The organism is Lactobacillus kimbladii, from assembly GCF_014323605.1.
Taxonomy (GTDB): Bacteria; Bacillota; Bacilli; order Lactobacillales; family Lactobacillaceae; genus Lactobacillus; species Lactobacillus kimbladii_B.
Genome location: NZ_SCMB01000003.1, coordinates 1 through 57,671, shown reverse-complemented (window position 1 = coordinate 57,671; position 57,671 = coordinate 1). Strand labels below are relative to the sequence as shown.

The window sequence follows — 57,671 nt, the reverse complement described above, 5'->3', positions numbered from 1 at the left end:
CGAGTGTAGCGAACGCTTCAAGCATTTCCTTAGACATAAATTTTAATCAACCTTTCTAAAACTCAATTGCGAAACGAATGCCTGCAATTGCTTTACGGGGAAGTGATAAAACCTTCTTTTTAGTTTTTATCTTTACTTCAAGTTCGATTTCGCTGTCATTATAAGATTTTAAAGTTCCCTCATATTCTTTTTCACCTTCAACTTTCTGGTATAGTTTTATATGCACATACTCATTTAAAGCTTTTTCCCAATCAGCTTTATTTTTTATTGGTCTTTCAATACCAGGAGAAGAAACTTCCAAAATATAGGGATCAGGAAATGGATCAGGTTGTATTTGATCAAGCTTTTCAGATAATAATTCACTTAACCCTGCAATTTCATCCATATCAATACCATTTTCTCTATCAACGTAAATTCTTAAATAGTTTTGACCCTTTTCTTTAACGTATTCTATATCAATAAACTCATCTTTGCGTTCTGCAATAATTGGTTTAATTTCTTTGAGAACAGAATCTTTAACTTTCGCCAAGTACTTTCCTCCGTAATAAAAAGAGTGAGCACAAGCGCTCACTCCGAATTATTTATTCGAACTTCTTTAAAAAGTATATCACATTTATATTAATACTGCAAAAGTTTAAAAGAGTGAAAGTTGATTCTGCTCCGGCATTCCATTTAGAACTTCATTATTCTCTAAATAATCCATAATTGACTGGGATACTTTTCCACGGTTTGCCAAGTCTTCTTTTGACAAAAATTTCTGCTCAGTTCTTGCAGCAACAATTTGTTTGGCTGCATTATTTCCCAGACCAGGAACTGCATTAAACGGTGCTAAAATTGTATGCTGATCAATAATTTTAAAATTAGTGGCCTCAGACTGATTAATATCAACCATTTTTATTTTAATACCACGCTCCAAACACTCATTGGCAATTTCTAAGACTGTAAGAAGACTCTTATCCTTGGCAGACGCATCATTTCCTTGATTTTGAATATCAGCCATCGCCTTTTTTACCGTGTTTTTACCATGACTCATAGCTACTAAATCAAATAAATCAGCACGTACTGAGAAATAGGCAGTGTAGTAAATTTCAGGATAGTAAACTTTAAACCAGGCAATTCTTAAAGCCATTAATATATAAGCCGTCGCATGAGCTTTCGGAAACATATACTTGATTTTGAGACAAGACGGAATATACCAGTCAGGAATTTTATCATTTTTCTGTAGAACTGCCATATCATCATCACTTATTCCCCGACCATGACGAACTGATTCCATAGTTGAAAACGCTACTTCAGGTTTAACTCCCCAGTGAATCAAGTCCATCATGATGTTGTCTCTACAACCAATAACATCTTTCAGTTTGCAAGTGCCGTTATTAACAAGCTCTTCAGCGTTTCCTAACCAGACATCAGTACCGTGGGATAGGCCAGAAATTTGCAGTAACTCGGAGAATGTAGTCGGCTTTGTTTCCTCTAACATCCCTCGTACAAATTTTGTACCAAATTCAGGTACGCCTAAAGTACCAGTTTCTGATTGAATTTGCTCAGGTGTTACACCTAAAATTTTAGGACTTGAAAAAAGCGACATTACTCCTGGATCATCGGGTGGAATTGTTAAAGGATCAACACCAGAAAGGTCTTGCAACATTCTAATCATAGTTGGATCATCGTGACCTAGAATATCAAATTTCAAGATATTATCATGAATGGAATGAAAATCAAAATGAGTTGTCAACCACGCAGCATTGACATCATCTGCAGGATATTGTACGGGTGTGAAGTCATAGATATCCATATCATCGGGAACGACAACAATACCTGCAGGATGCTGACCGGTAGTCCTTTTAACTCCACTGACACCAGCTGCTAAACGATCAAGTTCAGCATTACGCAGATTCAATTCTTTTTCTTCATCATAGTGTTTAGCATAACCGTAAGCTGTCTTATCAGCAACAGTGGCAATTGTACCTGCTCGATAAGAATTATCGGGACCAAACATTACTCGAATAAAGTTATGAGCTACCGGCTGATAGTCACCCGAGAAATTCAAATCGATATCAGGAACTTTGTCACCGTGAAATCCCAAAAACGTTGCAAAAGGAATATCTTGCCCATCCTTAACCAGTTCAGCTTCACACTTAGGACATTTTTTATCTGGCAAGTCATATCCAGACCCATATTCACCGTTTTCGAAAAATTTCGAATACTTACATTTTGGGCAACGATAATGGGGTGCCAATGGATTGACTTCAGTTATACCGGACATTGTAGCGACCAGACTTGAACCAACAGAACCACGTGAACCAACTAAATAGCCGTCCTTATTTGACTTAGCCACTAATCTTTGCGAAATCAAATAAATAACCGCATAACCGTTGGAAATGATTGAATTGAGTTCCATATCAAGTCTATCTTGAACAATCTTTGGCAACGGATCCCCATATAACTCATGTGCTTTGTCAAAAGTCAAACGCTTCATTTCTTCATCAGCATTATCAATGTGAGGTGGATAAAGTCCATCTTTAATAGGCGAAATTTCTTCAATTGATTCAGCAATTTTATTAGGATTTGTAATTACTATTTCTTTAGCAATATCTGCACCTAAAAAACTAAAGGCATCTAGCATTTCCTGAGTAGTGTAAAAATGCATGTCAGGCTGTTTTTTGTTCCTGTCAGGATTGCTGCGTTGGGCCGAAATCAAAATAGTACGATATATAGCATCATGTTCTTCCAGATAATGTGCATCTCCTGTGGCAACTACTGGTTTATTTAATTCCTTACCCAATTTGTAAATATTTGTCAGAATTTCTTCAAGTTCTTTTTCATCAGCAATCAAATGATCTTCAATCATAATTGAATAATTTGCTGGTGGCTGAATTTCGAGGTAATCATAAAAGCGTGCCTTCTTACGAGCTTCGTCATAGCCTTTTTGCATCATTGCAACAAAAACATCGCCTTCAGAGCATCCAGAACCATATAGCAAACCTTCATGATTCTTAACCAAATCTGATTTGGGAGTACGTGGGATCCGATAAAAATCTTTGGTACTTGCAATAGAAACTAGTCTGTACATGTTTTTAAGGCCAGCCTGATTTTTAGCTAGGATAGTCATATGTTGTGGTCGTGCTCTCTTAAACACTTGACCCTGAGCAGCATAATCGTTCATTTTACCTAAATTATCTTCGTGATACTTTTTAGTAAAGGCATCCAAGAGCTTAAACATTAAATAGCCTGTTGCCTCAGCATCTTGGTTAGCCCTATGGTGATGCTCGAGGACAACATTATATTTTTTGGCCAGAGAATCTAAGGTATGTCTGGTTTGTTCTGGATGAAGCAACCGTGATACTTCTAGCGTATCAACTACCGGCTGTGTAATTTCATCTAATTTTGCTCTTCTCAATGCTGCGTTGACAAAACCAACATCAAACTGAACATTATGACCACAAAGGGGACGGTCACCATAAAAATCCTGAAATTGCTTGATAACCACAGCCTCATCATCAGCTGCTCCTACCATTTCATCAGTAATTGAAGTCAAATTAATTGTCTGTTCACTTAACGGATGATGGGGATTAATAAATTTATCAAACCTCTCCAAAACTTCCCCATTTTTCATCTTCACAGCACCGATTTCAATAATGGTATCGTAAACGGATGATAACCCTGTCGTTTCAACGTCAAAAATAACAAATTCACGATCCTTATATGTCATTGAAGCTGGATTAAGAACCAGTAAAGCATGATCATCAATCATATTTGCTTCTAAACCGTAAATTATTTTGACGCCATTCTTTTTACCTGCGTTATATGCTTCAGGGAAGGCTTGAACATCAGCATGGTCTGTAATAGCTATTGCTTTTTGACCAAATTTCTTAGCAGCCATGACAAAGTCAGTTGCGGTATTTGTAGCATCCAGCTGACTCATATTTGTATGTAAATGTAGCTCGACCCTTTTTTCATCACCCTGATATTTTTCAGTTCTGCCAACATGCTCTACAATTTCAAAACAAGAAATATTAAAAACAGTGTCATGACTCCACTGGTCTTCAGCTACTGATCCTTGCATTTTAGCCCAAGTTCCCGGGTTGATTTTTGTCATATTTTCAATTTGCTCTTTATCGGAAACAAACTTTTTAAATGAAATTGAATCAGTATAGTCAGTTATTTCACCTGTAAATATAATTGAACCATTTTTTAATTCTCTACTCGAAATATTAAAAATATTACCTTCTATTACAATATTTCTACTTCCATCAATTATTTCCTTAATTTGAGTTACAGGTAAATTATCATCCAATTTGCGATTGCCATAACGAGTCTTTTTTGTGGGATAGGTTGCTGGTTTTGGCTTTTCTTGTGCTGGAGCCGAATCATATTCTTCCTGCATATTTTGTTCATGTTGCTCTTGCAACTCCTGAAGACTGGCTAAATTATTTTTGGAATTTTCATCATCAATTTCAGTTACAAACTTCAAGTTAAAGAAACCAAAATTTCTCATTTCTTCCGCAAGTTCATCAAGCATTTTTTGCTCGAGCAGTCCATCAACCACTAAATTATCAACCGGAATAATCCAGCGGCCATTTTCTTTTTTAGGCTTATGACTAGAAATAAATTCTCGTGCCACTGGTTGCAAAGCCTGAGAATTTTGCACCGCGAACTGCCAATAGTCAGTTAAATAATCATCTGCTCCATCCTTAGAGCGAACATACAAATGAATATTGACGAAAGAGGAAAAACTAGCAGTTATAGCCTTATTTAAAGCATTAAAAGTTTCAAATTTTAAGGGTGTAGTAAAAAGAACATGGATATCCCACCTGTGTTCTTTAGCGTAAACATCCACGTTCTCAATTTCGCCCTTTTGCAACAAATCATTATCTGCAAATTCTTGCGGAAACTTGATTTGCTCCAATAACCTTAAAAATAGTTTATTTTTATCAGTCACGAAAATTATCCTAACTCTTTATTAATAAAATCGTCTAACTCGGACACTGTCACTTCAGTTGCTTTTTCATCAGTAGGCCGTTTAACTTCGACTACTCCTTCACTGGCTTTTTTACCAACTGTTACTCGCACTGGAGCTCCCAGCAAGTCAGCATCAGCAAATTTAACTCCTGCCCGTTCATTACGATCATCATACAATACATCATACTTAGCACTGTACTTTTCTTCAAGTTTTTGAGCCAAAGTCGTTTGACCTTCATCTTTCATTTTCATTTGAACAATGTGCAGGCTAAATGGTGCAATTTCTTTAGGCCACGCCACGCCATTTTTAGTCAAATGCTGTTCAATCACAGCAGATAAAACTCTCGTGACACCAATACCATATGAACCCATTATAACAGGTTGAGCTTTACCATTTTTATCGAGGAAGTCTGCACCCATAGTTTTTGTATAATAAGTTCCCAGTTTAAAAATGTGTCCTACCTCAATAGTAGTTGTGAATTTTAATGGCAAGTGATCAACTGGATCTGGTTCACCTTCATTAGCAACACGAATGTCACCGAATATGTCTGGAGTAAAATCACGGTTTAAATTCACATTTTTAATTTGGCAACCAGATTTGTTTGCGCCTACAACAACATTATAAAGATTTTTAACAGTATTATCTGCTACTACTTTATCAGCCCAATCAGCATTAACTGGACCAACGCTACCTTTGCCAACGTCGGTTATGTTTGCCAATTCTTCATCAGTAGCGATTCTTAGTGAGTCAACATCAAGTAAATGTTTTAATTTTACTTCATTGACTTCTTTATCACCACGGATTAAGACTAGGATATTTTCTTTTTCATTAGCAACGTAAAGCACACTCTTAATAATTCTAGTTGCCGGAATATTTAAAAATTTAACTAAGTCTGAGATACTCTCTTGACCGGGTGTAGCTACTTCTTCAACTTGTTTTAACGGTTCCTCTTCCTGCTTGAACGTATCAATACTGCAAGCCATTTCTAGATTAGCTGAATATGTTCCTGTTTCATTCGTAGCAATGGTATCTTCACCAATGGCAGCTGGAGCTTGAAATTCAGTTGAATTTTTGCCACCCATAGTTCCTGAATCAGCAATAACCGGAGTAACTTTTAAGCCACAACGGTGATATGCAGCTGTAAAAGCCTTTTTCTCATCCTCAAATTGTTGATCAAGCTGTTCTTTAGTAGCCGCAAAGCTGTAAGCATCAAGCATGATAAATTCACGTGATCTCAATAAACCGAAACGAGGCCTGTTTTCATCTCTAAACTTTGATTGAATTTGGAAAAGAGCTATCGGCATTTGTTTATAACTTTTTAAATCTTTTGCGACAATATCAGTAAATGTTTCCTCATGAGTTGGTCCTAGCAGACTTTGACGACCGTGTCTGTCTTTAAGTTTAAACATTTCCGGACCATATTTTTGCCATCTGCCTGATTCTTCCCATAAAGTTGCTGGTAAAAGATCCGGCATTGCCATTTCTGGCACGTTGATTTTTGCCATTTCTTCACGCATTATCTGTTCAGCTTTACTTAGAACACGGTACCCTAAAGGCAAATATGCATAAACGCCTGCCGTAACCTGACGAACATATCCGCCTCGCAGCATCAGTTTATGACTTTCAGCTACAGCATCAGCTGGTGCTTCCTTTAAAGTCGGTATAAATAATTTAGATTGTCGCATTTAAACTCTCTCCCAAATTTATATTTTATTTAATAAAGTAACGGTAAATATCGTTTCCCGTTACAGCAATAATTAACACTAACAGTAAGCCGAAACCTATCAATTCCACCATGGCTTCATGATTTTCAGAAATTGGTTTACCACGAACTATTTCAATAAGGTTAAGCAAAAACTTACCACCATCAAGACCAGGTATAGGAATTAGATTCACTATTCCCAAGTTAATTGAAATCATGGCTAAAAAGGCCAAGATATAGGTAAAACCCATTTGCGAAACCTGTGATGTCTGAGAATAAATGCCCACAGGCCCGGAAAGTTTATTTAAACTAAAATGACGGAATAAGCCACCAACTGCATTGAAAATCATTCCAGTAGTAGAAACAGCTGTATTCCAACCACGATTAAATTTAGCACCGAGGCTCTCATCACTTTTTGCTCTAATTCCGATTTGGTATACTTTTTGGCCTTGAACTTTAACAACTTTCGGTTGAACGCTTACCACTTTTTTTTGCTTATTTTTGATAACAGAAATATTAATTTTTTTACTTTTATTCTGAGATATTTCTTCCGAAATTTGTTCGAAGGACGTTATTTTGTGACCATTAAGAGCCAATATTTTTGAATCCGGTTCAATTTTTGCAACAGCAGCTGGTGAATTAGGTGTTACTTCAGCTATTTCTGTAGTTGCAGGCCCTGGAACAGTAAATGTCCAAATTAAAAAAACGACAAAACCTAGAATTATATTCATTAATGGTCCAGCAATATTGGTAGCTAGTTTCTGCCACACATTGGCTTCTTGAAACTGTGTATCACGTGGTGCAATAATTAACTCAGTTTTTGAACGATCAATAACCGTTGCATCATGATTGACTTTGTATGTAACTAATCGATCTTCTTCACCATTTTCATATCCAGAAATAAAAAGTTTATCTACCAAATCAAATGCCGTTACTTGTAATGGTATTCCTTCAATCGGTAAATCTGATTCAGAGGCATCAATTTTTACAACTTCTTTCTGTTGATTAAGCTGCAAAACTACTCTCATCCCTGCTGCTAAATCAGTTTCGTCATCTTTACTTGCTAAACGGACATATCCGCCTAACGGAAGCCACCTAATAGTGTAAGTAGTTGGATTGCGTCTTACTTGGAAAAGCTTAGGTCCCATACCTATAGAAAATTCACGCACTAAAATACCGCACTTTTTCGCAACGATAAAGTGCCCAAATTCATGGACAAAAACCAAGATTCCAAATACTACTAAAAAGATAAGTATACCTTTCACAAGAATCCTCCTAGTGTATGATTCCCATCAAAGCAGCAAAAACAGGTAAAACAAAGAGCATGCTGTCAAAGCGATCCAGAATTCCACCATGTCCTGGCAATATCTTGCCTGAATCTTTAACGCCATAGTATCTCTTATAAGCTGATTCAACCAAGTCACCCATTTGTCCTACAATTGATAATACAAGAGCAAAAATAATCATTTCAATTTGCGAGTGTTTCAAGTTCACAAAGTAAACATAAATTGCAGCACAAATTACAGCGCAAATTGTGCCACCAATTGATCCTTCCCAGGTTTTATTAGGACTAATTATAGGCCACAACTTATGTTTGCCTATTTTACGCCCAATCATGTAGGCTCCAGTATCTGTTAACCAAACTACAACAAAAACATAGCAAAGCAGTGCAAGACCATTGTTTGCGTTTCTAATACTTGCCATGTAATGAAAGCCGGTTCCCACATATAATGAGCCTAAGGTATAAACCGCTACATCATCAAAAGTAGTTTTATTTTTAGTTAAAACAGTCCAAGTTAGCATTAACATTATCAAAGCAAAATAAATGCCGTATTTTGTCCAATGAAATGGCATTGACTTGAGAAAACTATCAGGAACTGCCCAAATAAGGGTGGCCAGTAAAGCTAGTAGAAAGTTTACTGAAACCAATATTTGTTTTTTCATTAAAAAGAATTCACTGATACCAACGGCCGCAAACAAAACGGTGAGCCAATCCATCCAAAGTCCGCCAGCTATGACGATAGGAATAAATAAAATTAAAGCAATAACTGCTGTGATTACACGTTGTTTCATATATTTACCTAACTATCCGATTCATCGACTTTACCGAAACGTCGATGACGATTTTGAAAATCAATAACAAATTTTTCTAGATCTTCTCTAGTAAAATCAGGCCAGTTTTTCTCACTAAAAGCAAGTTCTGAATATGCTAATTGCCATAACATGAAATTAGATATTCTTTGCTCACCAGAAGTTCTGATCAATAAGTCTGGGTCACTGTATTTACCAAAGCTTGCAGTCATCAATCTCTGCGAAATCATTTTTTCAGAAATTTCATCACTTGTAATACTACCCGTTTCAACAAGAGTAGCAATTTCTTTTACTGCTGTAGTAATTTCTCTTCGGGAGCCATAGTTAAAAGCAAAGTTTAAAATTAAACCACTGTTATTAGCAGTTTCAGCCATTGCTCTCTGCACTACATCATAGGTCTTAGAGGGTAACTCGTTTAAATAGCCCATAATGTTCACTTTGACATTTTCTTTCATTAAGGTTGGCATAAACTTATCAAAAAAGCGTACAGGTAAGTTCATCAGATATGCTACTTCTTCTTTTGGTCTACCCCAATTTTCAGTAGAAAACGCATATAAGGATAAAACTTTGATGCCTAATTGGTTGGCTGCTAAAGTTATTCTTTCCACATTATTCATACCTTCGTAATGACCTGCAATTCGTGGTTTGCCCTGTTTTGTGGCCCAACGACCATTACCATCCATGATAATAGCTAAATGATTTAATTGATTTTTTTTATCAGCCATTTAATTAGCCTTGGGTAATCTCTTTACGTTTTTCTTCTGCAATTTGGTCAATCTGTTTGGTAGCATCGTCAGTAACTTTTTGCACTTTCTTTTCCAAATTGCGTTGTTCATCTTCAGTAATTTCATCGTCTTTTTGTTGTTTTTTAAGACTATTCATAGCTTCACGACGAACATTTCTAACTGCAATTTTACTTTCTTCAGCCATTTTATTGACCTCTTTGGCAATTTCTTGACGTCTCTCACCAGTTAATTGTGGAATAACAAGACGAATGACCTTACCATCATTTGCAGGAGTCAAACCCAAATTGGACGCCAAGAGTGCATGTTCAATATCATCAAGACTGTTTTGATCATAAGGTGTAATTAATAACACGCGTGGCTCAGGAATAGTCACACTAGACATTTGCGTCAAGGGGGTCGGCGCTCCATAATAGTCAACTTTTACCCCATCAAGTAGAGCTGCGTTAGCGACACTGGCACGAATAGAGCTCAAGTTTTTTTGAAAAACAGTAATTGATTTTTTCATATTATCTTGAGCTTTTTTTATTGCGTCATTATTCATTATTTTTTCCTCCGATTACTGTTCCAATATTCTCACCTAATACCACTTTTTTTATGTTACCTTCAGTATTAACATTAAATACGATAAGAGGAATGTTGGTATCCATTGAAAGTGAGCTTGCAGTTCTGTCCATGACTTTTAAGTTTTTAGAAATAATATCTAGTTGAGAAAGTTCACTGTATTTTTTGGCATGCGGATCAACTTTCGGATCAGCGGAATAAACTCCGTCAACTCCATTTTTAGCCATTAGGATCACGTCAGCACCTATTTCCGCAGCTCTTAAAGCAGCAGTTGTATCGGTAGAAAAATATGGATTACCAGTGCCGCCACCCATAATAACTACGCGTCCTTTTTCCATGTGGTGAATAGCCTTTCTCCTAATATATGGTTCAGCGATTTGCCTCATTTCAATTGATGTTTGCAATCTAGTTGGTACACCTACACGTTCCAAGCCATCTTGAAGAGCTAACCCGTTCATTATGGTAGCAAGCATCCCCATATAATCAGCCTGTGAACGTTCCATCCCTAGTTTTGCGCCAGTTTCCCCGCGCCACATATTACCGCCACCACAGACGATACCAATGTCAACTCCCAAATCGTGAACAGATTTAATCTCCTTTGCTAAATGACTAATGACAGTAGGATTTATACCGGTTCCTTCATCACCAGCCAGAGCTTCACCAGAAATTTTCAAAACTATTCGCTTATACTTAACTTTAGTCATGACAACCTCCTCTATTAACTTTAGTTATTCTACCATATAAAGAGGGCAAATGTGGACTTAGAAATAAAAGAGAGAAATTTCTTAAAAAACCTCAAAGTAAGTTAACTTCGAGATTTTGATAAAATTAGTATTTATTTTCTTTATTAATTTGAAGTAATAAATTATAAAGCGATCCGTATAGATTCGAATCGTTTCTAAAATGAGCAGAAACGATTGCCGGTTTAGTTAAGGTGTCACCAATAATCGAATTATAGTCATTAACTAACTTGTCATAAGCTTTATTGATACCACTGATTAAAATTGGCTGCGCACTTATACCTCCTCCAACGGCTATTTTATCTAAATCTACTACTGTTTGAATATTAAGAATTAAAGTTGCTACTTTTAAACAATAATCATTAAAAATCTTCACAGCTTCTCTTTTACCGGACTTTATTGCTTCAAAAGCATGCAATCCGTCATTTACATTCTTATGATTTAGTTTACGATTAATTGACTTAACAAAATTCACACCAGAACCATTACTTCCTACGGCACCTTCCATATCTTTAGGTTGTGATAAATCATTAATCATAAAACTTAATTCACCAGCTTGATAGTGTGTGCCTCGCAATAGATGACCATTAATTATAATGCCCCCACCAACACCGGTTCCAAGGGTTATTGCGGCGCAATTCGATTCACCTTTTAGACTACCCAACCAATTTTCTGCTAAAACGCTAGCCTTACCATCATTTATTACCGCTACTGGAATCCTGTATTTTTTACCATAAATTTCGGCAAAATCAATTCCATCCAAAAAAGGTAATGAACCACCAAATCTGATTTTAGTGTTTTCAATTTTTCCAGGAGAGCAAAAAGCCAAGCCTTTTATATCTGAAATATAATGTATTACAATTCGATCTATTTTTGCCAAAAATTCAGATTTATTTTTAACAGTAGAAATTTTATCTTTTTCGATTATATTCCCAGCATAATCTAATTTTGCATATTTAATTTCAGTTCCACCAATATCAATGCTTAAATAATTTTTCATATATCCCTTGTATTCCTTATCTAAAAAGCTCAATGCATTTTTTCAGCAGCAATAAAAATTATATTTTAAAAAAGTATAATTTCCAACCCCTTAATTTTGAAAATAAGATTATCAAAAATAATCGAATAAGCTTCTTTACTTCTATCTTATTTTTTAAAATAATAAATGTAAGACTTAGTATTAAATAAGGATCTGAGTAAATGAAAAAATACCCCTATCCAACTTATAAAAAAGCTGATATTGGTGATTATCTCAAAGTATTTGCTTGCACAGCAGTCATGACCCAGCCAATAATGTCCCTAATTATGAAAGAAGGACGATCTTATTATACCAAGGACATTTTTGGCATCGTGTATAACCTAGTTAAATATACAGCACTAGGATTTATTTTTGGCATACTTTATTCCACTATCCGCACTTTTGATCTAAATGATAGTTTTTCTTATCAAAAATACCGGCGTTCAAATTGGTCAAATCTTTTTGTTTCCACAATATGATGGACTTTAATTTACTTAATAGGAATGCCGGGGTTACAACAAGTAAGTAAATTTAGCAACTTCTAGTCTTTTTGTTGGCACTTTATTAACGGCAACGCCGCACCTCATTTATGGTACAACACCACGATGTTACAAATTATTATTTTAATGCCTTTTTTCTGGACCCTTAGCTGCTTTGTTGGTAAAGATGCCAAACGAGGCATTACGGTAGCAATAATAACTTTTATCTTTCATTTTGTTTGGCTTAGATTCTATGATTATTTTGCTTTTCATGGCAAGCAAGAAAGAAGTTGGTACCTTCTTGATCGTATTTTTATTTCTTTTCTTATTATGGTGTGCTTGCTTGGCAACTGCGAGATTATGTCAATACGCTTTTACAAAGGTTTTGGTGGCTAATACTGATTGCCTTTGGCGGATGCTTTTTTGGACTAACTTTGAATTACAAAATTTTGGTCACCCGGTACTTTTTGCTGATGCACCATATTATAAGTCGTCAATGACTTTTTATTGCTTAGCAGTCATTGCTTTAATTTCGTCTTTTTACTTTTATAAAGTCAGAAAAAATTCAAAAATTAGTCTACAAGTTTTTCACATTTTAGCCGCTTACACCAACCGATCTTATTCATCAAATGTCTTTTGGAACCAAATTATTTGGCATAGCTTAATATATCAAACAATATACCATTCTCCATCCTTTTTGCAGCTTTTGAGCCACCTGGTTATTAACGTGGCTATTATCTTTTGCATCCGCATATTTTTACATATTTTCTGGGCTAATACTAAAAGCTATTTATTAAACAAAACAAAAAGGCACCGATTAGTGCCATAAATATTTTTTGAGATGCTTTTATCTAATCAGGTGATTTCCATTACGAAAGCTGCGCCTTGTGGAGTAGATAGAAAAATTGCTCCAGCAATTAAGATTAAACCAGTTAAAAAAAGCGTGACCTTAACTGATTGAGACGTGTTTTTGGCAAAACATAAATATATTAGAAAAGCACCGACAGCTAATGAAATTAGCATTACCCAAAATCCCATAAGTTTTTCACCGTCCTTAAAATAATTTTAATTACATGGTAAATGATAGTTTTAATAAGATAAAGAAAATTTGAAAAACTTAATTCTAATTAATCACTTTTACTTTAACTTAACACTTAAAAAACTTGTCTTGAATCATTCTTTCCTTTTTACCTGACATTAACCAGGTAATTAAGGGCTGTTATATTAATGTCTTTTGCATTAAAAGGATCTTCAATGAGAAAAATTACTTGCTATTGTCCTATCGAAAAGAATACTTGGTAAATCCAATAATTTTTTAATACCTTTGATTTTTCAAGTTCATTGCGAGAGATATGAAAACTAAATCTATCGCTCCTATTTTCTTTTGTTGTTTTTACTTCTATATATCTTGGAATACCATCTAGCTCATAAGATAAAATATCATATCCTAATGAATCATCAACTTTAGATTCCCATTCTAGATTTATATCATTGAAATCTTTCAGCCTTTTAACCTCACTATTAAAAACACTTTTCTTCTCCAATCATACCTAGCTTGACATTTTTTCTCTTTATATGAATATTCTTTATTTTCAGGGATTTGTAGAGTTTCAATGTCATAATCTGTTGTTTTAGACAATTAGTATTATCAAGTATTTAATTTCTTAGCTTTGGAAAAAAGATAATAAAGATAATTACCATATTCAATATTAGACCAGCCTTTTAGCGCTTTATTCTTCCTTTTCAAATAAATTAACTTTTTTTGCAATTCATAAATTGACATATTTTTTAATTTTTTTGATAAAACTGTAATAAAAAGTATGTCAGTGGTTCTTTTGCAAAAATATTTAAGTATTTATTGAGATAATAAACAGATAATATTTTATGCTTTAATATATTTGAAAGTGGAATAGCATCAATTTTTTTACTCATTTTATCTTTTTTACCTAAGTCAATGATTTTGACAATTGCTGCTTTCAAATCAGTAAAAGACTATTTTCATCATTTCTTTGCCATGCTTTCGTAACAACGTAATCCTGTTTTTGTTGGTTATAATAAATACCATTTTTTGAATTTGAACCTCTTATACTGCCCAATTGAGCTAAATTAAATTCAAGTTGATAGCAAAAGCTATTTTTATTTCCTTTACCAACAACAAAATCGTCTAAATTCATATCATTTTTAATATAACTTTGCGTATATTTATTAACGAAATCGTGTCTTAACCGATTAAGATTTCTGGAATCCCTATTAAATGAATCCAGCATGTAGTCAAACTCTGCCAGTTTCCTCATTATTGAAACCTCATTTCCTGTTAAAATTATTTTCTTTCTCAAATACAGAAAGTTCCATAATTTAAGATTATCACTTTTTGTCAATGATTTCTCAAAATTTTAGCAAACAAAAAGCCCTCATCTATACAGATAAAAGCTTTTAATTGAATAAATAAAAATATGTATCTACTTCATTTGTTCTTTTACTTCAGCAGCAAAGTCTTCTTGTTTCTTTTCGATACCTTCGCCAACTTCGTAACGTTTGTAGCCAACAACTTCGCAGCCTTCTGATTTAGCATATTCAGCTACAGTCATATCGCCATCTTTAACGTAAGGTTGGTCTACTAAACATATCTCACTGAGATACTTGTTTACTCTGCCCTCAACAATCTTAGGAATGATTTTAGCAGGCTTGCCTTCATTTTCAGTTTCCTTAGTGAAAACTTCTTTCTGACGATCAAAATCAGCCTTTGGCACTGAATCCTTGTCCAAGTATTCTGGATTAATTGCGGCAACGTGCATGGCAATGTTCTTAGCAGCTTCTTCACTGTTGCCTTTCAAGGTAACAACTGCAACAATTGCACCACCATTGTGCTTGTAGGCACCAAAGACTTCATCATCATTCTTAGTAATTAGATCAAATCTTCTCAACGTGATTTTTTCACCAATGACAGCAGTAAGGTTGGTAATTTCCTCACCAATTGTTGAATTACCCATTGGTGACTTTAATGCATCTTCAACATTTGCTGGTTTAGCAGCTAAAATCGCCTTGGTAACATCATCAACCAATTTGATGAACTTGTCATTAGATGAAACAAAATCAGTTTCTGAGTTAATCTCAACTACAACAGCATCATTTCCATCAAAAGCATATTCTGCAAGACCTTCGGCAGCGATACGACCACTCTTCTTAGCAGCTTTAGCAACTCCATTTTCTCTTAAAATATCAATTGCCTTTTCAATATCACCATCAGCTTTAACCAAAGCCTTCTTGGAATCCATCATGCCGGCACCGGTACGGTCACGTAATTCTTTTACTTGTTTAGCAGTAATGTTTGCCATTATTTTTCCTTCCAAATAAAAACTTATTAATAATTAAAACTAGTCTTCATCTGAGTCAAAAGTTTCTTCAGCTTCTACTGTTTTTTCTGCATCAGCATCAGTATCTGCTTGTTTTTCTTCTGCACCCTTAGCCATTTCCGCTTCAGCATTGTCATCATCTTGACCTTGCTTACCTTCAATAACAGCATCAGCCATTGCGCCTGAAATCAAACGAATTGCACGAATAGCATCGTCGTTTGCAGGAATAACTACGTCAACAGGGTCTGGATCAGTGTTAGTGTCGACCATAGCTACTACAGGAATTCCTAAAATATTAGCTTCATGAACAGCAATCTTTTCCTTTTTAGGATCGACTACGAATAAAACATCTGGAATTCTAGGCATATCTTCAATACCACCTAAGAATCTTTCCAATTTATCCTTTTCTTTAGTCAAAAGAGAAGCTTCCTTCTTTGGCAATACATCAAATGTGCCATCTTCTGACATTTTCTTTAAATCTTTTAATCTTTGTACTCGGCTCTGGATAGTCTTCCAGTTAGTCAAAGTACCACCTAACCAACGTTGGTTAACGTAGTATTGACCAGCACGAGTAGCTTCTTCAGCAATTGAATCTTGAGCTTGTTTCTTAGTACCAACAAAAAGAATAACGCCACCGTTTTGAGCAACAGCTCTTACGAATGCATAAGCATCATCTAACATTTTGATGGTTTTTTGCAAATCAATGATATAAATACCATTTCTTTGTGTGAAGATATAAGGAGCCATCTTTGGATCCCATCTTCTAGTTTGGTGACCAAAGTGGACACCGGCTTCAAGCAATTGTTTCATAGAAACTACTGACATATTAACTTCCTCCTATGGTTTTAATCCTCTCAAGCGGTCATTTCAGTATTTCACCATTTGTATGGCACCGAAATACTGATTGCTCTTGATGTTTTTTATACATATGCATAAAGGCATACGTTAAAATAATACTAGATTATTGTTTAAGATGCAAGGTTAAAAGTTAACTTTATGTTCTCTTAAAAATCTTTCCTTCCATAATCTGTTATGATGCTTAAACCAATATTCCCTTTTAAGCGCCAGTTTTTTATCTTTAAACTCTTCATGATAAAGTAATTTAACCGGTCTGCGAGATTTTGTGTATTTGGCACCCTTGCCGCTATTATGTGCTTTCAGTCGTTTATGTAAATCATCAGTAAAGCCACCATAGAAGCTATTATCTTTGCATAAGAGTACATAAAAATAATATCTCCTACTCTTTTGCCTTTTTGCTCTATCCGATTCCTTTTCTCTTATTATACGCTGAATTTGAGGAAGATAATTACCGTTTTTATCATGTACCTCAATGGCATCCCTTAATACCAGACCATCTCTACCGGTATGCTTAACTGCTTCAATAATTATTAAATTGCAGTTTTCTCCTCGATGAGAAACATATGGCTGTACAAACTTAATACTCAAATCATGTTTAAGACAAAAATAGGCAATTTCATTTAAACGCTCTGGTCGATGAACCATAAATAATTTGCCTTTCATTTTAAGCAAGGCACTGGCTACAAAAATTATTTCTTCCAAATTAATTAAGATTTCATGTCGGGCAATAGCCTTTGCTGGATCAGGATTAACCTTATGATTTTGTGCAACTTTAAAGTAAGGTGGATTCACGACAATCACATCATAGGAATCTTTTCGTAAAAAAACTGGAGCATCTTTGACATTTTTTTGAAAAACCTGGATACGATTTTCCATATTATTTAACGCAATAGAACGTTCAGCTTGTGAAGCCACTTTTTCCTGTATTTCAACCGCATCATATTTGGCACGATTAAAATAAGCCATATACATTGTTGCTGCACAATTGCCAGCACATAAATCCGCTACCTTGGAATTATCTTTAATTGCATCCTTTGCAGTTGCTGCTAAAAGCAGAGTATCTAATGAAAAGCTGAAAGATGATTTATTTTGAATTATTTTTAAATCATCACTGTACATATAATCAATACGTTCATTTTTCAATAATTTTTCCATAAAAATTTGTCCTCTCTCGCAGCTTTGTTATAATATTTTACATCAATTGGAGGAAATTATGTTTTATCATTTCATTCGTCCGGTAGCCCGCTTTATAGTTTGGCTATTAAATGGACATTTACACGTTGATCATAAGGAAAGAATTCCGGCAGGGAACTATATATTAGCAGCACCACATAGAACTTGGTGGGAACCGATTTTATTCGCTTTAGCGGCAAGTCCAAAAGAGTTCATGTTTATGGCTAAAATAGAATTGTTTAAAAACCCGATATTGCGGTTCATCTTAAAACACGCTCATGCTTTTCCTGTAGACCGTAAGCATCCTGGACCTTCAGCCTTAAAAACTCCCATTAATGGATTGAGAAAAGGTAATTATTCCTTAATTATTTTTCCCTCAGGTACCAGGCATTCATCTGAAATGAAAGGCGGCACAATTGCCATTGCCAAATTATCAAACAAGCCTATAGTACCAGTGGTCTATCAGGGTCCACTAACTTTCACTGGTTTATTAAAACGCCAACCCTTAGAAGTTTGTTTCGGGGAGCCATTTATGATTGACCGTAAAATAAAACTCACTCACGAAAACGAAGCTATGTTAGACAATAAGCTTAAAAAAGCCTGGGATAAAGTTGACTACGAACAAAACCCCAATTTTCATTATCAACCTAAATAAAAAATTACTCTTTAAACATTAGCTCAATGAACAAGTGTTAAAATAAAAATGTAAAAAAGTTAGATGGAGGATTTCAAAATTGTTAGAAAAAAGTTTTTATAGAGCTATGTTAAGCAAGTCCTTTCCTTTCCCTGTCAAAGTAACATACTGGGATGGCAAAAGTGAAGTATACGGAAACGGTACTCCAAATATAGAGATAATTTTTAACGAGAAAATTCCGACTAGTACTATCTCAAAAAATGCTTCTCTTGCTTTAGGCGAAGCATATATGGATAAAAGAATCGAAATCAAGGGCAGTTTGCAAAAACTAATTTGCGGAGCTTATGAAAGTGCCGGAAGTTTCATGCGGTCCAGTAAATTTCGTAAATTTTTACCAAAAGAAAAACACACTGAAGCACAAAGTGAAAAAGATGTTCAACGTCACTATGATATCGGTAACGACTTTTATAAATTATGGCTTGACCCTACTTTAACATATTCGTGTGCATATTTTGAAAATGAAAATGATGACCTTAAAACAGCACAATTGAATAAAATCCATCATATTTTAAATAAATTACATCCTGAAAAAGGAAAGACATTACTTGATATTGGATGTGGCTGGGGTACTCTAATGTTGGTTGCTGCCAAAGAATATGGCTTAAAAGTAACTGGTGTAACTCTGAGTGAAGAGCAGTTTAAACTTGTTCAAAAGAAAATATACGACCAAAACTTGCAAGATATTGCAGAAGTTAAGTTAGAAGACTACCGCGAGTTGGAAAATGAACAATGGGATTACATTACCTCTGTAGGAATGTTTGAACACGTCGGTAAAGAAAATTTAGGTCAATACTTTGCCGATGTTTCAAAATATTTAAAGAAAGATGGCGTAGCTCTCATTCATGGCATCACACGTCAACAAGGCGGTGCCAAGAACGCTTGGATTAACAAGTACATTTTCCCAGGTGGTTATGTACCAGGGTTAAGTGAAAATATCAGTCATATTGTCGAAAACAACATGCAAATTACGGATTTGGAAATGCTTAGAAGACATTACCAAAGAACATTGGAAATTTGGGATAAAAATTTTAATGCTAAACGGGATCAAATTCAAAAGAATATGGGTGAGCGTTTTACTCGAATGTGGGATTTATACCTGCAAGCTTGCGCTGCTTCTTTTGAATCTGGCAACATCGATGTTGTACAATATCTGATTACTAAAGGACCTTCAGGTAAAAACTTACCAATGACTAGAAGGTACATGTTAAATAAGTAGTATTAATAATTTAATCTACACAAAAAAGCTGACAAATATACTTTGTCAGCTTTTTTTGTTATTAAACGCACATATAACACTATGAATTAGGATACGAATTAAGGTTCAAAAATCTTCCCTGGATTAACAATATAATTAGGATCAAATAACTTTTTAACCTTACGTAGTAAGTCGGTATAATCTTTACCGTAAAAGTCTTCATAGTAATTTGCTCTTGCATAACCAATTCCGTGTTCACCGGACATATTACCATCAAGAGATTTAGCGGTTTTATACAATTCAGAAATAACTTTATCACTGGTTTTAGCATACTCTTCATCAGACATATTGTCAGAGCAAAGATAAATATGTAAGTTTCCATCTCCAGCATGACCAAAGTTTGGAATCCTAATGTTTAATTCTTTTTCTAATTCCTCAATCCGGTCTAATACAACAGGAATGTGGTTGATTGGAACACAAACATCAATCTCATCCATCTTAGGAGTAGAGTTTTGAATGGCCAGCAATAACTCTTCACGACATTTCCAGATCTTCTTGGCTTCATCAGAATCAGCACTCAGAACGATAGCTTTTTCAGCTTTAAAAGGTTTAACAACTTCTAAAGTTTCGTTAAGTTCTGCTTTCCACTCATCTTCTGTAAAGGCATCAATTCCAATGATAATAAAGCCGTCACCATGCTTAATCGGAAACTCATCTTTAGCATAAGTTTCCCAGAGTTTAACAACCTTACGTCCCATAAACTCAACGGTAGTTGGTACAACCCCAGATTTAAGAATAGCTGGTACTGATCTAATAGCATCATTCAAAGTTGGAAATGGAATAATGGCATTAATAGATTTGTGAGGTCTTGGGTATAAACGAATTGTAACTTCTGTTACAACACCCAATGTTCCTTCTGAACCAATGATCAAATCTTTCAATGAATAGCCAGAAGATGATTTAACTGCCTTCGAACCAAATTTATATAATTTACCATTAGTTAAAACAACTTTAATCTCACGAATGTGTTCTCTGGTAACGCCATATTTAATAGCTTTAAGTCCACCGGCATTGGTAGAAACATTACCACCAATAGTTGCCCAGTGCATGGCTGGAGCAGGCATATACATGAAAGGCTTATCAGCCAGATATTCGTCCAAGTCCTTCAATCTCAATCCTGCTTGAACAGTCATGGTCAAACTTTCTGGATCATATTCCAAAACCTTGTTCATTTTGATCATGTCTAGTGAAATTCCGCCATCAACAGCAAGGTTAGCTCCCATTAAACCAGTTGAATTTCCTCTTGGAACCAAAGGTATTGAATGATCACTCGCATATTTAACAACATTCATTACCTCTTCATTACTTGTTGGTTGAATTACCAAATCAGGCATAGCTTTGACTGTGCCAAATTGGTCATGATCCCAGTGTTTAGTAGGTTTAGTAATAAACCTTTCTGGATCCGAAATGAACTTACTTAAATTATCCAGATCAGTTTGATTAATTTTATGATATTCCATTATAATTCCCTTCTTACTAAAATCATAATATAGCTATTGCTAACATGATAAATTTACTCTTTAATGTAAACGCTGTCAATACCAAATATAAAAAAGCACAAAGTTTTTAGCTTTGTGCTTTTTTTCACTTTTGGCTATTCTGTAAGGTATATAAATTATAATAATAACCTTTTTGTGAAAGAAGATTTTCGTGATTGCCTCTTTCTACTATTTTGCCATCATTTAAAACGATAATTTGATCTGCATCAACAATAGTTGAAAGCCTGTGTGCTATCGCCAAAGTTGTGCGGCCTTTGCGCAATCTCTTTAGTCCCTGCTGAATGAGCGTTTCAGTTTCAGTATCAACATTTGCAGTTGCTTCATCCAAGACCAATATCTTTGGATCTGTAACTAAAGTCCTTGCAAATGAAATCAATTGCCTTTGGCCTTGACTAAATTCGCTGCCGCCCTCACCTACTTTAGCATGATATTTGCCAGGAAGATTTTCAATAAAGCCATCTGCCTGAACAGTTTCTGCAGCCTTTTTTATTTGCTCGTCAGTTATGTCCTTGTTATAAAGACGAATATTGGAATTAATATCTCCGTAAAACATGAATGGTTCTTGCAATACCAATCCCAGTTTTTTGCGTAATTCTGCTTTAGGATACTTTTTAATGTCAACGCCATCAATTAATACTTCACCTTTATAAAATTCATAAAAGCGCATCATTACGTTAATAATTGAACTTTTACCAGAGCCTGTATGGCCTACTATGCCTAGAGTTTCACCAGGATTAACTGTGAAAGAAATATCATGTAAAATTTCATTTTTACCATCATAAGAGAAACTTACATGCTTAAACTCAATCTTTCCTTGAGTAATTGTTAATCCTGCTTCAGCATGCTGTTCCGGTTCGTAATCAGTATTATCTAATATCCGAAAAATTCTTTTACCGGCTACAATACCATCTTGGAAAAAAGTCATTTGATCCATCATATTGGCAATTGGATTGAAAAACTGGGAAATATATTGTGAAAATGCGTAAACCACACCCGCCGGCACGAATGTTTCCCTCAACGGAAAACCAAAATACATTAAAGTTAAAGCTAATGCCAGAGAATATAATAAACTAGTTAAAGGTGACAGCAAAAAAGAATTAAGATTAATCATATCAAATCTTGTTTTCATTAAAGCTGTATTTTCATTTTCGAAATGATTAGTCATGCGCTCTTCTTGCTTAAATTGCTGGATTAAAGAAACTCCTTCAATTGATTCATTTAAGTTAGTATTGATGCGACTCAGTCGCTCGCGATAACTACGGTAAAGTTTAGAACTTCTTTTAGAATATTGCCAAATGATCACTAAAAGTACAGGCAAAAATGCAAGTACTATCAGTCCAGCCATTACATTTGTAGAAAACATCGCTACCATAGCCGAAATGATTGAGAAAAATGAAATTACCACACTTGATAATACAGTCAGAAAATTACTCAAAGTCATAGTATCGTTTGTTACTCTTGAAACTATAGATCCGGCTGGAGTTTGGTCAAAGTAGCGCATCCCTAACGTATGCAATTTTTTATAAAGTTCTGACCGCAATCCTTCAAGTGATTTTTCAGACCCTAAAGCAAAAAAGTACTCATAGGTAAATTGTAAAATTCCTTTAACAATAGAACCAAATGCGTAAAGAAAACCGGCAAATAAAATTATTTGTGTTGTAACATCAGTTTTACTCAAAAAGTTATCCAAAAAATATTGTAAACCATATGGTAGCAGAACGTTGATTACACTTACTAAAAAGGCACCTATACCAGCAATAATCATTTCATTTTTAAAATGCATCACAAACCGCAATAAACGTTTAAAAATGCTAAGTTGCTCTTTTACTGGAATTTCTTGCGACCAGACTGATTGAAATGAATTTTCATCATCCATTTGAGTCACCTACCTTGTCTTCTAATTCTTGTCTTTGCCACATATCTGCATACCAACCATTTAATTTTAGCAACTGGTCATGGGTCCCTCGTTCAACAATCCGACCATTTTTTAGTACTAAAATTAAATCAGCATTCATCACTGATGTGAGTCTATGCGTAGCAATTAAGGTTGTTTTCCCTTTTCGTTCTTTTTTCAATGAATGTAAAATAGCCATTTCAGTTCTGGCATCAACTGCAGACAATGCATCATCTAAAACTAAAATTTGACTTTGCTTCAGCAAGGCTCTGGCAATTGACATGCGTTGTTTTTGTCCACCGGAAAGTGAAACGCCATTTTCGCCGACCAAAGTATTGTAGCCACCAGGCATTTGTAAAATATCATTATGCAAATCACTTTTCTTGGCCGCAGAAACAATAGCACTTTCATTACTGTCTGCTTTTGAAAAAGCAATATTTTTTTGAATACTTGTTGAAAATAAGTAATTATCTTGAGGCACATATGAGATTTGGCGTAGTAAAACGTTAAGCGGGATCTCCCTGATATCATGTCCATTTAAGGTGATATGACCATCATATTTATCAAATTCTCTTAGTAAAAGCTGTATGATAGTTGTTTTTCCAGCCCCTACTTTACCAACAAGACCCAGAGTTTGCCCCGTCTTTAACGTAAAGTTGATATTATTTAATACTTGAACTTTAGGCTCATCTGGATATGCAAAATATTTAACATGATAAATAAGATCTCCAGCAATATCTTTAGCAGATAATTTTTTATCAGCATTTTTGTCAGTGATTTCAGATTTTTCTTCTAATAGTTTTTCAATACGATCGTAACTAGCACTTCCACGCTCTAAAATATTAAAAAGATACCCAATCGCAAACATTGGCCAGACCATATTGCCGATATATGCTATAAATGAGACTAACTGGCCTATAGTGAGAGCTTTGTTAAAAACAAGCATTCCGCCATAAATAATAGTTATTGTATATGTCAAACCAATTAGAAATGTACCTAAAGGATCAAACATGGAATCCCATTTAAAAACTTTTTTATTAATTTTGATAGTATCGTCTATCATTTGATTGAAAGCAGCCGTATCTTCTTTTCCCTGTCCAAAAGTTTTCAAAACTTTTATACCAGAAACAGATTCTTGAGTTTTATTGTTTAATTTGGAAAAGGCTGCCTGAGATTTATCAAAAGCATCATGTAGTCTGTCTCCTAATTTCCATGCCCCCCAAGCCAAAAAAGGCAAAGGCAAAAGAGCTACAAGTGTTAAACGCCAATCAACAAAAGCAATCATGGCCACCATAGTAGATACGCTCATTATGAGTGAATCTACTAAAGTTAAGACACCTTCACCTGCAACCTCCTGAACAGCCGAAACATCATTTGTGGCGTGAGCCATCAAATCACCAGTTCTGTGACGTTGATAAAAAGTGCGATCCATAGCCATGAAATGACGAAATAATTTTGATCTTAACTGCAGTTCCAGTTCAGCCGCTCCACCCCAAATCTGACTACGCCAAAAATAGCGGAAGCCATAGAGCAGCAAGGCCGCTAAAACGATAGCCATAATCAGTAGACCGTATTCCTGCCAACTAATATGTCCTTTATCCAATTGATCAGCCATTAGGCCTAAAATCCTCGGTGGCACCAAGTTCACAACTGAAGTTAATGCTAAAAATGTAATACCAATGAGGTAACGCTTTTTCTCACTTTTAAAAAACCAGCCTAATTTAAAAAATATACCCATTATTCACCTAAAAAATTCAGTAAAAAAGCGGAGATACAATTCTCCGCAACACTATTTCAATCTAGTAAGTTTTTACTTTTGGTGCTTCATCATGTTCATCACTTGGTTTACCTTCTTCGCTGAAGGCTTTTGGCCCATTTGAGACATCATGGCAACAATCATATCTTCACTGATTGGCGGATTATCCTTAAAATATTTTTTCATATATGCTCTGGCACCGTAAAAGCCACCCACTAGGCCTAACAACAATGCTATAACAATTAGAAAGATCGCTAATCCTAAGTTCATAAAATAATCACCTCAATTTGTCCAATAGATATATCTTACCTAAAAATTCAATAAAATTAAAGATCAAAGTTAATCTTTTCTTAAACCTTTTTTTCTCTGAGCTTTCTTAGCTTTTTCAGATGTAATTTCATTACCATTTTTATCAATTATGACTAAATTTTCAACGTCTTGCTTAAAGCCGGCTCTAAAGTTCTTAATAAATTCCCGATGTAATTTTTTTCGTTCCTTTTCCTCAGCTTCTGTTAGTCCAACAGATTCTTTTTTATGATAAAGTTCATTTATTCGACTTATCATTTTTTTCTCAAGATCTTCCTTCATTTTAAGCACCTCTCATTAAAAAAGTCTACATTATTATTAGCAGGAAAAAAAGTTTTTAATTTTCAGAACGTTTGTTTGCACTATACAATTTATTTTGCTAAAATTAAATGTATAAGAAAACGTTTAAAATACTGGAGATAACTATGACTACAAAACAAAATACTAAGCAATTGCAAATTTTACGCTATATATATGAAACGGTTGAAGATAGAGGTTTTCCCCCCACTGTTCGTGAAATTTGTCATGCTGTAGATTTATCTTCTACTTCTACCGTACATGGTCATTTGTCAAGGCTTGAAAATAAGGGGTTATTAATAAAGGATGCTACCAAACCTAGAGCATTGGAAATAACAGATGAAGGAAAAAAGGCAATAGGCATCCAGCCGAAAAAAATTCCTGTAGTCGGCGATGTCACAGCCGGCCAACCAATTCTGGCTGTTGAAGACATTGAGGATTACTTTCCCTTACCTCCTGATTTAGCAAATGATGCTGGAGACCTCTTTATGCTAAGAGTTCACGGTGAAAGTATGATTAACGCCGGTATCCTAAACGGAGACAATGTTATTGTCCGCAAACAATCATCAGCAATTAACGGTGAAATTGTAGTAGCGATGACTGATGAAAATGAAGCAACTGTAAAACGGTTTTACAAGGAAAAAGGTCACTATCGTTTGCAACCTGAAAATGATACGATGGCACCGATAATTTTGTCAAATGTCCACATTTTGGGTAAGGTAGTAGGTCTGTACCGTAATACTATTATTTAACTGAATAACTCTTTAGCATTATTGGGATTAGTAAAAATTATTTTTACGCGTTTCGATAGTGCTTTTTTTCTGCAAAATTTATCCTACTTCTTCTAACACTTTTTTCTGCATTCTTAATTTGTTAATTTTTGCAGATATAACAGCGATTTTCGCCTTAATTAATTTTAAATTTTGTTCACGCTGCTTTTCTCTACTGCACGATTCAGCGTGTAGTTTTTTATTTCCTTTATTTCTTTGAGTGAAAACCCTCAGTCTTGGAACTCTTTAATTGATTCAAAAGTATCAACTTCATTTTCATTAAACCAATAGTTTCTTCCCTTACGACCAGGATTTAATAATTTTAAATAGATATAATGTCTAACGGTATCAGGTGTAGTATTTTCCTTTTGAATAAATTCTTTCAAATACATAATTATTTCCTTGACGTTGGGTCGACCCCAGATGGTTAAATTTTTGTGGAGGTATTAAAATGTCATATCTTACAATCTTTTTAACTATTATATATGGTGTTCTCATGATTAGCGCCAGCTTTCTATCTTTTACTAGTTTGCCAATTTGGCTAATCATGATCAACGTTTTGTCCGCATTAGGCATTATTGCCGGAAGTTTTCTAAAAAAACCACTTTTAACTACTATATTTCTAGTAGCAGTTTTACTTACCGCTCTAGCAAATGGAATTTTTCTTTACGGACAAATCACTTGGTCTCACTGGTTTATCAGACTTATTTTGACTATTATTTTGATTTGCTTGAACTTTAAGTATTTTTAGATATTTATCTTGCAAAATTCCTGTTAATAGTCAAGCGTAACTTCTCAAAATACTGTCATGATGGCAAGAAATTGACTTTCCACAACTAATGCTTTAAATGAATTCACAAACTTTATATTGAAAATATACTTCAAAATGTCGTTTCTAAAGCTTTTATGTTATTTGCTTGTGAATTGTGTGTCTGTTTCACTTTGGTTCCACAGCAGTATTTTTTCACAAACTTGGTTAAATTTCCTTAATAATATTTGCTGCCAAATTGATGGCTGTCTCATGAGCATCCCTGCCCCAGCCTCTGTCATCATGTTTTTCTATGTCTTTAAGAGAATCCGCTGTAAATAATATTTGTGCAAAATCTGCCTCTCTAAATTGTGCACACGCAGCCATTGCTGCACATTCCATCTCTACACAAGAGGCTCCCAACTCTTTAGCCTGCTTTACTTTCTTGACAGTTTCCCTAAAGAAGCCATCAGTTGTCCAGGTAGTTACTTCTTCAACCTTAAATCCATCTTGACTCAGTAACTTTTTTGTCTTCGTTAGAAACTCGGACTTCAAGTCAATGTATGTTCCTGGTTTCATATAATGAAAGGATGTGCCCTCATCTCTAATAGCTCTTGTAGGTACTAGAAAATAGTTTTCTGGTAAATCAACTAAGCAGCCGGCTGATCCTATTGCTAAAATCTGTTTAACACCGTAACTTATTAACCAATCTAATAGCTCTACAGCAGCTGCAGCACCTATCTTTGCCTGACAAAAAGTAATTTTTTGTCCGTCTAAGTCAACCTGATAAATTGGGGTTTCTCCTTCAAAACAGTCAAAGAACCCGAGCTTTTTATTAGGATAACGGGCCAAGAAACTACTGATCACGTCGGGAGTTAAAAATGCAAACAGCAGCTTGGGCTGAAAATGAAAGTTATTAATTTCTTGTTCGTGATCCGGTTCTAAAACAGCCGTCGATTCAGAATCAAAATTTAACAAAAACGGTTCATTCATAATTTTTCTCCTCAATAAAAATATATTGTTAAAGATTTTAACATAAACAAAAAAGAGAATCATCCCTTTACGGAATGATTCTCTTTTACTTAAGCTTGAATTAACGACGCTTTTCTGCAATTCTAGCAGATTTGCCGTGACGATCACGTAAGTAGTAAAGTTTAGCACGACGTACACGACCGTGACGCAATACTTCAACCTTGGCAACACGTGGATCGTTTACTGGAAAAGTACGTTCAACACCAACACCAGATGCCATCTTACGTACAGTATAGCTAGCACCAATTCCAGTGCCCTTACGCTTAATAACAACGCCTTCAAACATCTGAATACGTTCATGTGAACCTTCGACAACACGCACATGGACACGAACTGTGTCACCTGCACGGAAGTCAGGAATATCGTCACGTAATTGTTCTTTGGTTAATTCTTGAATTAATGGATCCATTTTTATTTTCTCCTTCTCCGGCATTCATTAGCGTTTTCTACGTCAGCGGAATACCCCTAACTATTAGTGCAAAATAAATTTACACCTCAATCATACTAGCAAAAATAACAGGTAAAATCAAGTTTGATCTTTTTCCTGCTTTATTTCCGTTAACATTCTCTTTTCTTCTTTACTTAAATTATAATTTTCAAGTAAATCCGGTCTGTACAAGTAGGTTGCCCGCAAAGCTTCCTTATGACGCCACTCATCAATCTTTTGGTGATTTCCAGATGTTAATACTTGTGGTACTTTCTTTCCTTCAAAATCTTCCGGTCTGGTATATTGAGGATATTCCAGCAAGCCGTGAGCAAAGCTCTCTTCCACTGATGAGGCATCATTGCCTAAAATTCCCGGTATCAATCTAACAGTAGCATCAATCATACTCATTGTAGGTAATTCCCCACCAGTTAAGACATAATCACCAATTGAAACTGTTTCATCTGCTAAATCATAGATGCGCTGATCAAAGCCTTCATAATGACCACAAATAAACGTAAGGTTTTCTTCTTTAGACCATTCTTGGGCCATTTTTTGATTAAAAGTTTTACCCTGTGGCGCAGTAATGATTACTTTGCCCTTATTTTTAAGTGAATCAAGGGCTTTCTTGATCGGCATAACTTGCAAAACCATGCCAGCGCCACCACCATAAGGACTATCATCAACGTGATGGTGTACATCAGTGGTAAAATCGCGAAAATTTACTAAATTTAGCTGCCATTTATCATCTTCAAGACCTCTTCCAAGCATTGAAGTTGTCAATGGTGTAAACATATCGGGAAAAAGCGTCAATACGTTAATCTTCATTGCGTAATCCTTCCAAAAGTTCTACAAAAACTTTTTTATGTTCAACATCTATCTTTTTAACAACTTGATCTATATAGGGAATTAAATACTCATTACCATTTTCTTCGGTAATTTCCCAGACATCGTTCGCACCAGGAGTTTCAATACCAGTTATTTGACCCAAAATAGCTCCCGATTGATTATCTATCACATTACAGCCCAATATATCGCGATAATAATATGCGCCATCTGGAAGTTCATGCTGATTTTGCTCGCTAACAACTAAAGTTTCGCCGACTAATTTCTTAGCACTATCAATATCAGTGATTTCATTAAATTGAACCAGCCAGAACTGTTTAAAAGGTCTGCTGGTTTTAACCGTCAACTTTTTTTGTTGATTAGCTTTTAAAGCCAATTCTTGCTTTGCAGCAAAGCGTTTTTCCGGAAAATCCGTAATTAAAGCAACTTTTACTTCTCCTTTAAGACCATGGGTAGATAGTATTCGCGCAACATCATAAAATTGCATAATTTCTCCTACTCAAAGAAAAAAGCTTGAAGCAGTTAACTTCAAACTTTTAACTAACGATTCACTATTTATTAAATTTTGAATCATGCAGTTTCTTCATTAAGCCTGCACCAGAAAGTAGTGATCGCACAGTATCTGAAGGTTGAGCACCCTTTTGCAACCATTCAAAAATCTTATCTTCGTCTAATTTCAACTCCTTAGGAACTGAAACTGGATTATAGTAACCGACTTCTTCAATAAAACGACCATCGCGCGGCATTCTAGAATCAGCTACAACGATTCTATAAAATGGCTTTCTTTTAGCACCCATACGGCGCAAACGAATTTTTACTGACATAAATTTATTTCCTCCTAAAAGTTACGTACAATAATATAGCATTTTTTTCAAAGGGTGTAAAGTGTTTTTACTTAACAGGTGATTTTTATGAATGGTATCTTTTAACTTTCATCCGTTTTTTCTTGTTTTTCTTAAATTTTTTACCCATATGTCTCATGGCCATCCGACCCATTGGAGAATTCATTCCTGGCAAATTATCCATTCCCTTAAAATTACCCTTAGTAATTTTGCTCATCATATCGCGAGCCTGCTTAAATTGCTTAATCATTCTGTTGACTTCAACTACCGGTCGCCCAGATCCAGCTGCTATTCTTCTTCTGCGACTAGGATTAAGCAACTCTGGATTTTCTCGCTCTTCTTCTGTCATTGATGAAATAATTGCTTTCACATAAACAATTTGCTTTTTATCGAAGTTGACATTCTTAAGCTGGGGATTATTTGCCATTCCTGGAATCATCTTCACCAACTGATCAAGAGGCCCCATTTTTTCAACTTGCTCAATCTGATCAACAAAGTCGTTGAAATCGAAAGTATTTTCTTTCATTTTTTCAGCAACTTCTTCAGCTTTTTTGGCATCATAATCCTGCTGAGCTTTTTCAATTAAAGTCAGCATATCACCCATACCTAGAATTCTAGAAGCCATACGATCAGGATAGAATTGTTCAAGGTCAGTTAATTTTTCACCCTGACCAGTATAAATAATTGGCTTGCCGGTTACTGCTCTAATGGATAAAGCGGCACCACCACGAGTATCACCATCAAGTTTGGTCAAAATAACTCCGGTGATGTCTAAACGTTCGTCAAAGCCCTTTGCAACATCAGTTGCTGCTTGACCGGTCATGGCATCTACTACCAGCAAAATATTATCCGGTTGGGCAACTTTTTTGACGCGCTCAAGTTCTTCCATCAAAGGCTCATCAATTTCCAAACGACCAGCGGTATCAATAATGACATAATCATTTTTATCTTTATCGGCTTGACTTAAGCCGTCTTGTACTATTTGAGCTACGTCCTTTTGATCTTTTTCACTATAAACAGGAACTTTTAGCTGGTCACCAATTTGCTGCAACTGGTCAATAGCCGCTGGACGATAAATATCACCAGCAATTAGCAACGGTCTTGCTTTTTCTTTTTGTATTAATCTGTTTGCCAACTTACCAACTGTAGTAGTTTTACCTGTACCTTGTAAACCTACCATCATTATTATTGTAGGAATATGTTTAGATTTATTGAGGGAAACTGCGCTCTCACCCATCATCTTGGTTAATTCATCGTTAACAATTTTAATGACTTGTTGACCCGGATTAAGGCTTTCCTGAACTTCTTTTCCGAGAGCTTCTTGCTTTATTTTCTTGATAAAATCTTTAACAACTTTAAAGTTAACATCAGCTTCCAGTAATGCCAGTCTAATTTCCCGACTGGCACTATTGATGTCATCTTCTGATATTTTCCCTTTACCTGTTAGATTTTTTAAGGCCTTTTGAATTCTTTCACTTAAATTTTCAAATGCCATCGAATTACTCTCCCCTCAGTTGATTTATTAGATCAGTAGTTATTTGTAAAGCTTGGCTTGACTCGCCTTTTTTGAGTGCGACTACAACTTTTGCTAGTTTGTCTTCAATCATATTGTAATCCCTCTGCATATGTAAATTATCTTCGTAATTTTTTAACAACTTGCGACAGCGACGTAAATTGTCGTAGACTGCCTGACGTGAAACATGATGATTAATGGCTATTTCTCCTAAAGACAGGTCGTTATAATAATAGTCTTCAAAATAACTTTGCTGGCTCTTGGTTAATAGATCACCATAATATGCGTATAAATCACCTAATATTTCGTTTTTTTCGAGTTCGTCCATTGCCCTCACCTTGAACAAGTATAGCAAAAATGTCAGAAATTGACGATCTTGAAAGCCAAAAATTTAATTAAAGATATACTAAAATTTATTGCTTTTCTTAATAAAAATCTGTATTATTAATTTAATTAATTTTTAGGAATTTTACTATCACGGATATAGAATTATCATTCTTGAAAGTTATTAGATTAGACGGTACACGAATAAATATTAATTTTGTACCGTTTTTTTATTTGAGTAATCAAACTGTTTTGAAAAAATATTTAAAAGCGTTACACTACACCTACTGTTTAAAACAAATTTTACTATATAAAATGTAAGTTCGCACTCAAGTTGTTACCCGTGTGAACTTTTTAAATGGTAGATTTCTTTCAAACAGAATGCTAAACAAAGCTAAGGAGCAATTCAGTGTGAATTTATGGAAATTAATGAATCGAAAAGAAGATCCAGATATTTATCAGGAAAAGGATGGTCACTTAGTCAGAACACTAAAAGTTCGTGACTTTTTAGCTCTGGGTGTAGGTACTATCGTTTCAACCTCAATTTTTACATTACCTGGAGAAGTTGCAGCACTGCACACAGGACCCGCTGTAGCCCTGTCATGTGTTATTGCATCTATAGTAGCTGGTCTTGTTGCATTCGCCTATGCAGAAATGGCAGCCGCAATGCCATTTGCAGGATCAGTTTATTCTTGGATCAATGTTATATTTGGAGAATTTTGGGGTTGGTTTTCTGGTTGGGCTCTTTTAGCAGAATACCTAATTGGAATGGCATTTATTAGCTCTGGTTTGTCTGCTAATCTTCGTGCATTAATAGCACCTTTAGGCTGGAAATTACCTGCTGCCCTAGCCAATCCACTAGGCGTAAATGGAGGATTATTTGACCTTGTTGCATTACTAGCTATTTTGTTGGCTGCATTTTTAGTCAGCTTTGGAGTCTCTAAAGCTTCTCGAGTCGAAAACGTTTTAGTGGTGGTCAAAGTTTTAGCAATTTTGCTTTTTGTAGGCGTTGGCTTGACAGTTATTAAAAAAGCTAATTTCATTCCTTTTATACCGCATTATCGTGCAACAGCTCACGGACCTTTTGGTGGCTGGCAAGGCATTTACGCCGGAGTTTCGATGATCTATATTTCATTCTTGGGCTTTGATACCATTGCATCAAACTCTGCAGAAGCTATTAATCCGCAAAAGACTATGCCACGGGGAATTATCGGTTCGTTGCTAATAGCGGTTATTTTATTCGTAGCCGTCAGCTTAGTCTTAGTTGGAATGGTACCTTATCACCAATATTTAAATTCAGCTGAGCCAGTCGGATATGCTTTAAGAAAAACAGGTTTCGGACATATTGCCACTATCGTTCAGTCTGTTGCTATTTTAGGAATGTTTACTGCTTTAATTGGTCTTTGTATGGCAAGTTCTCGTTTGGTATATTCATTTGGTCGCGATGGCATGGTTCCTAAGGTACTTGGTAAATTGAATAAAGAACATCGCCCAGCAAACTCATTATGGACAGTTGCGGTTATTGCAATTATTATTTCTGCATTTATTCCCTTCTCATTCTTGTCACAATTAGTCTCAGCTGGAACCCTGATCGCCTTTATGTTTGTCTCTCTGGGAATCTATCGCTTAAGGCCACGCGAAGGAAAAGATATTGTAGATCCAGCTTTTAAAATGCCTTGGTATCCTGTGCTGCCATTTTTAGCGTTTCTTGGTTCTTTTGTTGTTTTCTGGGGATTAGATATACAAGCAAAAAAGTACATGCTAATATGGTCACTAATTGGTGTCTTTATTTATTTAATTTATGGCATTCGTCATTCAGCCATGAATAAAAAATTAACTAACTGACATTAACCACACGATAAAAAAAGTCTGGAAATTTTCCAGACTTTTTTAATACAATTAGATTTACAGATTTTCATCCATATTAAAGGTTAATTTAGACATATTGATTGAATCTATCATCATCTGGGCCCAAAGCTTTTCAGAACGCTTTCTAGTATAGGCGACAGTTTCTTGATTGGCCCTGGTCAAATATGCGGTCAATTCTGCACCAGTTTTACCTTGAACTTGAGCAATAACATCTTCTACACGCCTGCGATAATATTGGTTAAGTTCATTTAGATAATCAGTATCGAGTTGAACAAACTGTGGGTAATGCGTTTCTACAAGTGCTGCCAAGGATTTGTAGTACCACCAAGCATCATTAAGATTATATTCCATTGATGTGTTATTGTAAGAAGGATCAGTATCATTCATATTAGCAAAGAATGGTACAAAAGGCGTGAAAGTTGGACCCCCAATACAAAGCCACATTATTGCTGCTTTGTCAGAGTCAACATCATTTCTAATCTGTAAAATGTGGGAATTTTGCGTTCTATTTAAACCAATTGGACGGAAACGATGCTTCTCTTCTTCCGTGCCTTTACCAAAAGGATCATACGGAGTGTTTTGGTAATGACTGCCAAGCACAAATTCAATATCTTCTCTGGTTATTTTCTTAGCTGCACGCTGAATAAAAGGTAAATTACCATCGGTTGGATCTTGTTCAATTTCGGGATTAAAATATTTTTGACCGTACCAAACACGATTAGTATTATAAAACCTATCTTGTTCACTATAAGTACCAAAAATATGACGGAAATTCCATCCCTGATGATCAACATTTAAGTTGTGATCGGCAACAAACTCCTGAATTCCCTCGCTCCACATAAAGTTTTTTGTGTCAGCAAAATCTACTTGTTCAATAGAAACCCTATTTGCAGCAATTGCGTAAGCATCATCTGGAATACGTTGCGCTACCCAGTGGTGGCCAGTGACAATTTCCATATACCAGATCTCATTTTTGTCACCAAACAGAACTGAGTTACCTGCTGGTGAACCATATTTAGCTATCAGTTTGCCTAAATATTCAACTCCATTTCTAGCAGAATGAATATAAGGCAAAACAACTGACTGCATGCAATCTTCATCAAGACCATCTTTTACCAGTGGATCATATGCGAGTGCTCTCTCATTACCATAAGTTGATTCAGTACAAGACATTGCTACATTTTCTTGATTAATACCGCTCTCATCGTAATAACCACGGTTTTTGTAATCAACATTGGGTACAGCAGGAACGGCCTGAGCATTTTCAGGCAAGTCTAATTCAAACTTATTCAACCATGACTTAATTTTACGACCTGATTCATTTTTTGCAGCAGGTCTGATAATAAATTTTTGCGGTGTAATTGGACGAAAAGTGTCATCATTACGAGCAATCATGGTCGAACCGTCAACTGAAGCCTTTTTACCTACTAAAATTGTTGTACATGCACTGTATTCTTTCATTAAATATAAATAACTCCCTTTAAAAAATCTATTCTTAAATTAAATCATGAAATAATCCGACTGCATAGTTTGCGGCATCAAAATCAGCCAAATCGCTAGCTTTTTCACCCAAACCAACTAATTTCACCGGCAATTTCATCTCATTTCTAATTGCTAAAACGACTCCGCCCTTTGAAGAGCCGTCCAATTTTGTCAATACCAATCCAGTTAATTTGGTAGTCTTATCAAAATCCTTAGCTTGAAGGAGTGCATTTTGACCAGTTGAGCCATCTAAAACTAATAGAGTTTCTGTTGGCTCTTCTGGCGCTTGCTTTTTAATTGTCCGTTCAATTTTTTCCAGCTCATTCATTAAATTCTTTTTATTTTGTAAACGACCAGCAGTATCCACTAATAAATAATCATAATTTTCTTTAAGAGCTTTATCAGTCGCATCATAAACAACTGAAGCAGGATCAGCTTGTTCCTTTCCAGTTACTACTGGAACACCGACTCTTTCGCCCCATTCTGATAATTGTTCAACTGCACCAGCTCTGAAAGTATCTGCTGCTGCTAAAAGAACTGACTTCCCTTCATCTTTAAATCTTTTAGCCAATTTACCAATTGTTGTGGTTTTGCCCGCGCCATTTACACCTACAAAAAGATAAATATTCGGCTTGCCATCTTTATGAGACTTTAATTTTTCATTTTCGGAATTACCACTTTGGTCATAAAGATTAACTAATTTTTCAACAATAACTTTTTTCAAATCATCTCGCGACTTGGCTTTCTGCAATTTTGCTTCATCTCGCAGTTCGTCAGTCAATTCTTCGGCAGTCTCGTAACCGACATCAGATTCAATTAGCAGCTCTTCCAAGTCATCAAAGAAATCTTCGTCAACAGTCCTGAACTGGGCAAAAAAGCGATTTAATCGAGCCCCAAAGCCCTGATTAGTTTTCTCTAGACCTTTTTCATATAATTCAGTTTCATTTTGCTTTCCGTTATCAGTCTCATTCTCAGTTTCTTGCTCTAAAGATTCTTCTTCCTGAAAAGCTGTCGAATTTTCGTTTTCTGATTCATTCTTTTCTGAAGTTTGTTTTTCTTCAGAGGTTATCTCTTCCTTGTTTTCTATCTCCTCAGAAGATTCTTGCTGCTCTTTTTCTGACTGATTCTGCAAGTCATCAGCAGCTTTACTATTATCTTCACCAAATAAAGATTTTTTTATCTTATCAAATAAACCCACTGTTATTTCACCTCATTTTTTAATTCTTTTAATGATACGGACAATACCTGTGATACGCCTGATTCTTGCATGACAACACCATAAAGTTGGTCTGCTTTTTCCATTGTTCCTCTTCTATGTGTTATTACGATAAATTGCGTATGCATGTCATATTCTTCTAAGAAATGTGCAAAGCGTGTGACGTTTGCATCATCAAGTGCTGCCTCCACTTCATCCAGTACACAAAATGGTACCGGTTTAACTTTGAGCATAGCAAAAAGCAATGTAATTGCTGTCAATGCCCTTTCTCCACCTGATAATAAGCTTAGTTTTTGCAACTTTTTACCCGGCGGTTGAGCAATAATTTCAACTCCTGTGTTCAATAAATCTTGAGGATTAGTCAAAACTAATTTGGCATTGCCACCTCCAAAAACCACCGGAAATAATTCAGTAAAACTATGAGCTACCTCTGTAAAAGTTTTACTAAAGCGACTACATACTTCTTGATCAAGTTCTGACATCGATTTTTCTAAATTGTCTCGACCCTTTAACAAATCATTTTGTTGTGCATTAAGGAAGTCGTAACGTTTTTTGACATTTTCATATTCTTCAATTGACTTCAGATTAACTGGACCAATGTCCGCAATAGACATGCGATGCAATTTCACATCCTTTTGAAGTTGTGTCCTATTGGTCTCGTTATTTTCTGTTTTGGCTTGATTCAATGCGGCCTCATATGTTAGTGAATATTCCGTATTCAAATTATCTAAACGTTGATCTATTTGGCTATTCAACTGTGCTATTTTCACAGAAAAATCTTTTTGTTCAGCAGCAGCATCTTTACGAAGTTCATAATTACGACTCGCTACCTGATCAAGCTGGTTAATTTTAGCATCATACTGTCCTAATTTTGAACTTAAAGTATTAAGTTGTTCCTGCAAATTTTTCTTTTTTGCAATCCCCTCTTTATTTTCGCGTTCAAAGTTCATCTTCTTTTCGTCACCAAGCACATCATTTTCATCAAGTTCTTTCAACTTTTGGGACAAAGTATTAATTTGATTTTGATGCTGCTTTGATTCATTCTTTTTATCGGATTTTTGCTTTGAAACGTTCTCCAACTTATTAGCATAAACCGCTATTTGCGGATCAAGTTCGCTTAACTTTTCCTGAACCTCTTGATTCAACTCTGAAAAGTTCTTAATACGTAATTGCAATTCACTAATATCCTGTTTTTGCTGAAGTATTTTCTCCTGCAGTTCTTCCTTCTTTTTTGAAGCCGACTTAATCTTGTTCTTAGTTTCAGCAATTTCCTGGTTGCGTTCTTGCTTTTGTTGTTCAAACAAACTATTCGCAGCCTTTAACCTGTTCACTTCTTTTTCTTGGTTTTGATACGAAAGAGCTGCTTCACCTAATTCTTGTTTAAGATTTTGAAATTTCGATGTCATTTCATTCAACTGCTGAGTTAAAATTTCATTCTTGCTTACAGCATCAGCTAACTGAGATTGTTCATTCTTAATTTTTGCTTTTAAATCATTAATATTTTGTCTTAATTGACTCAGTTCAGCAGTTGTTTGAAGTGGAGAGTTGCTTTTTTGATTGCGCACTCCTCCTGTCATTGAACCACCAGGTGAAATAACATCTCCGTCAAGAGTTACAATACGATAGCGAGAAATTCTCTGTCTTATCTTCATAGCATTGCTTATTGTGTCAACTATTATAGTATTTCCAAGGAGATAATTAATTGCAGGCGCAATATCTTGATTAGGTAAACTTTTAACTATTTCGCTAGCAATACCTTGAAATCCGGAAAAAGAAGAAATTGTATTGATAGTTGAAGTTGGTATTGTATATTCCCTTAATCCATCAAGAGGAAGAAAAGTAGCACGCCCCGCATGGTTTTCCTTTAATTTGTTAATAGCATCCCGAGCATCCAGTTTTGATTTAGTGACTAAATCCTGAACCCCATTCCCTAATGCTGTAGCCATTGCAGCTTCATATTTAACAGGAAAGGTAACTAATTCTCCTACTGCTCCAATTACTCCGGGATAAGCAGATAAATTATTTAAAACGTTCTTGACTCCGTAAAAATAACCTTCATGACGTTTGCGTATATTTTCCAGAGCATCATAACGCGCATTTAATTGACTAAAACGTTGTTTTTTGGTCGACAACGATTCTTGAAGAGATGACAAATTTTTTTGACTTATTTTTTGCTCATTTGTTAAATCTGCTATTTTTTGTCCTTCAATCTGACAGTTTTCTTTAAGTGACTTACCTTCAGATTTAAGTCGTTTAAGCTCAGTAGTTTCATTTCTCAGTTCTTCAACAACATTTTCTGTTTGAAACTGGCTATTATCAGAAAGTTTTTTCAGTTCAGAATGCAAATAAACTATTTCATTATTATTAGAAGTTTGATCTTGCAACAACTGAATATAAGCTGAACGGAGCTGCTCTAATTTTTGGTTTAGCTGTTCAGGATCTTCCTTTAGCTGAGCGCAGAGTTCAGTTCTTTTATCATTTAACTTCTCTTGCTCACTCTTTAAATTCTTTCCCTTTTCAAGCAGATCAATTCTATCATTTTCAATTGCCGATAATTGCTTTTTTAGGTCATTCAATTCAGATTGGTATTCTTTTTTGGTAGCTGCGCTATATTGCTTACTTTGTTCCGCAACTTGCAAATTGGTATTAATTTCAGAAAGCTTTTTAGTTAAAGAAAGTAAATCATTTTGCACCTTATCTCTTTGACTATTTAAAGTTTGATATTCTTTTCTTTTGTTTGCCACAGCTTCTTGGGAATCTTTTACTTCTCGATCCAGCTTCGATAAAAGAGTCTGATTTTCATCAGCCTTTTCCTGTTCTTTTTCTTTTTGATTATCTAAATCCTGAATTTCAAAAGCCAATAAAGTTTTTAGTTCTTGATCCAGACCTTTTTTCTGAAATTGATATTCTTTAGCTAAAGAACTTTGTTCATGAAGAGGTTCAATCCTCTGCTCTAGCTCTTTGACAAGATCGTTGATGCGCACTAAATTATCTGTTGTCTGTTCCAACTGAACTTTTGCTTCTTCTTTTTGTTTCTTAAAATGAAGTACACCAGCTGCTTCTTCAAATAATGAACGTCTTTCTTCCGGGCGTGAATTTAGTATTTGATCTACCCGACCTTGGGAAATAATTGCTAAACTGTCCTGTGAAATTCCAGAATCCAAAAACAGAGCACGCACATCACGTTGTCTGACACTCTTTTTGTTGATTAAATATTCATTATCTCCAGACCTTAAAATCCGTCGAGTTATAACAACTTGATCTTCCTTAAAATTTAGTTCGTGTTTTTTATTGTTAAAAATCAGAGAAACTTCTGCATGATTTGCCGGTTGGCGGAATTCACTTCCGGCAAAAATGACATCTTTCATGTTTGAACCACGCAAGGATTTGGCACTTGATTCGCCCATGACCCATCTGATCGCTTCAGTAATATTACTTTTACCACTACCATTGGGACCAACTATGCCAGTAATACCGGTGTCAAATTTAATTTTTGTTTTTTCGGCAAAGGATTTAAAGCCGTCAATTATCAGTTCTGTTAGTGGCACACACTCATCTCCCTAATTGAGCTTACCTAGAGCAGTTTTTGCAGCTTCTTGTTCAGCGGCTTTTTTATTGTGACCCTGTCCCTTAGACAATACTTTCCCATTAACAACTAGCTGGACAGTAAAACTTGAAGGCAGTTGCTCTTCTTTTAAAACCTCATACTCAATCTTAACCGGTCCATCTTGTTGCAATAATTCTTGTAGGTCTGTTTTATAATCTCTTGATGCATCAAATTTGCCAGCATCAATTAATGGGTATACGGTTAAACTCAAAAAATGCTCAACTGCTTCCATGCCTTGATCAAGAAAAAGCGCTCCATTAAAAGCTTCAAAAACATCTTCTAAAAGAGTTTTGCGAGAACGTGCACCTGCTTTTTCCTCACCATGACCTAGATTAATCTCAGCCGGAAAACCAAATTTCTGGGCAAATTCTGCAAAACCTTCAGTATCAACAATATTTGATCGCATTCTAGTTAATTCACCTTCATTAAGATTTCTAAAATTACGGTAAAGGTAATCAGAAATTGCTAATTCCAGAACTGCATCCCCCAAGAACTCCAGTTTTTCATAATCCCGAGTACCATTTTCAGGATGCTCATTAGCATAAGAAGAATGAGTAAAAGCCTCTTCTAATAAGTTAGGATTATTAAATTTAATTTTGTATTTTGTATCTAATCGTTTTATGAATTTGGTACTAACCATTTTTTCAACTCCTTAACAATCTAAATTATACCAGTTTTTAGCGTTAAAAAAGAAAACTATTGTCCTCAAATGACAATAGTTTTCTAATCTACTTTATTAAATAATTTTATTTAATATAACCGACTTTGTACCATATTGGGTGTCCGTTATTTGTTTCAGAAGGTTTTAATGATAAACCAGTTAATTTATTATTAACCGCTTTAATTTTATATGCATTAAAAACAGGTATGACATAAGCCTGGTCAAACATATACTGTTGCCATTCATGAAATTTTTCAACACGATATTTATGGTTAAATGCTTTAGCAGAGTCAATCTCCTTAATCAATTTATTATTTTCCGGGGTAACAAACCTAGTATAGTTAGCGGGGCCACCTTCACTATACAATCCATTAGGTGATGGTTCCGTAGAAAGACCCCAAGCTCCTAGGAACATGTCTACTTGAGGATTATCGTTTTGAACTTTATCATAAAATGAATTACGTTCTGTCAGCCGACCATTTAAAAGGCCTACATTTAGCCCAATTTTATGCCACTGTTGCAAGTAATTTTGTATAATTGGTCCTTGTGTAGCATCACCCGACATGGCTAAAAAGTTAATTTTTAGAGGTTTACCATTGGGCTGAACGCGCCACTTACCTTTTTTCTTATAACCAGCCTTATCTAAAAGTTCATTAGCCTTTTTTAAGTTATAAGAAAATCCTTTAACATTTTTATTATATACATCACCATATTGCTTTGGAATTAATGTTGGAATTCTGAAACTCAGATTGTTATTATAACGTTTATTGACATCCTCTACATTCATGGCATACCCAATAGCTTGCCTTAGGGCTTTATTATTCATTTTACTATGAGGATTCATAACATTTTTACCTTTTTTGGCATCAAACTTGCCGACCTTAAACCCTAGGTATGAGTAATATAAAGGAATTTCTGCAATAAATCTCACATCTTTAGTATCTTTTACTTGTTTCCACTGAGCATTAATAACTTGAGCAATATCAAACTTATGTGATTTGATTGCTTGAGAAGTAGAATTAGGAGAAACAACTTGATAAATAATTTTATCCAGTTTTGGTTTGCCTTGCCAATAGTATTTGTTTGGTACCCATGTAGCTGACTGTCCACGAACTAGTTTATCTAACTTATAAGGTCCAAAATATATTGGTCTTTTTCTAACTTTATCTGAGGATTCGAGTTTGCTAAAAGGTACATCCTTTAAATAGTGATATGGTGAAGCTGATTCCCAATAATAGTCATTACCACTAAAGGCCATTCCTGGTGTCATATAGGAAAAATGCAATATCATTTTGCGACCATTATCACCGTCTGGCAATTCAATTCCTGAAATTTTTTTAGCTTTGCCCTCATGATATTCTTTCATTCCTTTCAGAACTTCCATTTTAGTAGAATATCTTTGAGCTTTAGTATTTTTATTAGCCAATATTTCATATGGATATGCCATATCCTTGGCAACCACTTGTTTGCCGTCAGACCATTTAACACCCTTTTTGATTGTAATAGTTATAGTTTTGTTTTTTTGATCCAGCTTCATTGTTGCTGGACCTTTATCATTTATTTTGTAATTATCATCTGTATAAAACAAAGATTCTTCGCCTGGCGAAGCAACATCTGCATCAGTCGCGGTTACGCTTAATTCATCAGTAAATATTCCTGTAAAAGGCGTATCTGTTTCAACGGCAACTCTAACAGTTCCTCCTTGCTTTGTTTGCTTTCTTGGCAAAGCATTTGGAAATTTACTTGCTTCCTTCGAACTGTCCTCATTATTACTTTTATTTGCTTTATTACAACCAACCAGAGCCATGGCACATGTAGCTATAATACCGATGGAGCATAAAAAATTTTTTTCTTTCATCATTCTTCTCTCCTTACAAAAGTAAAAACACGATTTAAAACCTAAATCAAATAATAACAAAAAATATTAGAAAAACAAAGACCTTATTAATTATTAATTAAAATTTTATACAAAATACCATTATTTTTTTAGCAAAAATAAAAAATCAAGTTTAAAAAACTTGATTAACTCGACAATTTATCCTGTTAATGACTTATCCATGTGTAACCTATTAACAGGTTTTCTATTGTATTAAAAAGAAGGGCATAGCATGCGCGCGTAGATCACCAATGTCTACAAGATGCTCCAGGCACATTATGATACTTTAGCAGGCATATAAAAAAGTCATTCATGCTAACGAGATATTGGTTGGCAAATACTTCAAACACTGCTCACTTTTAAACATAATCTAAGAGCAGTAATCAGCACTATAATATCGAGTTATTACAACGATTGTTTATGGCCTCAATCGCAAAATCAGACAAATTGAGCTCACAGCGTTTGGCTATGCCAATTTCTCCAATCTGCTAAACAGGATTAGATTCGCAGAAAACAAGGTAAAATAAAAAGAACCAAGCAGTTTATTAGCTGCTTGGTTCTTTTTATTTAATCTTTATCAATAGAATTTGACAAAGAGCCTGTTTTTTTACTTTGGTAAATATATTTTATTTAGTGTAAGCTACTTTGTACCAAAGTGGGTGTCCGTTGTTTTGCTGTGATGCATTTTGTGAATAACCAGTAAGCTTACTGTTGACTGCATCAATTTGGTATGCGTTAAATACAGGAACAACATAAGCTTGATCAAACATATATTTTTGCCATTCGTGGAATTTGTTAACACGGTATTCATGGTTAAATGCCTTTTGAGAGTCCATTTCCTTGATTAACTTCGTGTTTTCAGGTGTTACAAAACGGGAATAATTGGACATTGTACCTTCACCGTACATTTGTTCCTGGGAAGGCTCTGTTGAAAGACCCCAAGCTGCCATGAACATATCAACATCCGGTGAATCGTGTTGCACTTTATCATAAAACGAATTAAATTCCGTCAGTCTTCCACCAACTAATTTAACATTCAAGCCAATCTTATTCCATTGTTCAATATAATTTTGCATTATTGGTTGTTGAATAGAAGTACCAGACATTGCCATGAAGTGAATAGTTAACGGTTTACCATTAGGTTGTACACGCCATTTGCCTTTCTTCTTATAACCAGCTTTATCTAGAATTTGATTTGCTTTTTTTAGGTTGTAAGTATACCCTTTAATGTTTTTATTAAAATAGTCACCAAACTGTGCTGGAATCAAAGTCGGAATCTGGAAACTTAAGCCGTCAGTATAATGCTTGTAGACAGCATCAGTATTCATTGCATAAGCCATAGCTTGACGTAATGATTTATTATTCATTTTTGCATGAGGATTCATTACATTCTTTGATTTTTTATTGTCCCATTTACCAACTTTAAATGCCAAATAACTATAGTATAAAGGAATCTTAGCAACAAATGTCACATCTTTAGTATCCTTAACTTCTTTCCATTGACTATTAGTAACTCTGGTGATATCAAATTTATGATTCTTAATTGCTTGCGAAGCGGAATTTGGTGAAACCACTTGGTAAACTATTTTGTCTAATTTAGGTTGACCGCGCCAATAATACTTATTCGGTACCCAAGTAACTGATTGACCACGAACAATTTTTTCAAGCTTATAAGGACCAAAGAATAACGGCTTTTTTCTCAATTTATCAGATGATTCTAATTTTGCAAAAGGAATATCTTTTAAATAGTGGTAGGGAGCAGCTGATTCCCAAATGTAGCCATTTCCGCTATAATACATACCAGGCTTAAGTTCTTTGCAATGTATAATTGCAACTCTGCCATCCGGACCATCAGGCATTTCAATTCCCGAAATAGTTTTTGCCTTGCCTTCATGATATTCTTTCATACCATTAATAATATTAAATTGGCTGGCATATCTTTGGGAGTTAGTTGCTTTATTAGCAATAATTTCATATGCAAACTCTACGTCTTTTGCCGTAACTTGCTTGCCGTCTGACCATTTAACACCTTTTTTAATAGTAATAGTAGCAGTTTTTGCTTTGCGATCAAGTTTGAGTGTAGCTGGACCCTTATCGTTAATTTTATAGTGATCATCAGTATCAAATAGTGATTCCTGACCTGGACTAGAAACATCAGCGCTTGGTTGATCCATTTGTAATTCTTCATTAAAAACGCCAGTAAATGGTGTATCAGTTACTTCTGCAACCTTAATCGTTCCACCCTTTTTAGCAGTCTTAACGGGTGTTTGAATTGGAAACTTGCTGGCAGTTTTAGCACCTTCATTGCTAGTAGTATTACTTTTTCCGCACGCTACTAAAGTTAATGCAGCTGCAGATAAAGTGCCAACAGCACCCCAAAATTTTCTTGTTCTCATAATACATGTCTCCTTCATGATACAAAGTTAATAGTATTTTGGAATCAAGCTAACAGATAAATGTTAGCATTTATCATTAAAATTGCAAGGATAAATTGGTCACTAACACTATATATACATATAATTTTTAAAAGATAAATTATTTTATCAAAAGAGTATTTTATAATTAAATTTAACTAAAAATCAAAACAAAAAACTAATTGCGTTATTTTCGCAATTAGTTTTTTTTCTAATTAAATATTAACTATTTTTTGTAGCCAACTTCATACCAAAGAGAATTACCATGAGTAGGTTTAAGACTATATCCAGTTAACTTGTTATTAACTGCTGTGATAGCATAACTATTCCTAGTAGGAATAATGAATGCTTGATCAAACATATATTTTTGCCATTCATGGAATTTCTCTACACGATACTTATGATTGAAAGCCTTTTGAGAGTCAAGTGAATTCAATAATTTGGTTTGTTCTGGAGTCACAAAACGTTGATAATTGAATGGTGAACCTTCAGCAAAGAAATCAGCAGGTGATGGTTCTGATGACATACTCCAGCCAGCCATAAACATGTCGACAGATGGATCGTCATTTTTAATCTTATCGAAGAAAGAGTTAGCCTCAGCCAAACGACCACCAACTAAGGAAACATTCAAACCAATTTTATGCCATTGTTGAATGTAGTTTTGAATGATTGGACCTCTAGTGGCATCGCCTCCTGCAGCCAAAAGATGAATTTTAAGCGGCTTACCATTAGGTTGTACACGCCATTTGCCTTTCTTCTTGTAACCAGCTTTGTCAAGCAATTGATTTGCTTTCTTTAAATTGTATGTATAACCCTTTATATCACTATTATGATAATCACCAAACTGTGGTGGAATTAATGTCGTTACATGGAAGGTCAAGCCACCAGTATATTTCTTATATACAGAAGAAATATTCATGGCATATCCAATAGCTTGTCTAAGAGACTTGTTATTCATCTTAGCATTCTTATCCATGACATTCTTGCTGTGCTTTGCATCCCATTTACCAACTTTAAAGCCAAGATAACTATATTGTAGCGGAATTTTAGCGACAAAATTTACACCTTTGGTGTCTTTAACTTGTTTCCATTGTGTGTTAATAACATCAGCTATATCAAACTTATGGCTCTTGATTGCTTGAGAAGTCGAGTTCGAAGAAACAACTTGCGAAACTACTTTATCTAATTTTGGCTTGCCACGCCAGTAGTACTTATTAGGAACCCAAGTTACTGACTGACCTCTTACGACCTTAGAAACTTGATAAGGGCCAAAATAAAGTGGCTTCTTTCTAATTTTATCAGATGAATTTAATTTGCTGAAAGGAACATCCTTTAAATAGTGGTAAGGAGCTACAGCCTCCCAAAAATAGCCGTTACCACTGTTATACATTCCTGGCTTTAATTCCTTAAAGTGTAAAACGGCCGTTCTGCCATTTTCACCGTCAGGCATTTCAAACCCAGAAATTGTTTTAGATTTTCCTTCATGGTACTCTTCAAGTCCCTTTAAAAAAGCCAGTTGACTGGTATATCTTTCAGATTGAGTAGCCTTATTGGCAATAATTTCGTATGCATACTCATAATCTTTAGCAGTTACCTGCTTACCATCTGACCATTTAACACCCTTTTTAATGGTAACAGTCACTGTCTTGTCCTTTTTATTAATTTTCATTGTGGCAGGACCCTTATCATTAATCTGATAAGTATCATTTACATCAAATAATGATTCGGCACCTGGAGCGACAACATCAGAGTCAGTTTTAGTAGTGGACAATTCTTCAGAGAAAATACCGGTGAAGGGTGAATCACTTTCTATAGCTAATTTAACTGTTCCACCTTGTTTAGTTTCCTTTTTAGGTACTTCAATTGGAAACTTACTTGCTTTTTTTGCTTCATTTGTGTTGCCGTTATCTGCACTTTTACCACATGCAACTAACGATAACGCAGCAGCAGTTATGACTCCCACAGAGCCTAATAATTTCTTACTTTTCATAGCCTTTAACTCCTTTATCATAGCAACTTAATGGCTTTTCTCAGAACAAGTTAATAATTTAATATTAACATATTAAATTAGAAAATCAATAGTAAAGTTAATTTAATGTTAATCTTATTCATATATATAAATAGCATTATTTAATAAAAAATTTAGCTCACATAAAATAGCAAAATCTTTCGAATTGCTTATATTTCCTAAATACATACTAGTTGCAAGTAAAATAAGTATAAAAAATCCCGAAACGAATAAATTCATTTCAGGATTTTTATAATTAGTTTTATTTTAAAAGTTTATCAATTCTCTCTTTGTCTAGCATCACCAGCACGTGATAATGCCCTTCCGACATAATTAATACTTAGAGAAATCACTAATAACAAGATTGTGGCAGGAAGCCAAAGCCAAGGTCGACTAACAACATTAACCGGATCATTTGCAAATCCAATTAACGTACCAAGAGAAGGAATAGTCGGCGGCAAGCCGTAGCCAATATACTCAAGCGTAGTTTCGATTCCGATATTGCCTGCTATCATTAAAACTACATCAATAATTACCATGGAAGTAATGTTAGGTAAAACTTCACGAAACATAATTTTTAAATCTGACGAACCTGACGTTTTTGATGCTAATACATAATCACGCTCTCTTTGAGACAATACAAATGCTCTGAAATACCTTGCTGTACTTGTCCAACCAAAAAATGAAATTATTAGCACTAAATTCAGTGGGGTGTAATGAGGTATAACACTAACCAAAACTATTTCAATAGGCATTGCAGGTAAAACTTGAATGAAGTCTACTATTCTCATTATGACGGCATCAATATAACCACCGTAATATCCAGAAATTAATCCGACCAAAAGTCCAACAGATTCACATATTACAGTAACTCCCAAACCAATAAGTATGGAATTACGACTACCCATAATAAGAAGATTAACTATATCACGACCACCATCATCAGTTCCAAGGAAATGACCGGCTGTTCCCCAACTGTAATAAGCATCAATTATATTTGTTTCAGAAACTTTATCGGCATTTAAAAACAGAGATCCTCCGAAAGTCAATAATAGGATCAGAACAATTAATATAAAAGCTGTTAACGCAATTTTATCCTTCACAACTTCTCTTACAATCACTCTGAATCCTGAAGTTGGAGAAGAAACTTTCTCTTTTTTAGCCTTTTTAGTTAAAGTACCTTTTTTATTCTCAGTCATATGTTTCTCCTCTTTACTTTATTCTAATCCTTGGATCAACGATACTCATGATAATATCAGACAATAAATTACCAAGCAACGTTAAAAAGCCAAATATCAATATTAAAGCTGTTAAAGTGGTGTAATCACGCTGACCAATTGAATCCAGGAATAGTTTCCCCATGCCAGGATAACTGAAAACCGATTCTACAATCATGGATCCACTAAGAAGTCCAGTTATTACAGTACCAAAAGAAGAAGCAATTGGTAAAAGGGAGTTACGTAAAATGTGTTTATTGAAAACAACTTTTTCTGGCACACCCTTACTATGGGCTGTACGAACATAATCTTCAACTTTATTATCGACAATTCCTGTCCTCAAATATTGCACGACAGATGTTGTGGTAATCAGTGCAACTAGAGTACCCGGTAATATAATATGGTAAATTTCACTACCCAAAGTACCCCAAAAACCGGATGCATTTGGTGAAATTGAACCTGAGATAGGGAACCAGCCTAAAGTAAAACCAAATAACCAAATTCCTAGTATATAAAAGACAAAGGGAGGAACAGCCAAGGTAATATAATTGAAAATTTGAACAGCTTGATCTTGCCATTCATCTTGGTGACGTCCAGCGCTAATACCCATAGGAATAGCGATAGAATAACTAATAACTGTAGAAAATAAAGATAACCAAAAAGTATTTACAGCGCGGTCAGCAATTAATGAAGTAACAGGTACATGCTGAATATAGCTTGTACCTAAGTCTCCTTTGAAAAGATTACCAACCCACCGAGCATACTGCACAGGTACAGGGTCATATAATCCAGCCGCTCTTTTTAAAGCTTCAATTTGTTTAGGATCAGTATTTGGGTTAATTTGACCTGAAAATGGATCACCTGGCATCATTTTAGCTAAGAAAAAGACTAAAATACTTAAAATAATCAATTGCGGGATCATAATTAAAATTCGTCTTAGGACCGTTTTCCACATGATTATGCCCCCTCCTTTTCATTTATCTTTTCTTCATTCAATTCATCTTTAGGTAAAGCCACTAAATGTTTGCCAGACACTTGTTGCAAGGGAAACACACGACCATCCTTGTCATACCACTTGTCTTGATCATTTTGAAATTCTTGTTCAACTTCTTGACGGTGCTTCTTGTGCTCTTCACGGTGTTCAACATCAACTTGCGGTATAGCGGAAAGCAATCTTTTAGTATAAATGTGCATTGGATGTTTGTAGATGTCTTCCCTTGAACCAATCTCTACCAAGCGGCCACGGTGCATAATAGCTAAGTTTTCAGACATATGCTTAACAACGCCTAAATCGTGAGAAATAAAAAGATAGGCAATGTTATATTGTTGCTGAATATGCTTCATAAAGTTTAAAACTTGCGCTTGCACAGACAAATCCAGAGCACTGGTAGGTTCATCGGCAACAATTAACCGTGGATTAGTTGCAACCGCACGTGCTACACCAATTCTTTGCCTCTGCCCTCCCGAAAACTCATGAGGGTATTTGTAAATTGAATCGCTAGGCATACCAACAATATCTAATAGCTCTTGAACACGCTCACGTTCTTGATCTGTAGTTAAATTTTCAAAATTTCGAATCGGTTCAGCAATGATATCTTCAATTCTTTTTCTTGGATTTAAACTTGACATTGAATCTTGGAAAATCATTTGAACATCTTTATTGTAGTTAAGTTTTCGCCTATTTTTGGCTTTAGTAATATCGACACCCTTATAAAGAATACTGCCACTAGTAACAGGTTCAACACCCACAATTGCCTTGCCAGTAGTAGACTTGCCTGATCCAGACTCACCAATTAAACCATAGGTTTCACCTTCATTAATAGTAATACTAATGTCGTCAACCGCTCTGACATAGTCAGTAATCCTGTTCCAGAAACCTGATCTAATGGGATAATGAACTTTTAAGTTTTTTACTTGAATAATTTCTTTAGCCATAAATTACTCCCCACCTACTTCATCTTGAAAGTGGAACGTCTTCCAGCAAGTACATCTGACCCAGTGACCAGGCTCAACTTCATGCATTACTGGGTCTTCTTCATGCGCACTGGCAGGAATCCATGGAATTCTAGCAGCAAATCTGTCGCCATTTCTAGGCATATCTTGCAATGAAGGAACTGTTCCTTGAATAACGTGCAAATCTTCTTCTTCATCTTCAGATTGAGGCATTGAATTTAACAAGGAGCGAGTGTATGGGTGCAAAGGATGCTCAAAAATAGTTTTTACATCAGCTTTTTCTACTATCTGCCCACCATACATAACTGCAACTTGATCAGCAGTTTCAGCAACTACCCCTAAATCGTGAGTAATCAAAATAATACCAGATTGGGATTGCTTTTGAATATCTTCAAGCAGATCCAAAATTTGAGCTTGAATAGTAACATCCAAAGCGGTAGTAGGCTCATCTGCAATAATAATTTCGGGCTTACATGCAATTGCCATAGCAATCACGACCCTTTGTCTTAATCCCCCTGATAGCTCAAAAGGATACATTCGAAAAGTTTCTTCTGGTTTTGGCATACCTACTTGATTGAATAATTCAATCACACGATTATAACGCTCTTTTTCATTCATATCTGTATGATAATAAAGCGTTTCAGCTACCTGATCGCCAACACGCATCAGCGGATTTAAACTAGCCAATGGATCCTGAAAGATCATGCCAATTTTGTCTCCACGTATTTTGTTAAACAAGTTTTCATTTAATCCAACTAAATTTAACTCATTATATAGAATATCCCCAGTTACTTTCGTATTTTTATGGTCGTACAAGCCGATAATACTCGATGCAATTGTACTCTTACCACAACCAGATTCACCTACGATGGACAAAATTTCGTTCCGCTTCAACGTTAAATTAATATCATCTGCAGCATCATAAAACTTTCCATTTAAACGATATGCAGTATGCAAATGCTGGATATCTAGCAAGAGATCACTTTGTTTTTCCAAAGGTCATTTCCCCTCTCAAATCTTCAATGAATTTATTAAAGATATTTAATAAATTTATTTAATTTCTAATTATAACCGTGAAACATTTTGTATGCAAATTAATAATGAATATTTTTTAGTTATTTTTGGTGATCTGCAACATAATTAACTGCATCACCAACTGTTTTAATTTTTTCTGCATCTTCATCAGAAATCTCGGCGCCGAATTCATCTTCTAGTTGTAAAATGAATTCCACTAAGTCAATGGAATCAGCGTCCAAATCACTTTTGAAATTAGTCTCATCAGTTATCTTTTCTTTTTCAACTTCAAAATTATCTGCTAATATATCTCGAATTTTAGTAAAAATTTCTTCTTTACCCATGTTTTTACTCCTTATTTTCAGCTGCAAATTCTGCTTTAAAATTATCAATTATTTTTTCCTGTAATATTCTATCAATTTGTTTAATTGTAAAATAAACAGCACGTTGACCAGAGCGGCCATGTGTTTTAACTACTGGAGCATTAACCCCGAGTAAAACTGCGCCACCGTATTTGTCGACATCAAATTTTGAAACTAATCCTTTTAATGCTTTTTTGATCATTAATGCACCTAATTTAACAAAAGGTCCGTTATCAAGCAAGCTTTCCTTCAAAAGGTGTATCAAAACCCCTGAAGTTCCTTCAATATTTTTTAGAACCGCATTGCCAGTAAACCCATCTGTTGCAATCACATCAGCTTTGCCATCTAATAACTCATTACCTTCGATATTCCCTATAAAATTAAGTTTGCTTTCCAATAACAGCTGGTAAGCTTTTTGATGAACATCATCACCTTTATCACTTTCAGATCCATTATTAAGCAGACCAATACGCGGATTTTTGACTCCCCGCACTTTTTCTGCATAATACGAAGCCATTTTAGCCCAGGCTAGCAGGTATTCTGGTTTACTTTTAGCATTGGCACCCACATCAATCATATTGAATCCATCATCGGAATTTTTTACAGGCAATGTTGGCATGAATCCCGGTCGAGCCACACCTTTAATTCGTCCTATTATAAATATGCCACAAGCTAAAATAGCTCCGGTATTACCTAATGAAAAAAGTGCATCAGCTTTGCCCTGCTTCACAAATTGTGCTGCCACGACAAGTGACGAATCTTTTTTTGATCTAATTGCCTTAACTGGCTCATCTTCATCTAAAATAATTTCAGAAGTATTGACTACTTGTGTGCGACTGCTATCACTTCCCAATAATTCTTTTATTTTTTTTTGATCGCCAAAAAAAATGAATTTTGTTTCAGGTAAGTCCTTTTTGGCCCGTAATACTGCTTTTATAATTGCTTCAGGGGCATTTTCACCGCCCATAGCGTCAATAGCAATAGTTCTCATTATATCCTCAACCTTTACTATGTTCTCTTTTGCTGTAATTGTTTATATTCTATCACTTGTTTTAAAGTTTTATTTTCTGATTTTTGCAAGAGAGGATCAAGTTTAATTAATTTTCTAGCCTCTTTTTGTGCTACTACCATAGTATCGTAGTTATTAACTACATCACCAACTTGAAATTCAGGAAGACCAGATTGAGCTTTACCAAAAATATCTCCTTCTCCCCGCATCTTTAAATCTTCTTCAGCCAATTTAAATCCGTCTGTTGTTGATGCCACTATTTTCATACGAGCTTTACCTGCCTGTGTGTTAGGATCAGCCAAAAAAATGCAATAACTTTGGGTTTTACCTCTCCCTATTCGCCCTCTTAATTGGTGAAGCTGACTAATTCCAAAACGATCAGCATTATAGATAACCATCATATTAGCGTTTGCCACGTCAACACCAACTTCAATCACACTGGTAGCAACTAAAATATTAATTTCTCCAGCTGCAAATTCGGACATAATTTCATCTTTTTTATTACCAGGCATTTGACCGTGAAGTAATACTACTTTTTCATCAGGGAAATCTTTACTGAGTTTATCATAAAGCTGTTCTGCATTTTTTAAATCTAATGCTTCTGATTCTGTGATCAAGGGTGTTACAGCATATACCTGAAATCCCTTCTTTAATTGCTCGCGCATTAGCTGATAAACCTGATCCATTTGGGTGCTCGTTTTCCATGAAGAAATTACTTTTTTTCTTCCTGCTGGGAGATGTCGTATTTCAGATATAGACATGTTGCCATAAACCGTTAATGCCAGAGTTCTGGGAATCGGGGTAGCAGTCATAGAAAGAACATCAGGCAAATTTCCTTTATTAATTAAAGATTGCCGCTGATTAACACCGAACCGGTGCTGTTCATCGATAATTACTAATCCTAATTTTTTAAAAATTACGTTTGATTGAATTAAAGCATGCGTACCTATCACAACATTAATTGTACCATCGGTCAATTCTGTATAAATTTCTTTTCGTTCCAAAGCTTTCGTAGAACCTGTTAACAGCGCACATCTTACACCTAGAGGCCTTAGCAATTCATCAATCTTTTTAAAATGCTGAGTCGCTAATATCTCTGTAGGAACCATCAGTGCAGCTTGAAAGCCAGCAGTTACAGCCGCAAAAATTGCATATACCGCAACAATAGTCTTGCCTGAACCCACATCACCTTGTAAAAGACGCTGCATTTGTCTGGATGATAACATGTCTGCAAAAATTTCGTTGATAACCTGCTTTTGATCCGTGGACAATTCAAACGGCAAAGATTTAGTCAATTTAGCAACTTCATTCAGGTCATATTTTTTGGGAATCCCCTTGTTTTGTGGATTGACTTCAGTTAACTGAGCTAGTTCAGTTTGAAAAATAAAGAATTCTCTAAAAATGGCACTTCTTTTTGCAATCTGGGACTCATTAAAATTTTGCGGGTGATGCATTTTTTGTACAATATTTTTTTCAGGAAGCAAACGATATTTCCGTCGAATATCCACTGGAACAACGTCATCAACAGCCGGCAAATATTCATCTAAAGCAATATTAATGAAATCAATTAATTTTTTTTGCCTTAAATGCCGGTTAACTGAGTAAATTGGAGCCATGCCACTATCATTTTCTTTAGCTGCAATAAATTTAAAACCCGCTAAACTTTGTCTTGAGATATTGTATTTGCCATAAACTGCAACTTCTTTACCTACCTCAATTTTTTCTTTCAACCAAGGTTGATTAAAAAAATTGACCATGACTACATCATGGTCAATTCTCAATTTAAAATTAAGTCTGCTCTTTTTGTAGCCAAATCTGCTTACAAAGGCTTCAGTGGCCACAACTCCCTTTAGCATTACCTTTTGACCATCCATGATCTGGTCAAGTGGAATCGTTTGAAGTTCATCATAGCGAAATGGAAAATAATATAACAAATCATAAATACTATAAATTCCCAGACTACCAAGTGCTGCAGCAGTTTTGGTTCCAACTCCTTTTAAATCAGTAACAGGTGCAAATAATTCCTTTGCATACATAATTATTCAACAGAAATCAGAAAATTATATACAGGTTGTCCGCCATCATGAAGTTCAAATTCAAGATCATCATGCTTCTCTTTAACAGCATCTATCAGTTTCTGAGCCTCTTTCTTGTTAGAATCTCGTCCAAACATCACAGTAACGATTTCGGAATCTTCATCCAACATTTTTTCAATCATTGAAGAGGCTGCAGTAATTATGTCAGTTTCAGCCACTTTAATTTCTCCATCAATAATCCCTAAATAATCGTCTTGATGGATCTCAACCTCATTAATTTTGGTATCACGATTTGCTTTAGTAACTTCGCCAGAAACAACAGTATCAAGAGCGTCAGTCATGTTTGCAACATTGTCATCAAGAGAATCGTCTGGATCAAATGAAAGCATGGCTGTCAAGCCTTGTGAAATGGTTTTAGTAGGGACAATGCCGACTGGGATGTCGCTCACCTCAGCTGCTTGCTTGGCTGCCATAATAATGTTGCCATTATTCGGCATCACAATTGCTTTTTTAGCACCTGATTTTTTGATTGAATCAATAATGTCTTGTGTTGAAGGGTTCATTGTTTGACCGCCAGAAATAATGCGGTTAACGCCTTCACTTTCAAAAAGTTTGCGAATTCCGTTACCAGAAGCAACAGCTATTACGGCAAAATCAACATTTTCCTGATTTTCTTCACTGTTATTTACTATTGTTTCGTGTTGAATCCGCATATTGTCAATTTTAATTTTTCCCAATTGGCCAAATTGGCTGCCGTACGCAAAAATAGCTCCAGGGTGTTCAGTATGAACATGAACTTTTGCCACTTCTTCATCTGAAACTGCCAAAAGTGAATCACCTAACTGAGATAAATGCTCCCTAAATTCATCTAAATTAAAAGTTTTCTTATTAGGAACATCAGCAGTTAAATCAACCATGATTTCGGTACAGTAGCCATTAGTAATATCCTGAGTAGAAAGTTGTGATTGTACAGATTGATGATGCATGGCATTTATCATTTCATCCATTTCACCTTCATCAGGTTGGTACCGGTCAGCAAATTCTTCACCTAAAAGACCTTCTAGAAATCCTTCATATATAAAGAGCAAGCCTTGGCCTCCTGAATCAACTACACCAACTTGCTTTAAAACAGGTAATAAGTCAGGAGTTGTCTTTAACGCTTTTTTAGCACCTTCAACAATCGCCTTCATAACTTCTTCAACATCATCGGTTTCATTGGCCTTATTGGCACCTTCTTGTGCACCAATCCGAGCAACAGTCAAAATAGTTCCTTCAACTGGCTTCATTACGGCTTTATAAGCTGTTGCAACCCCATTTGAAAAAGCATTGGCCAACTCTTGTGCATTAAGAGTTTTCATGCCTTGAGTTGCCTTATAAACTCCTCTAAAGAGCTGAGAAGAGATTACCCCACTATTACCACGAGCACCCATCAACATTCCTTTAGCAAGGCTTTCTGTCAAATCACCCACACTATTACTAGTATTTTTGGCAACAGCTTTAGCGCCACTTTCAATAGTTAAATTCATATTTGTTCCAGTGTCTCCATCAGGAACAGGGAAAACGTTCAAAGAGTTAATAAACTCTGCGTTGCGACCAAGTCTGTGCGTAGCGACGCGAACCATATCTCTAAATTTTTTACTGTCTATTTCCTTTAAAACCAATATTTCTACCCTCCGCTTGAGTTATTCATCAAGCACTTTAACACTTTGAACGATGACATTAACAGCTTTAGTTTCAATTCCAAGTTGATTTTTCAAATTGAATTTAACACTATCTTGTACGTTGCGACTTACTTCAGATATTTTTAAACCATAGCCGACTATTATATAAACATCAACCGTAATCTTATTATCCTCAGACTTAACAACAACACCGCGCTTATAATTTGCTCGATTCAATATTCCATCGAAGCCATCACGGATAGCATTTTTTGAAGCCATGCCGACAACACCGTAGTTAGATGTAGCTGCGCTACCAACAACAGTTGCAATCACTCCATTTGAAATATCAATCAAACCGTTTTTTGTTTTGATTTTTACAGCCATGTTTACCTCCGTATCATTGTTCTCATATTATGAATCTATTTTATCATAGTAATCAAGTTTAAATGCAAAAATCCCTTCTTAAAAAATACTTTTGCAGTTGCAATGTTCTTAAACTTATGCTATCTTAATTTAGTATGAAAACACAATAAAGGAGGTTTAGCAAATGGCAAAAGATTATATCACTGGCAAAAAGACCACTTTTGGTAATACACGTTCACACGCACTGAATTCATCACGTCGTGCGTGGAAGCCAAACCTTCAAAAAGTTCGTATTCTTGTCGATGGCAAGCCAAAGCGTGTATGGGTTTCAACTAAGACATTAAAATCTGGTAAAGTTACCCGTGCCTAGCGTAAAATAAAAAAGTTTTTAAAGCAGAAGTTTTCTTCTGCTTTTTTATTTCCCAAAATCTGTTTAAAAGTTTATGTTTAAATAGAGATATTCTTATTGCTCTTTCAATTAATTTTCAAGTCAAAAAAAGACAAGTTATAGTCTGTAGTTTTACTTGAAGGTATTGTTTTTAGCTAACCTCATTGGCAAATCTTTCATTTCAATTTTTTATATATTCTGCTATTAATAAAAGATGATGTTGCCGATACACTTCTCATTGCAACAATTTACTTATATAAAATTTGGTAATTTTAAGTTTTATCAAACATAACAAAGGCAGTATCTCCACCAATGTAAATCTTTTTTTACTCATCAAAAAGGATACAAATCATACCAATCTTTCAATTTTTTTAATTATATAATTTGTTTTGGAGCTTGCCACTATTAGTGGAAATCATAGCAGCAAGATAATTGAGGAGATATACCAAAAATATTTATTAACTTATAACAACTTGTTCCAAGAGATATAAAAAAACAGCAGTGAATGAAGTTAACCCCCGGAATTGAAGTGCTCCATAATAGTTAGACATTAATCTGACTATTAGGAGCACTTTTTTCATGACTAAATATTCAACTACTTTGAAAATGGAAATTTGCAGTAAATACTTATCCCACCAAACCTCTTTAGCT

52 protein-coding genes and 2 pseudogenes (1 of these 54 running past the window's edge) are annotated in these 57,671 nt (G+C 35.2%); 8 read left to right on the top strand and 46 right to left on the bottom strand.

Annotated features, from left to right (window positions below):
• From nusA to ERK18_RS05395, 10 genes are all read right to left on the bottom strand, one after another.
• Positions 1 to 37: the beginning of a transcription termination factor NusA gene (gene nusA / locus ERK18_RS05440; RefSeq protein ID WP_109586396.1), read on the bottom strand. It extends 1,217 nt beyond the left edge of the window; only the first 37 of its 1,254 coding nucleotides appear in the window; its start codon is at positions 35 to 37; the stop codon falls past the left edge of the window.
• 18 nt (positions 38 to 55) lie between these two features.
• A complete protein-coding gene (gene rimP / locus ERK18_RS05435) occupies positions 56 to 529 on the bottom strand; it encodes a ribosome maturation factor RimP (RefSeq protein WP_045928208.1) in 474 nt (157 codons plus the stop codon).
• Between the two features lie 105 nt (positions 530 to 634).
• Positions 635 to 4,942, bottom strand: coding sequence for a PolC-type DNA polymerase III (locus tag ERK18_RS05430; protein WP_187154618.1), 4,308 nt, complete (start codon positions 4,940 to 4,942; stop codon positions 635 to 637).
• 5 nt (positions 4,943 to 4,947) lie between these two features.
• A complete protein-coding gene (locus tag ERK18_RS05425; protein WP_187154617.1) occupies positions 4,948 to 6,648 on the bottom strand; it encodes a proline--tRNA ligase in 1,701 nt (566 codons plus the stop codon).
• 25 nt (positions 6,649 to 6,673) lie between these two features.
• Positions 6,674 to 7,930: an RIP metalloprotease RseP gene (rseP, locus tag ERK18_RS05420; RefSeq protein WP_187154616.1), complete on the bottom strand. Its 1,257-nt coding sequence runs from the start codon at positions 7,928 to 7,930 to the stop codon at positions 6,674 to 6,676.
• A 10-nt stretch (positions 7,931 to 7,940) separates the two neighbouring features.
• The gene (locus ERK18_RS05415) at positions 7,941 to 8,738 is read right to left on the bottom strand and encodes a phosphatidate cytidylyltransferase (RefSeq protein ID WP_187154615.1); all 798 of its coding nucleotides are present in this window, start codon (positions 8,736 to 8,738) and stop codon (positions 7,941 to 7,943) included.
• Between the two features lie 8 nt (positions 8,739 to 8,746).
• Positions 8,747 to 9,481: an isoprenyl transferase gene (locus ERK18_RS05410; protein WP_187154614.1), complete on the bottom strand. Its 735-nt coding sequence runs from the start codon at positions 9,479 to 9,481 to the stop codon at positions 8,747 to 8,749.
• Between the two features lie 4 nt (positions 9,482 to 9,485).
• On the bottom strand, positions 9,486 to 10,043 hold the full coding sequence (frr, locus tag ERK18_RS05405) for a ribosome recycling factor (RefSeq protein WP_187154613.1): 558 nt from the start codon (positions 10,041 to 10,043) through the stop codon (positions 9,486 to 9,488).
• Positions 10,036 to 10,767 (bottom strand): UMP kinase, encoded by a 732-nt coding sequence (gene pyrH / locus ERK18_RS05400; protein WP_187154612.1) that lies wholly within the window; start codon positions 10,765 to 10,767, stop codon positions 10,036 to 10,038. The genes frr and pyrH overlap by 8 nt, the downstream gene beginning before the upstream one ends.
• A 124-nt stretch (positions 10,768 to 10,891) precedes the next feature.
• The gene (locus ERK18_RS05395; protein ID WP_187154611.1) at positions 10,892 to 11,803 is read right to left on the bottom strand and encodes an ROK family protein; all 912 of its coding nucleotides are present in this window, start codon (positions 11,801 to 11,803) and stop codon (positions 10,892 to 10,894) included.
• A gap of 200 nt (positions 11,804 to 12,003) precedes the next feature.
• Here ERK18_RS05395 and ERK18_RS05390 point away from each other — a divergent pair.
• A pseudogene (locus ERK18_RS05390) lies at positions 12,004 to 13,129 on the top strand (acyltransferase).
• 26 nt (positions 13,130 to 13,155) lie between these two features.
• Here the strand turns inward: ERK18_RS05390 and ERK18_RS05385 are convergent.
• The 6 genes from ERK18_RS05385 to ERK18_RS05360 form a co-directional block, all read right to left on the bottom strand.
• Positions 13,156 to 13,338, bottom strand: a complete 183-nt coding sequence (locus ERK18_RS05385) for a hypothetical protein (RefSeq protein ID WP_109918483.1) — start codon at positions 13,336 to 13,338, stop codon at positions 13,156 to 13,158.
• Between the two features lie 233 nt (positions 13,339 to 13,571).
• Positions 13,572 to 13,844, bottom strand: a complete 273-nt coding sequence (locus ERK18_RS05380) for a protein NO VEIN domain-containing protein (protein WP_187154610.1) — start codon at positions 13,842 to 13,844, stop codon at positions 13,572 to 13,574.
• A 432-nt stretch (positions 13,845 to 14,276) separates the two neighbouring features.
• On the bottom strand, positions 14,277 to 14,594 hold the full coding sequence (locus ERK18_RS05375; protein WP_187154609.1) for a hypothetical protein: 318 nt from the start codon (positions 14,592 to 14,594) through the stop codon (positions 14,277 to 14,279).
• A gap of 165 nt (positions 14,595 to 14,759) precedes the next feature.
• Entirely contained in the window at positions 14,760 to 15,635 is an 876-nt protein-coding gene (gene tsf / locus ERK18_RS05370; RefSeq protein ID WP_187154608.1) for a translation elongation factor Ts, read from the bottom strand.
• 39 nt (positions 15,636 to 15,674) lie between these two features.
• Positions 15,675 to 16,478, bottom strand: a complete 804-nt coding sequence (gene rpsB / locus ERK18_RS05365) for a 30S ribosomal protein S2 (RefSeq protein WP_187154607.1) — start codon at positions 16,476 to 16,478, stop codon at positions 15,675 to 15,677.
• A 156-nt stretch (positions 16,479 to 16,634) separates the two neighbouring features.
• On the bottom strand, positions 16,635 to 17,666 hold the full coding sequence (locus tag ERK18_RS05360) for a GIY-YIG nuclease family protein (RefSeq protein ID WP_187154606.1): 1,032 nt from the start codon (positions 17,664 to 17,666) through the stop codon (positions 16,635 to 16,637).
• A 58-nt stretch (positions 17,667 to 17,724) separates the two neighbouring features.
• On the opposite strand from ERK18_RS05360, the gene ERK18_RS05355 reads away from it, so the two are divergent.
• Together ERK18_RS05355 and ERK18_RS05350 are read left to right on the top strand one after the other, a co-directional pair.
• The gene (locus tag ERK18_RS05355) at positions 17,725 to 18,339 is read left to right on the top strand and encodes a lysophospholipid acyltransferase family protein (RefSeq protein WP_187154605.1); all 615 of its coding nucleotides are present in this window, start codon (positions 17,725 to 17,727) and stop codon (positions 18,337 to 18,339) included.
• A gap of 79 nt (positions 18,340 to 18,418) precedes the next feature.
• Positions 18,419 to 19,594 (top strand): SAM-dependent methyltransferase, encoded by a 1,176-nt coding sequence (locus tag ERK18_RS05350; RefSeq protein ID WP_187154604.1) that lies wholly within the window; start codon positions 18,419 to 18,421, stop codon positions 19,592 to 19,594.
• A gap of 98 nt (positions 19,595 to 19,692) precedes the next feature.
• Here the strand turns inward: ERK18_RS05350 and ERK18_RS05345 are convergent, their stop codons facing one another.
• The 5 genes from ERK18_RS05345 to ERK18_RS05325 all read right to left on the bottom strand — a co-directional run bounded on the left by ERK18_RS05345 (position 19,693) and on the right by ERK18_RS05325 (position 25,370).
• The gene (locus ERK18_RS05345) at positions 19,693 to 21,093 is read right to left on the bottom strand and encodes an FAD-binding oxidoreductase (protein ID WP_187154603.1); all 1,401 of its coding nucleotides are present in this window, start codon (positions 21,091 to 21,093) and stop codon (positions 19,693 to 19,695) included.
• Positions 21,094 to 21,217: 124 nt separating this feature from the next.
• The gene (locus ERK18_RS05340) at positions 21,218 to 23,008 is read right to left on the bottom strand and encodes an ABC transporter ATP-binding protein (protein WP_187154602.1); all 1,791 of its coding nucleotides are present in this window, start codon (positions 23,006 to 23,008) and stop codon (positions 21,218 to 21,220) included.
• Positions 23,001 to 24,764, bottom strand: coding sequence for an ABC transporter ATP-binding protein (locus ERK18_RS05335; RefSeq protein ID WP_187154601.1), 1,764 nt, complete (start codon positions 24,762 to 24,764; stop codon positions 23,001 to 23,003). The genes ERK18_RS05340 and ERK18_RS05335 overlap by 8 nt, the downstream gene beginning before the upstream one ends.
• A 72-nt stretch (positions 24,765 to 24,836) precedes the next feature.
• Positions 24,837 to 25,052, bottom strand: coding sequence for a YneF family protein (locus ERK18_RS05330; protein WP_046332244.1), 216 nt, complete (start codon positions 25,050 to 25,052; stop codon positions 24,837 to 24,839).
• Positions 25,053 to 25,121: 69 nt separating this feature from the next.
• Positions 25,122 to 25,370, bottom strand: a complete 249-nt coding sequence (locus ERK18_RS05325; protein WP_046332245.1) for a DUF896 domain-containing protein — start codon at positions 25,368 to 25,370, stop codon at positions 25,122 to 25,124.
• A gap of 143 nt (positions 25,371 to 25,513) precedes the next feature.
• Between ERK18_RS05325 and lexA the strand changes: the two genes are divergently transcribed.
• A complete protein-coding gene (gene lexA, locus ERK18_RS05320) occupies positions 25,514 to 26,137 on the top strand; it encodes a transcriptional repressor LexA (protein ID WP_187154600.1) in 624 nt (207 codons plus the stop codon).
• 248 nt (positions 26,138 to 26,385) lie between these two features.
• Here lexA and ERK18_RS05315 read toward each other — a convergent pair whose 3' ends face one another.
• Complete coding sequence (locus ERK18_RS05315; protein ID WP_187154599.1) at positions 26,386 to 26,547, bottom strand: MerR family transcriptional regulator; 162 nt, start codon at positions 26,545 to 26,547, stop codon at positions 26,386 to 26,388.
• A 59-nt stretch (positions 26,548 to 26,606) separates the two neighbouring features.
• Between ERK18_RS05315 and ERK18_RS05310 the strand changes: the two genes are divergently transcribed.
• Positions 26,607 to 26,906: a hypothetical protein gene (locus ERK18_RS05310; protein ID WP_187154598.1), complete on the top strand. Its 300-nt coding sequence runs from the start codon at positions 26,607 to 26,609 to the stop codon at positions 26,904 to 26,906.
• Positions 26,907 to 27,131: 225 nt separating this feature from the next.
• Here ERK18_RS05310 and ERK18_RS05305 read toward each other — a convergent pair whose 3' ends face one another.
• The 7 genes from ERK18_RS05305 to ylxM form a co-directional block, all read right to left on the bottom strand.
• Positions 27,132 to 27,896, bottom strand: a complete 765-nt coding sequence (locus ERK18_RS05305; RefSeq protein ID WP_187154597.1) for a nucleoside phosphorylase — start codon at positions 27,894 to 27,896, stop codon at positions 27,132 to 27,134.
• Positions 27,897 to 27,996: 100 nt separating this feature from the next.
• On the bottom strand, positions 27,997 to 28,344 hold the full coding sequence (gene rplS / locus ERK18_RS05300; RefSeq protein ID WP_034981588.1) for a 50S ribosomal protein L19: 348 nt from the start codon (positions 28,342 to 28,344) through the stop codon (positions 27,997 to 27,999).
• A 117-nt stretch (positions 28,345 to 28,461) separates the two neighbouring features.
• Entirely contained in the window at positions 28,462 to 29,187 is a 726-nt protein-coding gene (gene trmD / locus ERK18_RS05295; protein ID WP_187154596.1) for a tRNA (guanosine(37)-N1)-methyltransferase TrmD, read from the bottom strand.
• Complete coding sequence (gene rimM / locus ERK18_RS05290) at positions 29,177 to 29,692, bottom strand: ribosome maturation factor RimM (protein ID WP_187154595.1); 516 nt, start codon at positions 29,690 to 29,692, stop codon at positions 29,177 to 29,179. Before rimM ends, trmD begins: the two co-directional genes overlap by 11 nt.
• Before the next feature lie 64 nt (positions 29,693 to 29,756).
• On the bottom strand, positions 29,757 to 30,029 hold the full coding sequence (gene rpsP, locus ERK18_RS05285; protein WP_034981579.1) for a 30S ribosomal protein S16: 273 nt from the start codon (positions 30,027 to 30,029) through the stop codon (positions 29,757 to 29,759).
• Between the two features lie 85 nt (positions 30,030 to 30,114).
• Positions 30,115 to 31,542, bottom strand: coding sequence for a signal recognition particle protein (gene ffh / locus ERK18_RS05280; protein ID WP_187154594.1), 1,428 nt, complete (start codon positions 31,540 to 31,542; stop codon positions 30,115 to 30,117).
• Positions 31,543 to 31,546: 4 nt separating this feature from the next.
• Positions 31,547 to 31,888, bottom strand: coding sequence for a YlxM family DNA-binding protein (gene ylxM / locus ERK18_RS05275; RefSeq protein WP_187154593.1), 342 nt, complete (start codon positions 31,886 to 31,888; stop codon positions 31,547 to 31,549).
• A gap of 407 nt (positions 31,889 to 32,295) precedes the next feature.
• Between ylxM and ERK18_RS05270 the strand changes: the two genes are divergently transcribed.
• Positions 32,296 to 33,729, top strand: a complete 1,434-nt coding sequence (locus ERK18_RS05270) for an APC family permease (protein ID WP_187154592.1) — start codon at positions 32,296 to 32,298, stop codon at positions 33,727 to 33,729.
• A 60-nt stretch (positions 33,730 to 33,789) separates the two neighbouring features.
• Here the strand turns inward: ERK18_RS05270 and ERK18_RS05265 are convergent, their stop codons facing one another.
• The 5 genes from ERK18_RS05265 to ERK18_RS05245 form a co-directional block, all read right to left on the bottom strand.
• Positions 33,790 to 35,214, bottom strand: coding sequence for a C69 family dipeptidase (locus tag ERK18_RS05265; RefSeq protein ID WP_187154591.1), 1,425 nt, complete (start codon positions 35,212 to 35,214; stop codon positions 33,790 to 33,792).
• Between the two features lie 34 nt (positions 35,215 to 35,248).
• Positions 35,249 to 36,433 (bottom strand): signal recognition particle-docking protein FtsY, encoded by a 1,185-nt coding sequence (ftsY, locus tag ERK18_RS05260; protein ID WP_187154590.1) that lies wholly within the window; start codon positions 36,431 to 36,433, stop codon positions 35,249 to 35,251.
• Positions 36,434 to 36,435: 2 nt separating this feature from the next.
• The gene (gene smc / locus ERK18_RS05255) at positions 36,436 to 39,999 is read right to left on the bottom strand and encodes a chromosome segregation protein SMC (RefSeq protein WP_187154589.1); all 3,564 of its coding nucleotides are present in this window, start codon (positions 39,997 to 39,999) and stop codon (positions 36,436 to 36,438) included.
• A 12-nt stretch (positions 40,000 to 40,011) separates the two neighbouring features.
• Positions 40,012 to 40,698, bottom strand: coding sequence for a ribonuclease III (gene rnc / locus ERK18_RS05250; protein WP_187154588.1), 687 nt, complete (start codon positions 40,696 to 40,698; stop codon positions 40,012 to 40,014).
• Between the two features lie 106 nt (positions 40,699 to 40,804).
• Positions 40,805 to 42,577, bottom strand: a complete 1,773-nt coding sequence (locus ERK18_RS05245; protein ID WP_187154762.1) for an oligopeptide ABC transporter substrate-binding protein — start codon at positions 42,575 to 42,577, stop codon at positions 40,805 to 40,807.
• A gap of 343 nt (positions 42,578 to 42,920) precedes the next feature.
• On the opposite strand from ERK18_RS05245, the pseudogene ERK18_RS09505 reads away from it, so the two are divergent.
• Positions 42,921 to 43,122: pseudogene (locus ERK18_RS09505) on the top strand (transposase); the annotation flags it as partial.
• 99 nt (positions 43,123 to 43,221) lie between these two features.
• On the opposite strand, the gene ERK18_RS05240 reads toward ERK18_RS09505, so the two are convergent.
• From ERK18_RS05240 to ERK18_RS05190, 11 genes are all read right to left on the bottom strand, one after another.
• Positions 43,222 to 44,991, bottom strand: coding sequence for an oligopeptide ABC transporter substrate-binding protein (locus ERK18_RS05240; RefSeq protein ID WP_187154587.1), 1,770 nt, complete (start codon positions 44,989 to 44,991; stop codon positions 43,222 to 43,224).
• A 244-nt stretch (positions 44,992 to 45,235) separates the two neighbouring features.
• The gene (locus ERK18_RS05235) at positions 45,236 to 46,999 is read right to left on the bottom strand and encodes an oligopeptide ABC transporter substrate-binding protein (RefSeq protein WP_109586425.1); all 1,764 of its coding nucleotides are present in this window, start codon (positions 46,997 to 46,999) and stop codon (positions 45,236 to 45,238) included.
• Between the two features lie 296 nt (positions 47,000 to 47,295).
• Positions 47,296 to 48,216 carry an ABC transporter permease gene (locus ERK18_RS05230; RefSeq protein ID WP_187154586.1) on the bottom strand — a complete coding sequence of 307 codons (921 nt, stop codon included), beginning with the start codon at positions 48,214 to 48,216 and terminating at the stop codon, positions 47,296 to 47,298.
• Between the two features lie 13 nt (positions 48,217 to 48,229).
• Complete coding sequence (gene opp4B, locus ERK18_RS05225; RefSeq protein WP_187154585.1) at positions 48,230 to 49,189, bottom strand: oligopeptide ABC transporter permease; 960 nt, start codon at positions 49,187 to 49,189, stop codon at positions 48,230 to 48,232.
• Between the two features lie 2 nt (positions 49,190 to 49,191).
• Entirely contained in the window at positions 49,192 to 50,169 is a 978-nt protein-coding gene (locus ERK18_RS05220) for an ATP-binding cassette domain-containing protein (RefSeq protein WP_187154584.1), read from the bottom strand.
• 3 nt (positions 50,170 to 50,172) lie between these two features.
• Complete coding sequence (locus ERK18_RS05215; protein ID WP_187154583.1) at positions 50,173 to 51,183, bottom strand: ABC transporter ATP-binding protein; 1,011 nt, start codon at positions 51,181 to 51,183, stop codon at positions 50,173 to 50,175.
• 119 nt (positions 51,184 to 51,302) lie between these two features.
• Positions 51,303 to 51,545 carry an acyl carrier protein gene (gene acpP / locus ERK18_RS05210; protein ID WP_109586427.1) on the bottom strand — a complete coding sequence of 81 codons (243 nt, stop codon included), beginning with the start codon at positions 51,543 to 51,545 and terminating at the stop codon, positions 51,303 to 51,305.
• A 4-nt stretch (positions 51,546 to 51,549) separates the two neighbouring features.
• Positions 51,550 to 52,554, bottom strand: a complete 1,005-nt coding sequence (plsX, locus tag ERK18_RS05205) for a phosphate acyltransferase PlsX (RefSeq protein ID WP_187154582.1) — start codon at positions 52,552 to 52,554, stop codon at positions 51,550 to 51,552.
• 17 nt (positions 52,555 to 52,571) lie between these two features.
• Positions 52,572 to 54,608: an ATP-dependent DNA helicase RecG gene (gene recG, locus ERK18_RS05200; RefSeq protein ID WP_187154581.1), complete on the bottom strand. Its 2,037-nt coding sequence runs from the start codon at positions 54,606 to 54,608 to the stop codon at positions 52,572 to 52,574.
• A gap of 2 nt (positions 54,609 to 54,610) precedes the next feature.
• Positions 54,611 to 56,269: a DAK2 domain-containing protein gene (locus tag ERK18_RS05195; protein WP_187154580.1), complete on the bottom strand. Its 1,659-nt coding sequence runs from the start codon at positions 56,267 to 56,269 to the stop codon at positions 54,611 to 54,613.
• A 21-nt stretch (positions 56,270 to 56,290) separates the two neighbouring features.
• Complete coding sequence (locus ERK18_RS05190; protein WP_034981534.1) at positions 56,291 to 56,653, bottom strand: Asp23/Gls24 family envelope stress response protein; 363 nt, start codon at positions 56,651 to 56,653, stop codon at positions 56,291 to 56,293.
• A 163-nt stretch (positions 56,654 to 56,816) separates the two neighbouring features.
• On the opposite strand from ERK18_RS05190, the gene rpmB reads away from it, so the two are divergent.
• Positions 56,817 to 57,002: a 50S ribosomal protein L28 gene (gene rpmB, locus ERK18_RS05185; protein WP_034981532.1), complete on the top strand. Its 186-nt coding sequence runs from the start codon at positions 56,817 to 56,819 to the stop codon at positions 57,000 to 57,002.
• 476 nt (positions 57,003 to 57,478) lie between these two features.
• On the opposite strand, the gene ERK18_RS09410 is transcribed toward rpmB, so the two are convergent.
• Positions 57,479 to 57,671 (bottom strand): hypothetical protein (locus ERK18_RS09410; RefSeq protein ID WP_222710111.1); only part of this gene is annotated, 193 nt, incomplete at its 5' end.

What these genes read in the sequence shown, in the direction of transcription:
- ERK18_RS05355 (WP_187154605.1), top strand. Translation starts at nt 17,725, where the DNA reads ATGTTTTATCATTTCATTCGTCCGGTAGCCCGCTTTATAGTTTGGCTA.
- ERK18_RS05325 (WP_046332245.1), bottom strand. Translation starts at nt 25,370, where the DNA reads ATGAAGGAAGATCTTGAGAAAAAAATGATAAGTCGAATAAATGAACTT.
- lexA (WP_187154600.1), top strand. Translation starts at nt 25,514, where the DNA reads ATGACTACAAAACAAAATACTAAGCAATTGCAAATTTTACGCTATATA.
- ERK18_RS05360 (WP_187154606.1), bottom strand. Translation starts at nt 17,666, where the DNA reads ATGGAAAAATTATTGAAAAATGAACGTATTGATTATATGTACAGTGAT.
- trmD (WP_187154596.1), bottom strand. Translation starts at nt 29,187, where the DNA reads ATGAAGATTAACGTATTGACGCTTTTTCCCGATATGTTTACACCATTG.
- ERK18_RS05330 (WP_046332244.1), bottom strand. Translation starts at nt 25,052, where the DNA reads ATGAACTTAGGATTAGCGATCTTTCTAATTGTTATAGCATTGTTGTTA.
- frr (WP_187154613.1), bottom strand. Translation starts at nt 10,043, where the DNA reads ATGAATAATGACGCAATAAAAAAAGCTCAAGATAATATGAAAAAATCA.
- ERK18_RS05265 (WP_187154591.1), bottom strand. Translation starts at nt 35,214, where the DNA reads ATGAAAGAATACAGTGCATGTACAACAATTTTAGTAGGTAAAAAGGCT.
- plsX (WP_187154582.1), bottom strand. Translation starts at nt 52,554, where the DNA reads ATGAGAACTATTGCTATTGACGCTATGGGCGGTGAAAATGCCCCTGAA.
- ERK18_RS05240 (WP_187154587.1), bottom strand. Translation starts at nt 44,991, where the DNA reads ATGAGAACAAGAAAATTTTGGGGTGCTGTTGGCACTTTATCTGCAGCT.
- ERK18_RS05385 (WP_109918483.1), bottom strand. Translation starts at nt 13,338, where the DNA reads ATGGGATTTTGGGTAATGCTAATTTCATTAGCTGTCGGTGCTTTTCTA.
- ERK18_RS05340 (WP_187154602.1), bottom strand. Translation starts at nt 23,008, where the DNA reads ATGGATGATGAAAATTCATTTCAATCAGTCTGGTCGCAAGAAATTCCA.
- opp4B (WP_187154585.1), bottom strand. Translation starts at nt 49,189, where the DNA reads ATGTGGAAAACGGTCCTAAGACGAATTTTAATTATGATCCCGCAATTG.
- ylxM (WP_187154593.1), bottom strand. Translation starts at nt 31,888, where the DNA reads ATGGACGAACTCGAAAAAAACGAAATATTAGGTGATTTATACGCATAT.
- rpsP (WP_034981579.1), bottom strand. Translation starts at nt 30,029, where the DNA reads ATGTCAGTAAAAATTCGTTTGCGCCGTATGGGTGCTAAAAGAAAGCCA.
- recG (WP_187154581.1), bottom strand. Translation starts at nt 54,608, where the DNA reads ATGTATGCAAAGGAATTATTTGCACCTGTTACTGATTTAAAAGGAGTT.
- ERK18_RS05245 (WP_187154762.1), bottom strand. Translation starts at nt 42,577, where the DNA reads ATGAAAGAAAAAAATTTTTTATGCTCCATCGGTATTATAGCTACATGT.
- rplS (WP_034981588.1), bottom strand. Translation starts at nt 28,344, where the DNA reads ATGGATCCATTAATTCAAGAATTAACCAAAGAACAATTACGTGACGAT.
- ERK18_RS05310 (WP_187154598.1), top strand. Translation starts at nt 26,607, where the DNA reads ATGTCATATCTTACAATCTTTTTAACTATTATATATGGTGTTCTCATG.
- ERK18_RS05410 (WP_187154614.1), bottom strand. Translation starts at nt 9,481, where the DNA reads ATGGCTGATAAAAAAAATCAATTAAATCATTTAGCTATTATCATGGAT.
- ERK18_RS05190 (WP_034981534.1), bottom strand. Translation starts at nt 56,653, where the DNA reads ATGGCTGTAAAAATCAAAACAAAAAACGGTTTGATTGATATTTCAAAT.
- rpsB (WP_187154607.1), bottom strand. Translation starts at nt 16,478, where the DNA reads ATGTCAGTAGTTTCTATGAAACAATTGCTTGAAGCCGGTGTCCACTTT.
- ERK18_RS05305 (WP_187154597.1), bottom strand. Translation starts at nt 27,896, where the DNA reads ATGAATGAACCGTTTTTGTTAAATTTTGATTCTGAATCGACGGCTGTT.
- ERK18_RS05395 (WP_187154611.1), bottom strand. Translation starts at nt 11,803, where the DNA reads ATGAAAAATTATTTAAGCATTGATATTGGTGGAACTGAAATTAAATAT.
- rpmB (WP_034981532.1), top strand. Translation starts at nt 56,817, where the DNA reads ATGGCAAAAGATTATATCACTGGCAAAAAGACCACTTTTGGTAATACA.
- ERK18_RS05335 (WP_187154601.1), bottom strand. Translation starts at nt 24,764, where the DNA reads ATGGGTATATTTTTTAAATTAGGCTGGTTTTTTAAAAGTGAGAAAAAG.
- ERK18_RS05415 (WP_187154615.1), bottom strand. Translation starts at nt 8,738, where the DNA reads ATGAAACAACGTGTAATCACAGCAGTTATTGCTTTAATTTTATTTATT.
- ERK18_RS05235 (WP_109586425.1), bottom strand. Translation starts at nt 46,999, where the DNA reads ATGAAAAGTAAGAAATTATTAGGCTCTGTGGGAGTCATAACTGCTGCT.
- rimM (WP_187154595.1), bottom strand. Translation starts at nt 29,692, where the DNA reads ATGCAATTTTATGATGTTGCGCGAATACTATCTACCCATGGTCTTAAA.
- ffh (WP_187154594.1), bottom strand. Translation starts at nt 31,542, where the DNA reads ATGGCATTTGAAAATTTAAGTGAAAGAATTCAAAAGGCCTTAAAAAAT.
- ERK18_RS05425 (WP_187154617.1), bottom strand. Translation starts at nt 6,648, where the DNA reads ATGCGACAATCTAAATTATTTATACCGACTTTAAAGGAAGCACCAGCT.
- ERK18_RS05375 (WP_187154609.1), bottom strand. Translation starts at nt 14,594, where the DNA reads ATGAGGAAACTGGCAGAGTTTGACTACATGCTGGATTCATTTAATAGG.
- acpP (WP_109586427.1), bottom strand. Translation starts at nt 51,545, where the DNA reads ATGGGTAAAGAAGAAATTTTTACTAAAATTCGAGATATATTAGCAGAT.
- tsf (WP_187154608.1), bottom strand. Translation starts at nt 15,635, where the DNA reads ATGGCAAACATTACTGCTAAACAAGTAAAAGAATTACGTGACCGTACC.
- ERK18_RS05230 (WP_187154586.1), bottom strand. Translation starts at nt 48,216, where the DNA reads ATGACTGAGAATAAAAAAGGTACTTTAACTAAAAAGGCTAAAAAAGAG.
- rnc (WP_187154588.1), bottom strand. Translation starts at nt 40,698, where the DNA reads ATGGTTAGTACCAAATTCATAAAACGATTAGATACAAAATACAAAATT.
- ERK18_RS05345 (WP_187154603.1), bottom strand. Translation starts at nt 21,093, where the DNA reads ATGGAATATCATAAAATTAATCAAACTGATCTGGATAATTTAAGTAAG.
- pyrH (WP_187154612.1), bottom strand. Translation starts at nt 10,767, where the DNA reads ATGACTAAAGTTAAGTATAAGCGAATAGTTTTGAAAATTTCTGGTGAA.
- ERK18_RS05315 (WP_187154599.1), bottom strand. Translation starts at nt 26,547, where the DNA reads ATGTATTTGAAAGAATTTATTCAAAAGGAAAATACTACACCTGATACC.
- ERK18_RS05220 (WP_187154584.1), bottom strand. Translation starts at nt 50,169, where the DNA reads ATGGCTAAAGAAATTATTCAAGTAAAAAACTTAAAAGTTCATTATCCC.